This window comes from Streptomyces sp. NPDC001848 (genome assembly GCF_042891915.1).
In the GTDB taxonomy this organism is placed as follows: Bacteria; Actinomycetota; Actinomycetes; order Streptomycetales; family Streptomycetaceae; genus Streptomyces.
The window spans coordinates 127,618-181,729 of sequence record NZ_JBIATP010000013.1 but is presented as its reverse complement, the minus strand read 5'-3'; the positions used below and the strand labels follow the sequence as shown (position 1 = coordinate 181,729).

At 70.8% G+C, this 54,112-nt stretch carries 55 protein-coding genes, 1 tRNA gene, 3 pseudogenes and 1 riboswitch; of the genes and pseudogenes, 31 read left to right on the top strand and 28 right to left on the bottom strand.

Annotation, left to right across the window (positions count from 1 at the left end):
* Nucleotides 1-539: 539 nt before the first annotated feature.
* The 3 genes from ACFYZJ_RS26645 to ACFYZJ_RS26635 form a co-directional block, all read right to left on the bottom strand.
* Nucleotides 540-1,271, bottom strand: coding sequence for an NDP-sugar synthase (locus tag ACFYZJ_RS26645; RefSeq protein WP_388571928.1), 732 nt, complete (start codon nucleotides 1,269-1,271; stop codon nucleotides 540-542).
* A 42-nt stretch (nucleotides 1,272-1,313) separates the two neighbouring features.
* Complete coding sequence (locus ACFYZJ_RS26640; protein ID WP_388571926.1) at nucleotides 1,314-1,757, bottom strand: hypothetical protein; 444 nt, start codon at nucleotides 1,755-1,757, stop codon at nucleotides 1,314-1,316.
* A gap of 207 nt (nucleotides 1,758-1,964) precedes the next feature.
* Nucleotides 1,965-3,053, bottom strand: a complete 1,089-nt coding sequence (locus ACFYZJ_RS26635; protein ID WP_388571924.1) for an ABC transporter ATP-binding protein — start codon at nucleotides 3,051-3,053, stop codon at nucleotides 1,965-1,967.
* Nucleotides 3,054-3,300: 247 nt separating this feature from the next.
* On the opposite strand from ACFYZJ_RS26635, the gene ACFYZJ_RS26630 reads away from it, so the two are divergent.
* Nucleotides 3,301-3,374 (top strand) — tRNA-Thr (locus ACFYZJ_RS26630).
* Nucleotides 3,375-3,455: 81 nt separating this feature from the next.
* Here the strand turns inward: ACFYZJ_RS26630 and ACFYZJ_RS26625 are convergent.
* Nucleotides 3,456-3,698: pseudogene (locus tag ACFYZJ_RS26625) on the bottom strand (tyrosine-type recombinase/integrase); the annotation flags it as partial.
* A gap of 149 nt (nucleotides 3,699-3,847) precedes the next feature.
* Here ACFYZJ_RS26625 and ACFYZJ_RS26620 point away from each other — a divergent pair.
* The 3 genes from ACFYZJ_RS26620 to ACFYZJ_RS26610 all read left to right on the top strand — a co-directional run bounded on the left by ACFYZJ_RS26620 (nucleotide 3,848) and on the right by ACFYZJ_RS26610 (nucleotide 7,024).
* The gene (locus tag ACFYZJ_RS26620; RefSeq protein ID WP_388571922.1) at nucleotides 3,848-4,450 is read left to right on the top strand and encodes a hypothetical protein; all 603 of its coding nucleotides are present in this window, start codon (nucleotides 3,848-3,850) and stop codon (nucleotides 4,448-4,450) included.
* 269 nt (nucleotides 4,451-4,719) lie between these two features.
* Entirely contained in the window at nucleotides 4,720-5,976 is a 1,257-nt protein-coding gene (locus ACFYZJ_RS26615) for an alpha/beta hydrolase family protein (protein WP_388571921.1), read from the top strand.
* Nucleotides 5,977-6,547: 571 nt separating this feature from the next.
* A complete protein-coding gene (locus ACFYZJ_RS26610) occupies nucleotides 6,548-7,024 on the top strand; it encodes an SRPBCC family protein (RefSeq protein ID WP_388571919.1) in 477 nt (158 codons plus the stop codon).
* A 114-nt stretch (nucleotides 7,025-7,138) separates the two neighbouring features.
* Here ACFYZJ_RS26610 and ACFYZJ_RS26605 read toward each other — a convergent pair whose 3' ends face one another.
* The gene (locus tag ACFYZJ_RS26605; RefSeq protein WP_388571917.1) at nucleotides 7,139-8,794 is read right to left on the bottom strand and encodes an FAD-dependent oxidoreductase; all 1,656 of its coding nucleotides are present in this window, start codon (nucleotides 8,792-8,794) and stop codon (nucleotides 7,139-7,141) included.
* 225 nt (nucleotides 8,795-9,019) lie between these two features.
* On the opposite strand from ACFYZJ_RS26605, the gene ACFYZJ_RS26600 reads away from it, so the two are divergent.
* The 7 genes from ACFYZJ_RS26600 to ACFYZJ_RS26570 all read left to right on the top strand — a co-directional run bounded on the left by ACFYZJ_RS26600 (nucleotide 9,020) and on the right by ACFYZJ_RS26570 (nucleotide 14,369).
* The gene (locus tag ACFYZJ_RS26600) at nucleotides 9,020-10,174 is read left to right on the top strand and encodes a SchA/CurD-like domain-containing protein (protein WP_388571915.1); all 1,155 of its coding nucleotides are present in this window, start codon (nucleotides 9,020-9,022) and stop codon (nucleotides 10,172-10,174) included.
* 65 nt (nucleotides 10,175-10,239) lie between these two features.
* Nucleotides 10,240-10,701, top strand: coding sequence for a cupin domain-containing protein (locus ACFYZJ_RS26595; protein ID WP_388571913.1), 462 nt, complete (start codon nucleotides 10,240-10,242; stop codon nucleotides 10,699-10,701).
* Nucleotides 10,698-11,966 (top strand): beta-ketoacyl-[acyl-carrier-protein] synthase family protein, encoded by a 1,269-nt coding sequence (locus ACFYZJ_RS26590; protein WP_388571911.1) that lies wholly within the window; start codon nucleotides 10,698-10,700, stop codon nucleotides 11,964-11,966. The genes ACFYZJ_RS26595 and ACFYZJ_RS26590 overlap by 4 nt, the downstream gene beginning before the upstream one ends.
* On the top strand, nucleotides 11,963-13,207 hold the full coding sequence (locus ACFYZJ_RS26585) for a ketosynthase chain-length factor (RefSeq protein ID WP_388571910.1): 1,245 nt from the start codon (nucleotides 11,963-11,965) through the stop codon (nucleotides 13,205-13,207). The genes ACFYZJ_RS26590 and ACFYZJ_RS26585 overlap by 4 nt, the downstream gene beginning before the upstream one ends.
* 70 nt (nucleotides 13,208-13,277) lie before the next feature.
* The gene (locus ACFYZJ_RS26580; RefSeq protein ID WP_388571908.1) at nucleotides 13,278-13,535 is read left to right on the top strand and encodes an acyl carrier protein; all 258 of its coding nucleotides are present in this window, start codon (nucleotides 13,278-13,280) and stop codon (nucleotides 13,533-13,535) included.
* A 1-nt stretch (nucleotide 13,536) separates the two neighbouring features.
* Nucleotides 13,537-14,016, top strand: a complete 480-nt coding sequence (locus ACFYZJ_RS26575; protein WP_388571906.1) for an SRPBCC family protein — start codon at nucleotides 13,537-13,539, stop codon at nucleotides 14,014-14,016.
* Between the two features lie 20 nt (nucleotides 14,017-14,036).
* Complete coding sequence (locus tag ACFYZJ_RS26570; protein ID WP_388571905.1) at nucleotides 14,037-14,369, top strand: TcmI family type II polyketide cyclase; 333 nt, start codon at nucleotides 14,037-14,039, stop codon at nucleotides 14,367-14,369.
* A gap of 162 nt (nucleotides 14,370-14,531) precedes the next feature.
* Here the strand turns inward: ACFYZJ_RS26570 and ACFYZJ_RS26565 are convergent, their stop codons facing one another.
* The 3 genes from ACFYZJ_RS26565 to ACFYZJ_RS26555 all read right to left on the bottom strand — a co-directional run bounded on the left by ACFYZJ_RS26565 (nucleotide 14,532) and on the right by ACFYZJ_RS26555 (nucleotide 17,660).
* Nucleotides 14,532-15,560 (bottom strand): methyltransferase, encoded by a 1,029-nt coding sequence (locus ACFYZJ_RS26565; RefSeq protein ID WP_388571903.1) that lies wholly within the window; start codon nucleotides 15,558-15,560, stop codon nucleotides 14,532-14,534.
* Between the two features lie 56 nt (nucleotides 15,561-15,616).
* On the bottom strand, nucleotides 15,617-16,681 hold the full coding sequence (locus tag ACFYZJ_RS26560; RefSeq protein ID WP_388571902.1) for a nitrous oxide reductase family maturation protein NosD: 1,065 nt from the start codon (nucleotides 16,679-16,681) through the stop codon (nucleotides 15,617-15,619).
* Nucleotides 16,682-16,769: 88 nt separating this feature from the next.
* Nucleotides 16,770-17,660: an aminoglycoside phosphotransferase family protein gene (locus ACFYZJ_RS26555; RefSeq protein ID WP_388571900.1), complete on the bottom strand. Its 891-nt coding sequence runs from the start codon at nucleotides 17,658-17,660 to the stop codon at nucleotides 16,770-16,772.
* A gap of 10 nt (nucleotides 17,661-17,670) precedes the next feature.
* Here ACFYZJ_RS26555 and ACFYZJ_RS26550 point away from each other — a divergent pair, with 10 nt between their 5' ends.
* From ACFYZJ_RS26550 to ACFYZJ_RS26540, 3 genes are read left to right on the top strand one after another with little or no spacing between them, the layout of a single operon-like run.
* Complete coding sequence (locus tag ACFYZJ_RS26550; RefSeq protein ID WP_388571899.1) at nucleotides 17,671-18,336, top strand: rhomboid-like protein; 666 nt, start codon at nucleotides 17,671-17,673, stop codon at nucleotides 18,334-18,336.
* A 10-nt stretch (nucleotides 18,337-18,346) separates the two neighbouring features.
* Entirely contained in the window at nucleotides 18,347-19,753 is a 1,407-nt protein-coding gene (locus ACFYZJ_RS26545; protein ID WP_388571897.1) for an NAD(P)/FAD-dependent oxidoreductase, read from the top strand.
* 21 nt (nucleotides 19,754-19,774) lie between these two features.
* Nucleotides 19,775-20,263 carry a GNAT family N-acetyltransferase gene (locus tag ACFYZJ_RS26540; protein ID WP_388571895.1) on the top strand — a complete coding sequence of 163 codons (489 nt, stop codon included), beginning with the start codon at nucleotides 19,775-19,777 and terminating at the stop codon, nucleotides 20,261-20,263.
* On the opposite strand, the gene ACFYZJ_RS26535 is transcribed toward ACFYZJ_RS26540, so the two are convergent.
* The 3 genes from ACFYZJ_RS26535 to ACFYZJ_RS26525 form a co-directional block, all read right to left on the bottom strand.
* Nucleotides 20,260-21,024, bottom strand: coding sequence for a PP2C family protein-serine/threonine phosphatase (locus ACFYZJ_RS26535; RefSeq protein ID WP_388571893.1), 765 nt, complete (start codon nucleotides 21,022-21,024; stop codon nucleotides 20,260-20,262). The two genes, ACFYZJ_RS26540 and ACFYZJ_RS26535, sit on opposite strands and share 4 nt — an antisense overlap.
* A 34-nt stretch (nucleotides 21,025-21,058) precedes the next feature.
* Nucleotides 21,059-21,244, bottom strand: a complete 186-nt coding sequence (locus ACFYZJ_RS26530) for a hypothetical protein (protein ID WP_388571891.1) — start codon at nucleotides 21,242-21,244, stop codon at nucleotides 21,059-21,061.
* Nucleotides 21,245-21,328: 84 nt separating this feature from the next.
* Nucleotides 21,329-22,003 carry a pentapeptide repeat-containing protein gene (locus tag ACFYZJ_RS26525; protein WP_388571889.1) on the bottom strand — a complete coding sequence of 225 codons (675 nt, stop codon included), beginning with the start codon at nucleotides 22,001-22,003 and terminating at the stop codon, nucleotides 21,329-21,331.
* Between the two features lie 50 nt (nucleotides 22,004-22,053).
* Between ACFYZJ_RS26525 and ACFYZJ_RS26520 the strand changes: the two are divergent.
* A pseudogene (locus ACFYZJ_RS26520) lies at nucleotides 22,054-22,602 on the top strand (zinc-binding dehydrogenase); the annotation flags it as partial.
* Nucleotides 22,603-22,629: 27 nt separating this feature from the next.
* Here ACFYZJ_RS26520 and ACFYZJ_RS26515 read toward each other — a convergent pair.
* From ACFYZJ_RS26515 to ACFYZJ_RS26505, 3 genes are all read right to left on the bottom strand, one after another.
* Nucleotides 22,630-23,130, bottom strand: a complete 501-nt coding sequence (locus ACFYZJ_RS26515; RefSeq protein ID WP_388571887.1) for a hypothetical protein — start codon at nucleotides 23,128-23,130, stop codon at nucleotides 22,630-22,632.
* 13 nt (nucleotides 23,131-23,143) lie between these two features.
* A complete protein-coding gene (locus ACFYZJ_RS26510) occupies nucleotides 23,144-23,656 on the bottom strand; it encodes a GNAT family N-acetyltransferase (protein ID WP_388571885.1) in 513 nt (170 codons plus the stop codon).
* Nucleotides 23,657-23,774: 118 nt separating this feature from the next.
* Nucleotides 23,775-24,350: a TerD family protein gene (locus ACFYZJ_RS26505; protein ID WP_388571883.1), complete on the bottom strand. Its 576-nt coding sequence runs from the start codon at nucleotides 24,348-24,350 to the stop codon at nucleotides 23,775-23,777.
* Between the two features lie 151 nt (nucleotides 24,351-24,501).
* On the opposite strand from ACFYZJ_RS26505, the gene arfB reads away from it, so the two are divergent.
* Nucleotides 24,502-24,939: an alternative ribosome rescue aminoacyl-tRNA hydrolase ArfB gene (gene arfB, locus ACFYZJ_RS26500; RefSeq protein WP_388571882.1), complete on the top strand. Its 438-nt coding sequence runs from the start codon at nucleotides 24,502-24,504 to the stop codon at nucleotides 24,937-24,939.
* A gap of 709 nt (nucleotides 24,940-25,648) precedes the next feature.
* On the opposite strand, the gene ACFYZJ_RS26495 is transcribed toward arfB, so the two are convergent.
* Nucleotides 25,649-26,224, bottom strand: coding sequence for a flavin reductase family protein (locus ACFYZJ_RS26495; protein WP_388571880.1), 576 nt, complete (start codon nucleotides 26,222-26,224; stop codon nucleotides 25,649-25,651).
* Nucleotides 26,225-26,598: 374 nt separating this feature from the next.
* On the opposite strand from ACFYZJ_RS26495, the gene cdgB reads away from it, so the two are divergent.
* The gene (gene cdgB, locus ACFYZJ_RS26490) at nucleotides 26,599-28,275 is read left to right on the top strand and encodes a diguanylate cyclase CdgB (RefSeq protein WP_388571878.1); all 1,677 of its coding nucleotides are present in this window, start codon (nucleotides 26,599-26,601) and stop codon (nucleotides 28,273-28,275) included.
* 117 nt (nucleotides 28,276-28,392) lie between these two features.
* Nucleotides 28,393-29,328 (top strand): CBM35 domain-containing protein, encoded by a 936-nt coding sequence (locus ACFYZJ_RS26485; RefSeq protein ID WP_388571876.1) that lies wholly within the window; start codon nucleotides 28,393-28,395, stop codon nucleotides 29,326-29,328.
* Nucleotides 29,329-29,338: 10 nt separating this feature from the next.
* Here ACFYZJ_RS26485 and ACFYZJ_RS26480 read toward each other — a convergent pair whose 3' ends face one another.
* The 3 genes from ACFYZJ_RS26480 to ACFYZJ_RS26470 all read right to left on the bottom strand — a co-directional run bounded on the left by ACFYZJ_RS26480 (nucleotide 29,339) and on the right by ACFYZJ_RS26470 (nucleotide 32,511).
* Nucleotides 29,339-30,268, bottom strand: a complete 930-nt coding sequence (locus ACFYZJ_RS26480; RefSeq protein ID WP_388571875.1) for a 1-phosphofructokinase family hexose kinase — start codon at nucleotides 30,266-30,268, stop codon at nucleotides 29,339-29,341.
* Nucleotides 30,269-30,424: 156 nt separating this feature from the next.
* On the bottom strand, nucleotides 30,425-31,567 hold the full coding sequence (gene nagA / locus ACFYZJ_RS26475; RefSeq protein WP_388571873.1) for an N-acetylglucosamine-6-phosphate deacetylase: 1,143 nt from the start codon (nucleotides 31,565-31,567) through the stop codon (nucleotides 30,425-30,427).
* On the bottom strand, nucleotides 31,567-32,511 hold the full coding sequence (locus tag ACFYZJ_RS26470; RefSeq protein ID WP_388571871.1) for an ROK family protein: 945 nt from the start codon (nucleotides 32,509-32,511) through the stop codon (nucleotides 31,567-31,569). Before ACFYZJ_RS26470 ends, nagA begins: the two co-directional genes overlap by 1 nt.
* Nucleotides 32,512-32,616: 105 nt before the next feature.
* On the opposite strand from ACFYZJ_RS26470, the gene ACFYZJ_RS26465 reads away from it, so the two are divergent.
* From ACFYZJ_RS26465 to otsB, 3 genes are all read left to right on the top strand, one after another.
* Nucleotides 32,617-33,909 (top strand): extracellular solute-binding protein, encoded by a 1,293-nt coding sequence (locus ACFYZJ_RS26465; RefSeq protein ID WP_388571869.1) that lies wholly within the window; start codon nucleotides 32,617-32,619, stop codon nucleotides 33,907-33,909.
* Between the two features lie 47 nt (nucleotides 33,910-33,956).
* Nucleotides 33,957-34,184 carry a DUF3263 domain-containing protein gene (locus ACFYZJ_RS26460; RefSeq protein ID WP_388571867.1) on the top strand — a complete coding sequence of 76 codons (228 nt, stop codon included), beginning with the start codon at nucleotides 33,957-33,959 and terminating at the stop codon, nucleotides 34,182-34,184.
* 448 nt (nucleotides 34,185-34,632) lie between these two features.
* Nucleotides 34,633-35,478, top strand: coding sequence for a trehalose-phosphatase (gene otsB, locus ACFYZJ_RS26455; RefSeq protein ID WP_388571866.1), 846 nt, complete (start codon nucleotides 34,633-34,635; stop codon nucleotides 35,476-35,478).
* A gap of 65 nt (nucleotides 35,479-35,543) precedes the next feature.
* Here the strand turns inward: otsB and ACFYZJ_RS26450 are convergent, their stop codons facing one another.
* Entirely contained in the window at nucleotides 35,544-36,977 is a 1,434-nt protein-coding gene (locus ACFYZJ_RS26450) for a trehalose-6-phosphate synthase (protein ID WP_388571864.1), read from the bottom strand.
* A gap of 96 nt (nucleotides 36,978-37,073) precedes the next feature.
* Complete coding sequence (locus tag ACFYZJ_RS26445) at nucleotides 37,074-38,018, bottom strand: glucosyl-3-phosphoglycerate synthase (RefSeq protein WP_388571862.1); 945 nt, start codon at nucleotides 38,016-38,018, stop codon at nucleotides 37,074-37,076.
* A 195-nt stretch (nucleotides 38,019-38,213) separates the two neighbouring features.
* A riboswitch (SAM riboswitch) is annotated at nucleotides 38,214-38,357 on the top strand.
* Between the two features lie 18 nt (nucleotides 38,358-38,375).
* Between ACFYZJ_RS26445 and thrC the strand changes: the two genes are divergently transcribed.
* The 8 genes from thrC to ACFYZJ_RS26405 all read left to right on the top strand — a co-directional run bounded on the left by thrC (nucleotide 38,376) and on the right by ACFYZJ_RS26405 (nucleotide 46,864).
* Nucleotides 38,376-39,656 (top strand): threonine synthase, encoded by a 1,281-nt coding sequence (gene thrC, locus ACFYZJ_RS26440; protein WP_388571860.1) that lies wholly within the window; start codon nucleotides 38,376-38,378, stop codon nucleotides 39,654-39,656.
* Nucleotides 39,657-39,708: 52 nt separating this feature from the next.
* Entirely contained in the window at nucleotides 39,709-39,984 is a 276-nt protein-coding gene (locus ACFYZJ_RS26435) for a MoaD/ThiS family protein (RefSeq protein WP_029387398.1), read from the top strand.
* Nucleotides 39,985-40,433: 449 nt separating this feature from the next.
* Nucleotides 40,434-40,637, top strand: coding sequence for a cold-shock protein (locus ACFYZJ_RS26430; protein ID WP_004986573.1), 204 nt, complete (start codon nucleotides 40,434-40,436; stop codon nucleotides 40,635-40,637).
* 350 nt (nucleotides 40,638-40,987) lie between these two features.
* On the top strand, nucleotides 40,988-42,613 hold the full coding sequence (gene groL / locus ACFYZJ_RS26425; RefSeq protein WP_388571858.1) for a chaperonin GroEL: 1,626 nt from the start codon (nucleotides 40,988-40,990) through the stop codon (nucleotides 42,611-42,613).
* A gap of 210 nt (nucleotides 42,614-42,823) precedes the next feature.
* The gene (locus tag ACFYZJ_RS26420) at nucleotides 42,824-43,948 is read left to right on the top strand and encodes an NADH:flavin oxidoreductase (RefSeq protein WP_388571856.1); all 1,125 of its coding nucleotides are present in this window, start codon (nucleotides 42,824-42,826) and stop codon (nucleotides 43,946-43,948) included.
* Between the two features lie 202 nt (nucleotides 43,949-44,150).
* Nucleotides 44,151-44,948, top strand: coding sequence for an alpha/beta fold hydrolase (locus ACFYZJ_RS26415; RefSeq protein ID WP_388571854.1), 798 nt, complete (start codon nucleotides 44,151-44,153; stop codon nucleotides 44,946-44,948).
* 43 nt (nucleotides 44,949-44,991) lie between these two features.
* Nucleotides 44,992-46,137 carry an aromatic acid exporter family protein gene (locus ACFYZJ_RS26410; RefSeq protein ID WP_388571853.1) on the top strand — a complete coding sequence of 382 codons (1,146 nt, stop codon included), beginning with the start codon at nucleotides 44,992-44,994 and terminating at the stop codon, nucleotides 46,135-46,137.
* Between the two features lie 85 nt (nucleotides 46,138-46,222).
* Complete coding sequence (locus ACFYZJ_RS26405; protein WP_388571851.1) at nucleotides 46,223-46,864, top strand: DedA family protein; 642 nt, start codon at nucleotides 46,223-46,225, stop codon at nucleotides 46,862-46,864.
* A 37-nt stretch (nucleotides 46,865-46,901) separates the two neighbouring features.
* On the opposite strand, the gene ACFYZJ_RS26400 is transcribed toward ACFYZJ_RS26405, so the two are convergent.
* The 7 genes and pseudogenes from ACFYZJ_RS26400 to ACFYZJ_RS26370 all read right to left on the bottom strand — a co-directional run bounded on the left by ACFYZJ_RS26400 (nucleotide 46,902) and on the right by ACFYZJ_RS26370 (nucleotide 51,944).
* On the bottom strand, nucleotides 46,902-47,471 hold the full coding sequence (locus tag ACFYZJ_RS26400; RefSeq protein WP_388571850.1) for a Uma2 family endonuclease: 570 nt from the start codon (nucleotides 47,469-47,471) through the stop codon (nucleotides 46,902-46,904).
* Between the two features lie 59 nt (nucleotides 47,472-47,530).
* A pseudogene (locus ACFYZJ_RS26395) lies at nucleotides 47,531-48,360 on the bottom strand (hypothetical protein).
* A gap of 480 nt (nucleotides 48,361-48,840) precedes the next feature.
* Complete coding sequence (locus ACFYZJ_RS26390; protein ID WP_388571849.1) at nucleotides 48,841-49,074, bottom strand: hypothetical protein; 234 nt, start codon at nucleotides 49,072-49,074, stop codon at nucleotides 48,841-48,843.
* Nucleotides 49,074-50,372: a WXG100 family type VII secretion target gene (locus ACFYZJ_RS26385; RefSeq protein ID WP_388571848.1), complete on the bottom strand. Its 1,299-nt coding sequence runs from the start codon at nucleotides 50,370-50,372 to the stop codon at nucleotides 49,074-49,076. The genes ACFYZJ_RS26390 and ACFYZJ_RS26385 overlap by 1 nt, the downstream gene beginning before the upstream one ends.
* Entirely contained in the window at nucleotides 50,369-50,707 is a 339-nt protein-coding gene (locus ACFYZJ_RS26380) for a WXG100 family type VII secretion target (RefSeq protein ID WP_388571847.1), read from the bottom strand. The genes ACFYZJ_RS26385 and ACFYZJ_RS26380 overlap by 4 nt, the downstream gene beginning before the upstream one ends.
* A gap of 207 nt (nucleotides 50,708-50,914) precedes the next feature.
* On the bottom strand, nucleotides 50,915-51,121 hold the full coding sequence (locus ACFYZJ_RS26375; protein WP_388571845.1) for a DUF397 domain-containing protein: 207 nt from the start codon (nucleotides 51,119-51,121) through the stop codon (nucleotides 50,915-50,917).
* A complete protein-coding gene (locus ACFYZJ_RS26370; protein WP_388571843.1) occupies nucleotides 51,105-51,944 on the bottom strand; it encodes a Scr1 family TA system antitoxin-like transcriptional regulator in 840 nt (279 codons plus the stop codon). Before ACFYZJ_RS26370 ends, ACFYZJ_RS26375 begins: the two co-directional genes overlap by 17 nt.
* A gap of 117 nt (nucleotides 51,945-52,061) precedes the next feature.
* Between ACFYZJ_RS26370 and ACFYZJ_RS26365 the strand changes: the two genes are divergently transcribed.
* Together ACFYZJ_RS26365 and ACFYZJ_RS26360 are read left to right on the top strand one after the other, a co-directional pair.
* Nucleotides 52,062-52,307 (top strand): hypothetical protein, encoded by a 246-nt coding sequence (locus ACFYZJ_RS26365; RefSeq protein ID WP_388571841.1) that lies wholly within the window; start codon nucleotides 52,062-52,064, stop codon nucleotides 52,305-52,307.
* A 142-nt stretch (nucleotides 52,308-52,449) separates the two neighbouring features.
* Nucleotides 52,450-52,965: a DUF6624 domain-containing protein gene (locus tag ACFYZJ_RS26360; RefSeq protein WP_388571839.1), complete on the top strand. Its 516-nt coding sequence runs from the start codon at nucleotides 52,450-52,452 to the stop codon at nucleotides 52,963-52,965.
* 19 nt (nucleotides 52,966-52,984) lie between these two features.
* Here the strand turns inward: ACFYZJ_RS26360 and ACFYZJ_RS26355 are convergent.
* A partial coding sequence (locus ACFYZJ_RS26355; RefSeq protein ID WP_388571837.1) for a PTS transporter subunit EIIC occupies nucleotides 52,985-54,112 on the bottom strand: 1,128 nt, incomplete at its 5' end.

Here is a 54,112-nt window from a genome sequence, read left to right as displayed (position 1 = left end):
CGGGTGGAACGAGGCGGGTGGTACCTGACGGAGCGGGCCCCTGCCGGGTGTGGCCCCGGCACCCGTCCGGGCCGGGGCGGCTGTCTGGCGGGTGGAACGAGGCGGGTGGTACGAGGCGGGTGGTACCTGACGGAGCGAGCCCCTGCCGGATGTGGCCCCGGCACCCGTCCGGGCCGGGGCGGCTGTCTGGCGGGTGGTACGAGGCGGGTGGAACGAGACGGGTGGAACGAGGCGGGTGGTACCTGACGGAGCGGGCCCCTGCCGGGTGTGGCCCCGGCACCCGTCCGGGCCGGGGCGGCTGTCTGGCGGGTGGTACGAGGCGGGTGGTACGAGGCGGGTGGTACCTGACGGAGCGGGCCCCTGCCGGGTGTGGCCCCGGCACAGGGCGGAGCTCCTGCCGGACGGGCGGAGGTCGGCTGTCCCTCGCAGGGCGCCCTCGCCGAGCGCGCCCTGCGAGGGACCCCCGAGCGTGTCCTGCGAGGGAGCCCGGGGAGGGCGCCTAGCGAGGGAGCCGGTGAGGGTGGCGTCCTCCGGCGCTGTCAACGGCCCTGGGACGCCAGTTCCTTTGCCGCTTCCGTGAGGTCCTTCGCCGTGTCGATCGCCCGCCAGTACGCGCCTTGCGGGATCGGGAAGCCGGCCAGGCGCCGTTCGCGGGCCAGGCGGGGAAACGTCGTACGCTCGTGGTCGCCCCGCTCCGGAAGCATCTTCGCGAACTCGGCGGAGAAGACGTAGACCCCCGCGTTGATCTCGAACGTCGACGGCGGGGCCTCGATGAAGTCCGTGACGTGGCCGAAGCCGTCCGTCTGCACCGCGCCCCAGGGGATACGCGGCCGCGCCAGCGCCAGCGTGGCGACCGCGTCGCGCTCGGTGTGGAAGTCCGCCATGTCGCGCAGCGAGAACCGGGTCCAGATGTCACCGTTGGTCGCGTACCACGGCTTGTCGGGGTGCGGCAGGTGCTCTGCCGCGTAGCGCAGGCCGCCGCCGCGGCCGAGCGGCTCCGACTCCACCACCGTCGTGACACGCAGCGGCAGGTCGGCGGAGGCCAGCCAGTTCTGTAGGACCTCGGCGAGGTGGCCGCAGGAGACCACGACGTCCGTGACCCCCTCCTCGGCGAGCCAGGCGAGCTGATGGCCGATGATCGGCGTCCCCGTGCCGGGGATCTCCACCATCGGCTTGGGCCGGTCATCGGTGTACGGACGCAGCCGCGAGCCCTGGCCCCCGGCCAGGACGACGGCTTGAACGGGGCGCGCGGCGGCGTTCGGATCGGTCATGACCGCACTGTACGTCGCCTCGCGCCCCGTCCGGCCCGGTGGTCAGTCCCGTCCGCCCGCCACGCCGGAGGCGAAGGACGTGTCGCAGACCGGTCGGGCGTAGGCCTGGGCGCGTGAGGGCCCGTACACGCGGACCGCGGCGCGACCCAGCGCCCGGGCGATGGACGCGCAGTGCTTCGCCAGCGACGGGCGGCCGTTGACGGCCTCCTGGAGGTGGGTGAGGGCGACACCCGGGTTCTTCTCCTGCAGTTCCAGCAGGAGCTTGTCGCGCAGCACGTCCTGCGGGGCCCGGGAGGACGCGCGGGTGGAGACGTCTTCGGAGGAGGCGGCGAGCACCGAGTTGGGGCCGCCCGACCAGTTGACGCGGGTCACCGCCAGCGTCCCGGACAGCACCAGGACGACGGGCAGAACGAGGGCGAGGGTGCGGCCGATCCGGCGGGCGGGGCCCCGGCCGCGCCGTTCCTGTGGAGTAGTGGTGTGCTTCACGCGAGTGAGGGTAGCGCCCGGTAGTGATTTGGCGACATTTAGTCACCGGTTCGGGTGATGACGAAGCGGTGATTTCTGGGTAAGGGGTTGACGCGGGCCGATCGAAATGCCCCGTATGCCGGGGTATTTGTCGACAGCGAAAAGGGCCCCGCAGCCTGCCGCGGGGCCCTTTTCGTCAACCTGGGTCAATCAGCCCAGGTCCTGGCGTCAGTCGGAGAGACGGTCGCCCGTGGAGGTGGAGAAGACGTGCGTCTCGCCGGAGCGCGGCACGATGTGCAGCTGGCTGCCCTTCTCCGGGACGTCACGGCTGTTGACCCGCACGACCAGGTCCTTGGACTCGTCGCCCACCTTCGCGGTGCCGTAGACGTAGGCGTCGGCGCCCGTCTCCTCGACGACGTTCACGGTGACCGCGAGGCCCTGGTCGGAGTCCGGGCCGGCCACGTCGAAGTGCTCGGGGCGGACACCCACCGTGACGGTCTTGTCGGTGGTGGCGGCGAGCGCGTCGCGGTCGACCGGGACCACCGAGTTGCCGAACTTCACACCGCCGTCAGTGATCGGTACCTCGACCAGGTTCATCGCCGGGGAGCCGATGAAGCCGGCCACGAAGAGGTTGGCGGGCTTGTCGTACATGTTGCGCGGGCTGTCGATCTGCTGGAGCAGACCGTCCTTGAGTACGGCCACGCGGTCACCCATCGTCATGGCCTCGACCTGGTCGTGGGTGACGTAGACGGTGGTGATGCCGAGGCGGCGCTGGAGCGACGCGATCTGCGTACGGGTCGACACGCGGAGCTTGGCGTCCAGGTTGGACAGCGGCTCGTCCATGAGGAACACCTGCGGCTCGCGCACGATGGCGCGGCCCATGGCGACACGCTGGCGCTGACCACCGGAGAGCGCCTTCGGCTTGCGGTCCAGGTACTCGGTGAGGTCGAGGATCTTCGCGGCCTCCTCGACCTTCTTGCGGATCTCCGCCTTCGGCACACCGGCGATCTTGAGCGCGAAGCCCATGTTGTCGGCAACCGTCATGTGCGGGTAGAGGGCGTAGTTCTGGAACACCATGGCGATGTCCCGGTCCTTGGGCGGCAGGTGCGTGACGTCGCGGTCACCGATGCGGATGGCGCCGGCGTTGACGTCCTCGAGCCCCGCCAGCATGCGGAGCGAGGTCGACTTGCCGCAGCCGGACGGGCCGACCAGGACGAGGAACTCCCCGTCCTCGATCGCGATGTCCAGAGAGTCGACGGCGGGCTTCTCGGAACCCGGGTAGATCCGGGTCGCCTTGTCGAACGTGACAGTGGCCATGGTGAATGGGCCCCCTTCTACCGGCAGGAACGTGCCGGACGATCCGTTGTAGGAAGGTGGTGTGCCACTACGGGGTTCCGTTGTGGTGTAGTCCACAAGAGTGAACTTGGACCGAGACGGTACCCGGCGTTCGTCCGGCTGTCAGTACCTCGGGGCATGTGAACTTCGCGGAAATTTTCGACGGACCGCACCCAGGACCTGGGTACACTGCACGAGCACGCAGGTGCACGCAGGTGCACGCCTGCACGCCTCCTTAGCTCAGCTGGTCAGAGCGCCGCTCTTGTAAAGCGAAGGTCGTCGGTTCGAATCCGACAGGGGGCTCTCTCGCTGAACAGCACGAACGCCCCGGCCGATGATCGGTCCGGGGCGTTCGACATCCACGGGTGACATCAACCCGGGCGGTCACTCACGATCGACACGGCGCCTGAGCAGGCGATCCATGTGGCTGATGGCCTCGCGCTGCGTTTCCGAGGTCACATGCGTGTAGACGACCATCGTGATGCTGATCTGGCTGTGCCCAAGGATCTCCATCACGACGCGGGGCGCGACACCAGCCGCGGTGAGGAGCGTGGCGCAGCCGTGCCGGGCATCGTGCAGACGGATGCGCCGAAGGCCGGCGGCGGCCGTGATGCTGAAGAACGACCGGTTGTGTTACGGATTCGGCCCCTCGGCGGCAGCGCCGGGCCTGAGATCCCAGCCAATCGGGCGGGGCCGCGGGGCCGGTCCGGCATGGCGCGATGGCGAAACGCACTATGCCCGGATGCTGATGGTCTCCGAACCATGCAGGAGGGACCATGGACGACCACCCCAGACTTCAAGAAGCCCGGCAATCGGCATCCATGGGTGCGGTCCATGACGCTCCCGGTCAGCCAGGGGTCATCGGCATTGCGCTCGCCGCCGTGCTGACGTCCGCACTCGCGCAGGGTTCCTGGCAATGGTTCGCCAGTTACATTGGGGTGACGCTTCTTGCGGTGATCTTCTCCTTTTACCGACTGCCGACGTGGATGCCCGGCCTCGGATCTGCGTATATGCGGAATCTGGCCGCGTTTTCACTGGTAGTCGGCCTGTGCGTAGCGATCACACTGGCCCCCGTTCTTCAGCGCACGGCGTGGTTGTTTCCGATGCCAGGCACTCGACGTGTGTGTCCTGAGGTGGGCAAGTACGAAGGAATCCAGGCGGAGGCCGCGCTGGCCAACCTGGTTGGTCGCGACAGAGCCGCCCTGGCTCACGCGCAGGAGGTCAAGATCCATGATGCCGTTGCCGACTGCCTGTCATCTACTACGACGCTGTGGCTGCCTGCGTACGGGTTCGGGGCGGCCGTACTGGTGGGTCTGGGCGCGTGGTGCTTCGACCGAGCTCGGGTGCGGAAGGAGATGGCCGTGAGCGCGCGGCGGTGAGCACAGTTTTGCCTCCTCCAAGTTCAACGCCTTGCTCGGACCGCCAGGGCGCCCCTCCGGGGCCGCTACCAGCCGCGGCAGGTGCAAGCCGCCGGCTTCGTCGGACGGGGTGCTCGCCCTCGGGCGGTTGTGACGACAGTGGCCCGCGCATGGAGCCCTGCGGGCTGATCCATGCGAGTGGGAAGAGCGGTGATCAGGGTTGCGGCTGGTCTGTGGTGGAACCTGTAGGTCCGACCCGTCGACCAAGATCAATCGAAAGGTGCCGGACTGTGCTGCCGCCGCTGAAACGCAGGCCAACTCGCGGCCTGCTCTGCCTGCTGACCGTACTGGCCTTCCTTATGGGAGCGGCGAACGCGGCGGTATCCGCTGCCACACCCACCCATCCCCCGCACAGAGACGACGGGGGCTTCTATCAGTATCCGAGCCAGGAGAGGCTGGAGAGGGCGTCACCAGGGACGTTGTTGGCGTCGGAGCCGATGACGGTGACCGCCCGTCTGCAGGGCGTCAGCTCACGCACGGTGCGGATCATGTACCGCTCGGTCGGGCTGCACGGGGAGCCCATCGCGGTCACGGGCTTCGTCTTCGTCCCGCTCGGTGGTGCTCCGAGCGGGGGGTGGCCGGTGGTCGCGTGGAGCCACGGCACAGCGGGTGTGGGGCCGATCTGCGCCCCCTCGCGGCACGCGAACCTCTACCCCCAAAGTGACTATCACGAATACGAGGAGCTCGTCGCGCGCCTTCTACGGGATGGCCACGCAGTCGTCGGCACGGACTACCCGGGACTGGGCTTTCCCGACAAGCTGCACAACTTCCCGCAGACCGACCTCAACAGTCGGTCCGTGATCGACAGTGTCGTGGCGGCGCGGCAGGTGTCGTCGCAGCTGGGGGCGCAGTGGTTCGCCATCGGCCACTCGGAAGGCGCGGCGGCGGTCTTGCGGGTCGGCGAGGACGTGGCACGAGAGGCATCGGGGCTGCGCTTCCTGGGCACCGTGTCGCTCGCGCCGCCCAGCCACTTCAAAGACGTCATGAACATGTTCGCCGCCGCCCGGCCTCCGATCGACGCGGGACTGGCTGCATTGGACGCCTACCTGGCGGTGGGGGCGCACCTGTATTCGGACCGCATTCGATACACGGATGTGCTGGCACCAAAACTCGCTGCTCAGATCCCCCTGGTGAAGAAGCTTTGCGATGACGAACTGACCATCTACCTGGACAACGTGCAGCTGGATCGCGTCGGCAACCCCGACTGGGCCGCCAACCCTGCGCTGCGGCGGTTCGTCGACATCCTCGAACCGGCCAAGGGCCGCTCCACCGGGCCGATCCTGCTTCTTCAGGGGGACGCGGACCAGACGATCCCGGTCGCGACAACGACCAAGCTCAACGGGGAACTCTGCAACCTCGGCGACACCGTGGACTATCGCATCTACCCCAAAGCCACCCACGACAGCGTGCTGAGTGTTGCGTACAAGGACATGGCCGCGTGGATGAGCGAAAGACTGCAGGGACACCCCGCCCCGTCGACCTGCTGACCACGTACTGACGTGTAGCGCCGGCTGGGCGGGATGGTCGCCTGATGATCCCCGTCTACGCCAGCCGGAGCCGTTTCACCGCGTGCAACCCAAATCCGCCGCGCAGGCTAGGCAGGTTCGAACCCTGAACCAGCCACCGGACGGAGACCCCCTGATCTGCGGAAACGTGGATCAGGGGGCCGTTTCGTTGTGCTCGGCTGTCTAGCGGACGAGCAGACCGTTTGGTGATGGACCGTTCTGGAACCAGCACTGCAGGTCAGTTGCCCCGTGATGCGGTCACGAAGGTTCTGATCGCGTTCGGGACGAAGAGGTCGTGCCGGACGCGTGCCGGACGCGTGCCAGATCGTACGGGGAACCACGGGGAACACCGGGGAATCAACGGACCGGCCCATTAGGCGGCGACAGTCTTCCGCCGCAGGTCAGTCCGTGCAGCGCCCCCTAGATCACCTTGGCTTCCCAAGCTGAGGGCCCCGGCACCGTTGTCACAGGTCGGCCGTCGCGGCGTGCCGGCTGAGCGAGCAGCACGTATGTCAGGCTCTCGGGCATGAACGACCGCGCTAGCGTGGAGGTCATGGCTGTCGACGTGCTCACCGAGACCGTGATCGCCCGTCCCTGTGCGGAGGTCGCCGCCTATGCCGGGGATCCGACCAATGCGCCGCACTGGTACGCCAACATCATCTCGGTTCGTTGGCGGACCTCGCCGCCGCTCGCCGCGGGCTCGAAGCTCGACTTCGTCGCCCGGTTCCTGGGGCGCACCCTGACGTACACGTACGAAATCGTCGAGTACTCCCGCGAACGACTCGTGATGCGCACCGCGCAGGGACCGTTTCCCATGGAGACGACCTACACCTGGCAGCCAGTGGACGCTGACCATACCCGGATGACGCTGCGCAACCGCGGCGAGCCATCCGGCTTTGCCAAGGTGAGCGCTCCGATGATGGCTGCGGCTGTGCGGCGGGCAAACGTCAAGGACCTCGCCGCATTGAAAGCGCTACTGGAAGGCGCCGACGCCTCCGACTCCAGCCGACGCTCACCCGGCGACTTCTGACATCCACGGCTGACATCAACGAGGCCGGACTGCGACGTACATCAGTGTCCCTGCCAGCGATGACGAAGGCCACCCGCACCGTGCGGGTGGCCTTCGTCATACGGGTGACAGGAATCAGCCCGTCCGCAGCACCGTCCCCAGCACTTCCCGCAGTGTCCCCACCGGGTCCGGCACGGCCCCCGGTGCCCGCCACGCCACGAATCCGTCCGGCCGTACCAGGACCGCCCCGTCCGTCGTCGTGCCGTATGCCCGTGTCCAGTCGGCCGCCTCGGTTCCGTCTCCCTCGTCGTACGTCAGGTCTGCGTCCGGTCCGGTGCCGATCCGGTACGTCTCGAGGCGTACGCCGTCCGTCACCGCGAGGCGGCGGGCCGCGTCGTGCCAGCCGGCCGTGGAGCGGGCGTCGCTGAGCAGCACCATGGCGCGTTCGAACAGGTCGAGTGTGGACAGCCGGGCGCTGGAGCGGCGCAGCCACAGGTGGGGGGCGCGGCTGCCGGGCTCCCCGGTCAGTCGGACCGCGTCGGGTACGACCGGTTGCGCCGGGTCGGCCCCGACGACGGCGCCCTCGGGGTAGCGGTAGCCGAGGACGACGTTGAGGATGCCGCTTCTCGGGCCGTCGCCGCGCATTCCGGGTGCCGGGGAGAAGCCGGGGTGACTGTGTTCCACGGAGCGGGCCGAGGCGCGGGCGCTGGTGGCGAGGGCCACGGGCCGGCGCTCGGTGTCGTAGGTGTCCAGCAGGCCGGGGCCGGCCCAGCCGCCGAGGACGGCGGCCAGTTTCCAGGCCAGGTTGTGGGCGTCCTGGATGCCGGTGTTGGAGCCGAACGCCCCGGTGGGGGACATCTCGTGGGCGGAGTCCCCGGCGAGGAACACGCGCCCGGCGGCGTACCGGTCGGCGACGCGTTCGGCGGCGCGCCAGGACGCCCTGCCGGTGACCTCCACGTCGAGGTCGGGGACGCCGACGGCGCGGCGGATGTGCCGCTGGAGCCGGTCCTCGGTGAACTCCCCGAGGGTTTCGCCGCGTTCGGGGTGCCAGGGGGCGTGGAAGACCCACTGTTCCTTGTTGTCGACGGGCAGCAGGGCGCCGTCGGCTTCCGGGTCGGTGAGGTAGCAGCAGATGAAGTGGCGGTCGCCGACGACGTCGGCGAGCAGTTTGGAGCGGAAGGTGATGCTGACGTTGGCGAAGAGGTCGCCGGGTCCGGTCTGTGCGATGCCGAGCCGGCGCCGTACGGGGCTGCGGGGGCCGTCGGCCGCGACGAGGTAGTCGGCGCGGACGGTGTAGCGCTCGTCGGTGGCCCGGTCGCGGATGACGGCCGTCACTCCTTCGGGGTCCTGTTCGAAGGACTCCATCTCGTGGGAGTACCTCAGGTCGCCGCCGAGTTCGCGAGCGTTGTGGAGGAGGACCGGTTCCAGGTCGTTCTGGCTGCACAGGCACCAGGTGGTGGGGCTGAACCGGGCGAGTCCGCCGCCCGGGTCGATGTGCCGGAACAGCCATTCGCCGGCGTCGCCGACGAGCGTCGGGGTCTGCAGGATGCCGTGGTTGTCGGCCAGGAGTGAGGCCGCGGTCTTGATGTCCGGTTCGATGCCGGCCACCCGGAAGAGTTCCATCGTCCGTACGTTGTTGCCACGTCCGCGCGGATGGATCGAGGTTCCCGCGTGCCGCTCGACGAGGGTGTGCCGTACGCCGTGGCGGCCCAGGAACAGGGACGTGGACAGGCCCACCAGGGAGCCGCCGACGATGAGGACCGGGACCCGGTGGTCGGCTTCTTGCTGCATCGGTGCCTCCAGGGCAGGGGTGCGGGGTGTGGGGCGCGTTGTGGTTTCCATGCCCCTCGGCGGGCGGCTTCGCGTACGTGGGCGGGGCCAATCACCCGTGTGATCACCCACGTGGTTCATACGAGTCGCGCACCACCGGCGGCCGGAACACGATCGAGGAACGCTGACGTCGTGTCACCCGCGGCCGATGTCGGCTTCTGCCCCGCCGAAGGAGAAGAGCGCAGCATGACCACAATGTCTGAACGTGTTTCAGAACCGGTGACGCGACAGGCGCCGAAACGGGTGTCGCAATCCGTGTTCGACGGCTCCCCGCTCCGGGTCGTCCTGTTGGTGGACGTCTATGACGGAGCCCAGCAGCAGTTCCTGGAGGCGTACGAGCAGCTGTGCAACCAGGTCGCGTCCGTTCCCGGGCACGTCAGCGACCAGCTCTGCCAGTCGATCGAGAATCCCTCCCAGTGGCTGATCACCAGTGAGTGGGAGAGCGCCCCGCCGTTCCTCGCCTGGGTGAACAGTGAGGAGCATGTGCGGATGGTGCAGCCGCTGCACAGCTGTGTCCGGGACACGCGGTCGCTGCGTTTCCACATCGTCCGGGAGACGGGTGGCGAGCCGTCCGCGCGGTCGGCGAACCGCCGGCTGCAGGCGTCCCCCCGGATCGGTGACGGACGGCTCCGGCACGCGCTCACCTTCACGGTCAAGCCGGGCAGCGAGCAGGTGGTGGCGAAGATCCTCGCGGACTACGCCTCGCCCGAGCCGCGGGTGAACGACACCACCCGGCTGTGCCGGACCTCGCTGTTCATGCACGGCAACCGGGTGGTGCGGGCCATCGAGGTGCGCGGCGACCTGCTCGCCGCGCTGCGGCACGTCGCCCGGCAGCCGGAGGTGCGGGCGGTGGAGGAGGCCATCAACCCGTACCTGGAGCAGCACCGGGACCTGAACGACCCGGAGTCGGCGCGGGTCTTCTTCACTCGTGCGGCGCTGCCCGCCGTTCATCATGTGACGTCGGATCAGGAGTGCCCGGAGGCGAAGCGGCTCGCGCTGTACTACCCGGCCCGGCCGGGCTGCGGCATGCGGCTGGCCAGGCTGCTCGCGGAGCAGGACGAGGTGCAGGCGGACGATCCGCGCAGCCCGGTCTGCGGCAGCACGATCTTCCAGCGGGACGAGATCATCGTACGGCTGATCGATGTCCGTGGCGGTGTTGACGCCGACCCGGTGCTGACGCTCGGGCTGACCGATCCGGGGCAGGCGGCGGAGCTGACCACTCTCCTCGACGGCGCCGCCGTCGGTGCGGGCGGTTCTGCGGTGGGGCGCGGCGACCTGGCGCGCTTCCTCACGCTCGCCCGCATGGACCTCGTCACCGACCGCCGCTCGGCCGAGGCCTGACCGGCACCACAGGGCCGTGGTGGGCCCGCCCCCCTGTCGACGCAGCACACCATCGGAGGAACGACGTGACCAAACCCCGTCCCAGAATCGTGGAGCTCGGCGAGATCGAGCCCAACACCAGACGCGGCGGCGATCTGCGCGCCATGCTCACCCCGGCCACGGTCGGCTCCACCAGCGGTTTCATGGGTGTGGCCATCGTGCAGCCGGGGGACCGGATCGGCGAGCACTACCACCCCTACTCCGAGGAGTTCGTCTACGTCCTTTCCGGTCGGCTCGAAGTGGACCTGGACGGTGAGCCGCAGCCGTTGCGGCCCGAGCAGGGGCTGCTGATCCCCGCCTATATGCGGCACCGTTTCCGCAATGTGGGGGACGACGAGGCGCGCCTCGTCTTCCATCTGGGCCCCCTCGCCCCGACGCCGCAGCTCGGCCATGTCGACACCGAGGAGACCGATGCCGTCGCGGTCGCCGCGGAGGGAGCCGGGGCGGGCGGTGCCCGGCCGGCCGACCGAGGTCAGGTCCGTTCATGACCCGGCGCGTGGCGGTCACCGGCATAGGCGTCGTGGCACCGGGCGGCATCGGCGTACCGGCGTTCTGGGATCTGCTCGCCAACGGCCGTACCGCGACGCGGGGCATCACCTTCTTCGACCCGACCGGCCTGCGCTCGCGGATCGCCGCGGAGTGCGACTTCGACCCGGTGGCGTGCGGGCTGGGGCCGGAGCAGATCGAACGTGCCGACCGGTACATCCAGTTCGCGCTGGTCGCCGGTGAGGAGGCGGTACGGGACGCGGGCCTCGACCTGTCCAGGGAGAACCCCTGGCGGGTCGGGGTGTCCCTGGGGACCGCGGTGGGCGGCACCACCCGGCTGGAGCACGACTACGTCCTGGTCAGCCATCGCGGGCAGCGCTGGGACGTGGATCACCGGGAGGCGGGTCCGCATCTGCACCGGGCGTTCTCGCCGAGCACGCTGGCCTCGATGGTGGCGGAACGTTTCGGCGCCTGTGGTCCGGTGCAGACCGTCTCCACGGGCTGCACCTCGGGGCTGGACGCGGTGGGGTACGCCTTCCACACCGTGGAGGAGGGCCGCGCCGACATCTGCGTGGCCGGCGCCTCCGACTCGCCGATCTCCCCGATCACCATGGCCTGCTTCGACGCGATCAAGGCCACGTCCCCGAACAACGACGACCCCGCGCACGCCTCGCGGCCCTTCGACAACAACCGTGACGGGTTCGTCATGGGCGAGGGCGGCGCGGTGCTCGTCCTGGAGGAGCTGGAGCACGCCCGGGCCCGCGGCGCGCGGGTGTACTGCGAGCTCAGCGGCTACGCCACCTTCGGCAACGCCTACCACATGACCGGACTGACCAGCGAGGGCCTGGAGATGGCCCGCGCCATCGAGACGGCGCTCGACCACGCCCACCTCGACGGCTCGGCCATCGACTACGTCAACGCGCACGGCTCCGGCACCCGGCAGAACGACCGGCACGAGACCGCCGCCGTGAAGCGGGCCCTGGGCCACCACGCCTATGACACGCCCATGAGCTCCATCAAGTCCATGGTGGGGCACTCCCTCGGGGCGATCGGCGCGATCGAGGTCGTGGCCTGCGTACTGGCCCTGGACCGCCAGGTCGTACCGCCGACCGCGAACTACGAGACCCCCGACCCGGAGTGCGACCTGGACTACGTCCCGCGCGTGGCCCGGGAGCGGAAGCTGACCAGCGTGCTCTCCGTGGGCAGCGGGTTCGGCGGCTTCCAGTCCGCGGTGATCCTGACCCGGCAGAGGGAGAGGACACGATGAGCGCACCCCACGTCAGGCGCGCCGGCGTCACCGGAATCGGCGTCGTCGCGCCCAACGGAACGAGTACCGACACCTTCTGGAAGTCCACCCGGGAGGGCATCAGCGTCCTGGACCGGGTCACCCGCGAGGGGTGCGAGCACCTGCCGCTGAAGGTGGCGGGCGAGGTCCGCGCCTTCGACCCGGCGGCGGTGGTCGAGGAGCGGTTCCTGGTGCAGACCGACCGGTTCACGCACTTCGCGATGGCCGCGGCCGACCTGGCCCTGGCCGACGCCCGGATCGGCCGCGCCGACGAGCACGGTTCGCCGTTCTCCCTGGGCGTGGTCACCGCGGCCGGTTCCGGCGGCGGCGAGTTCGGGCAGCGGGAGCTGCAACGGCTGTGGGGAAAAGGCAGCCGGTTCGTCGGTCCCTACCAGTCCATCGCCTGGTTCTACGCGGCCAGCACCGGCCAGATCTCCATCCGCCGCGGATTCAAGGGCCCCTGTTCGGTGGTCGCCGCCGACGAGGCCGGCGGGCTCGACGCCCTCGCGCACGCCGCGCGGGCCGTGCACCGCGGCACCGATGTGATCGTGACCGGCTCCACCGAGGCGCCGCTCGCGCCGTACTCGGTGGTCTGCCAGCTCGGCTACGAGGAGCTGAGCACCGCCGAGGACCCCGAGCGCGCCTACCGCCCCTTCACCTCGGAGGCGTCGGGGTTCGTGCCCGCGGAGGGCGGCGCCATGCTCGTCGTGGAGGACGAGACCTCGGCCCGGGAGCGGGGCGTGCGGGTGCGCGCCGTGCTGGCGGGGCACGCGGCGACGTTCACCGGTGCCTCCCGGTGGGAGCGGTCCCGGGAGGGGCTCGCCCAGGCGATCCGCGGCGCTCTGGAGGAGGCCGAGTGCGCCCCCGAGGAGATCGACGTGGTGTTCGCCGACGCCCTCGGCGTACCGGAGGCGGACCGTGCCGAGGCGCTGGCGATCGCCGACGCGCTGAGCGCGCACGGCAGGCGCGTACCCGTGACGGCGCCCAAGACGGGCATAGGCCGCGGCTACTGCGCGGCGCCCGTGCTGGACGTCGCGTCGGCGGTGCTCTCGATGGAGCACGGCCTGATCCCGCCCACCCCCAACGTCTTCGACGTCTGTCACGACCTCGACCTGGTGACCGGCCGGGCCCGCGCCGCCGAGCCGCGCACGGCGCTGGTCCTCAGCCGGGGCCTCATGGGGTCGAACACGGCGCTCGTGCTGCGGCACGGCGCAGCCGGGTGAGCCGGGAGTGAACGACCGGAACAGCGGCGCCTCGCGGCGAGGCCGCCCTGGAACAAAGGAGACCCACCGAATGAACGAGCGCATCACCCTGGAAGAACTGTCCGAGCTGATGAAGAAGGCCGCCGGAGTCACCGTCGCCGCGCAGGAACTGCAGCAGCGGTGCGACTCCGGCTTCGACGCCCTCGGGATCGACTCGCTCGGCCTGCTCGGCATCGTCGGCGAGCTGGAGAACCGGCACGGCACCCCGATGCCGCCGGACGCGGAGCGCTGCAAGACGCCCCGGCAGTTCCTCGACCTCGTCAACAGCACCCTTATGGCAGGAGCCTGACATGGCCGGACACACCGAGAACGCCATCACCATCGCCGCGCCGGTGGACCTGGTCTGGGACATGACCAACGACCTGGAGAACTGGCCCCACCTGTTCAGCGAGTACGCCTCCGTCGACGTGCTCTCCCGCGAGGGGAACAGGACCACCTTCCGGCTGACCATGCACCCCGACCAGAACGGCACGGTGTGGAACTGGGTGTCGGAGCGGGAGACGGACCGTCCCACGCTCACCGTCAAGGCCCGCCGGGTCGAGCCGGGGCCCTTCGCGTACATGAACATCCGGTGGCAGTACGAGGAGGTCCCCGAGGGCACCCGGATGATGTGGACGCAGGACTTCGCGATGAAGCCCGACGCCCCGGTCGACGACGCCTGGATGACCGACAACATCAACCGGAACTCCAAGGTGCAGATGGCCCTGATCCGGGACCGCATCGAGAAGGCCGCCGCCGAGTCACGGCCCGCTCCCGCGCTGGCCGACTGAACCGGACGGAGGACACGCTCATGCACCAGGCCCTGATCGTCGCCCGTATGGCCCCCGGATCGGCCCCGGACATCGCCAAGGTGTTCGAGGAATCCGACCGTGGGGAGCTGCCGCACCTCGTCGGGGTCACCCGGCGCACCCTGTGGCAGTTCGGCGACGTCTACATGCACCTGATCGAGGCCGACCGGGACCCCGGCCCGGCGATCGCCAAGGTGGCCCAGCACCCCGCCTTCCGGGACGTCAGCGAGCGGCTCACGGCGTACGTCAGCGCCTACGACCCGGCCACCTGGCGCTCCCCGAAGGACGCGATGGCGCAGTGCTTCTACCGCTGGGAGCCGCAGGCCGCTCGCTGAACCACCACCGACCCCACCGTCCGCACCAACCGAACGGCCACCGGTCGCCGGGCCCGCGTCCACCGCGGACCCGGCGACCGGTGGCCTGTGGGGGGGCTCCGGCGGGCCGGTGCTGCTCGTCGCTCACGGTGGGTCGTTCACCGCGGACTCAGGGCGGCTCGTTCACCGCGGGACGGTGCAGTCGAACGCGTGCAGGTAGGGGTTGACCGGGCGGATGTCGTCGATGACCAGGCCCGCCGCGGTGATCCGGTCCACCATGCTCTTCTCGGTGTGCTTGGCCCCTCCCACGTTGAGGAGCAGCAGCAGGTCCATGGCGGTGGAGAACCGCATCGAGGGCGTGTCGTCGACGAGGTTCTCGATGACGACGACCCGCGCCCCGGGGCCGCCCGCCGCGATGACGTTGCCCAGGCAGCGGGCGGTCGAGTCGTCGTCCCACTCGAGGATGTTCTTGATGATGTAGACGTCGGCCTCGACCGGGACGGCCTCGCGGCAGTCGCCCGGCACGATCCGCACGCGGCCGGCCAGGTCACCGCCGGGGCGCAGCCGCGGATCGGCGTTCTCCACCACGCGCGGCAGGTCGAGCAGCGTTCCGTGCATCGACGGGTACTTGTCCAGCAGGCTCGCCACCACATGCCCCTGGCCGCCGCCGATGTCGGCGACCGAGGAACTCCCCGACAGGTCGAGGAGTTCGGCGACGTCCCGCGCGGACTGCCGGCTGGAGGTCGTCATGGCCCGGTTGAAGACATCGGCCGACTCCGGGGCGTCCTCGTTGAGGTAGGTGAAGAACTCCTTGCCGTACAGGTCCTCGACGACGTTCCGGCCGGTGCGCACCGCCTCGTCCAGTTTCGGCCACGCGGCCCATGTCCATGGTTCGGTGCACCACAGGGTGATGGAGCGCATGCTGTTCGGGTCGTCCTCGCGCAGCAGCCGGGACATGTCGGTGTGCGCGAACCTCCCGTCCTCGTGCTCGGCGAAGACCCCGTAGCAGGTCAGGGCACGCAGCAGGCGCCGCAGCGGCCGGGGTTCGGTCTTCACCGCGGCGGCGAGGTCCTCCACGGCCATGGGGCCGTCCCCCAGCGCGTCGGCGACGCCCAGCCGGGCGGCGGCGCGCAGGGCGGCGGCACACGCCGCCCCGAACGCGAGTTCCCGAAGCCGCATGGAGGGCGGTGGGGCAGGGCTAACGGTGGTCATGTGCTGCCTTTCCTCTCTGGGGCCGCAAGGGTGCGCTGGGCGGCGGTGCCGCGCTGTCAGCACAGTCCCGCGGGCTTGGAGGCGCCGCAGGTGTTGGCCTGGAAGGTGTTGCCCTTGCCGGTGTCCCCGTTGACGAGGTCCGCCGGAGAGTTGCGCCGCACCGTGTTGCCGGTGATCTGGTTGCGCTCGTTGAGGGCGCCCACCATGCTCTTGAAGAGCACGATGCCGCCGGAGAGCGGGGACTTGCCCACGTGGTCCGTGATCGTGTTCCGGGTCACCAGGGTGTTCTCGGCCCCGGTCAGGACGATCCCCGAGCCCTGCAGGGCGGGCAGCCGGGCGGTCTTCGGGCAGGACTTGTTGTTCTGGTGAATGAAGTTGTCGCTCACGGTCAGGGCGCCGGCCCGCGGGGTGTTCTCGTCCCCGACGACGAAAACCGCCGCGCAGTTGGCGGTGATGTCGTTGCTCGTGACGGTGAGGTTCCGCAGGCGGCGGACGGTCACTCCGATCCGGTTGCCCTGGAGACGGTTGCGCGCGATCACCGCGCCCTTGGTGTCCGTGGCCCCGCCCTCGGTGGCGACCGTGTTGGCGAGGAACAGGCCCGCGTCGCCGTTGTCGCGGGCGGTGTTGTCCAGGAACACACCCCGGGTGGAGCGTTCCTGCGCGATGCCCCAGACCTTGTTCTTCTCGGCGGTCACGTGCCGGACGGTCAGCCGGTCGGTCCGCGTCGACCACAGGCCGCTCTTGGAGAAGCCGGTCAGGGCGAGGGAGGAGATGGTGGTGTCCGTGACGGGGTGCCCCTGCGTCCCCTCGACGCAGATCCCGTTGCCGGCCTTCGCGCACGCGTTCGATGTTGCCCCGCCGGGCGGTGCGATGACGGTGTTCCGGCCCATGCCGCGCAGGGTCAGCCCGGAGGTGGTCACCCGGACGCTCTCCCGATAGGTGCCGGCGGCAAGGAGGATGGTGTCTCCCGGTTTGGCGGCGTCCACCGCCTGCTGGATCGAGTCACCCGGACGCACCGTGCGGGTGCCGGGAGTTGCGGGGAGGGGATCGGCAAGGGCGCCGCACCCCGACGCGACGAGCGCTGCGGCACACGCGAGGAAGGCGAGATGGCGTTTCGTCATATTCAATACGCTATGACCGGATAAGTCGTTGAATGCCGGATCGGCCATACGGGGGCGTGTCTCGCCCGGCGTGTCGTCGGGCGGTGGGTCAGCCGCGCAGCGTCCGCCCGATCTCCAGCCCGCCCGTCTCCAACGGCCTGCCGTCCTCGATGTCCCACAGGCAGTTCTGCAGCACCCGGCCCAGCGTCCAGGCCCGCGCCCGCTCCCGGTCCAGGCCCAGCGCGGCCGTCAGGGCGTCGAAGCGCCACCGGGTCTGCGTCGGGTCGTAGCGGTTGCGGATCGCGGGGAGCAGGTCGAAGCCGGGCTCACCGGCGAGCGGCTTGGGGTCGATGGCCAGCCAGGGGGCGCGGTCGGCGGCCAGCACGTTGTCGTAGTGCAGGTCCCAGTGCAGCAGGCGGTCGCCGGGCTCGGCGGCGACCTCCCCCAGGGCGGCCGCGCAGTCCGCGGCCAGGCGGCGGTCCGCCGGGTCCGGTATCCGCTCCAGCACCCCGGGCACCTGCTCCAGCATCGCCCACGCGATGTCGCCCAGCCGGCGCATCCCCGCCGGGGCCGGGACGGCGGTCAGGCGGGCCAGCAGCCCGGCGACGACGAGGACCGCCTCGCGGGTGTCCGGGACCTGGGTGAGCGTGCGGGAGACGTCCAGGCGTTCCAGCAGCAGGGTGCCGGTGGCGGCGTCGTACTCCAGCAGACGTACGGCCCCCTCCCCGTCCCACACCCGCAGGGCCAGGGGCTCGCCCACGGTCTCCTCGTCCAGGAACTGGAGTTTGAGCACGGCCGGCGTCGCATCCGCCCGCGCCACCGGAAGCACCAGCGCGCACACGCCGTACATCGCGGGCCCGTCCACCCGCAGCCCCCACCGCCCGAGGAACTCCTCCACCCGCCGGGGCAGCTCCGTGACGAACGCCCGCCCCGCCGCCCCGTTGAATTTCTCCTGAGAAGCGACCAGCTCGCCAGGCACCTCGATCACCTTCCCGACCATACTGGCGTGTGTGGACGGGGTCAGGCGGTTTCGGCGCGGCCTCGGGGCAGCGGCGGCGTACATCCGCAGCGCCCCGGGGACGTACGTGTGGCTGCTGGTGCTGTTCTTCACCACCATCGCGCTGCACCACATGTCGCCGCACTTCGAGGAGCGCTTCCTGCGGCAGCGGTCCACCAACATCCACCAGCTCTCCCAGGACCCGCTGCGCGCGTTCATCACCAGCGCGATGTGGATCGACGGCGGGCACTGGCTGCCGTACGCCGCGCTGTACACGGTCTTCCACGCCCAGGCGGAGCGCTGGCTGGGCACCGTCCGCTGGCTGACGGTGTGCGCCGCCGCGCACGTACTGGCCACGCTCGTCAGCGAGGGAGCGCTGCTGCAGGCGATAAGTGACGGGATGGCCCCGCGTTCGGCGGTCAACACGCTCGACTTCGGGGTGAGTTACGCGCTGGCCGGGGTGGTCGGCGTGCTCACCTACCGGCTCGCGGCACCCTGGAGCTACGCGTATCTGACCGTCGTCCTGCTGGTGTACTCCATACGCCTGACCGCGACCCCCACCTTCACCGATTTCGGGCATTTCATCGCGGTGCTGATCGGCCTTGCCTGCTATCCGCTGACCCGGGGCTGCGGAAGACCATGGAATCCGAAGGAGACACTGGTCGCCCTCAGGCGTTAACGTCCCGCGCATGAACAGTGCGGTGACTGGCGTCGTCAACGGCGGCGTCTCCTTCTGGTACGCCGACGACGGCCTCCCCCAGCCCCGCGAGCCCCTCGCCGGGGACGCGTCCGCCGATGTGGTGATCGTCGGCGGCGGCTACACCGGCCTGTGGACCGCCTACTACCTGAAGAAGGCGGCACCCTTCCTGCGCATCACCGTCCTGGAGCAGAGGTTCTGCGGCTACGGCGCCTCCGGCCGCAACGGCGGCTGGCTCTACAACGGCGTCGCGGGCCGCGACCGGTACGCGAAGCTGCACGGCCACGAGGCCGCCGTACGCCTGCAGCAGGCGATGAACGACACGGTCGCCGAGGTCGTCCGCGTCACCGAGGAGGCGGGCATCGACGCGGACGTGCACGTCGGCGGCGTCCTGGAGGTGGCGTACACGCCCGCGCAACTGGCCCGGCTGAAGGCGTTCCACGAGCGGGAGCTGACCTACGGCGAGAAGGACCGCGAGCTGTACGGCGCCCGGCAGACCGCCGAGCGGATCAGGGTCGCGGACGCGGTCGGCTCGACCTGGACCCCGCACGGGGCGCGGCTGCACCCGGTGAAGCTGGTCAAGGGCCTCGCGGCGGCCGTGGAGGCGCTCGGCGTGACGATCCACGAGCACACTCCGGTCACCGAGATACGCCCCAAGCACGCGGTGACGCCCTACGGCACGGTCCGCGCCCCGTACGTCCTGCGCTGCACGGAGGGCTTCACCGCCTCCCTGAAGGGGCAGCGGCGCACCTGGCTTCCCATGAACTCCTCCATGATCGCGACCGAGCCGCTCACCGACGCGCAGTGGGAGCGGATCGGCTGGGAGGGGCGCGAGACGCTGGGCGACATGGCGCACGCCTACATGTACGCCCAGCGCACCGCCGACGGCCGGATCGCGCTCGGCGGCCGCGGCGTCCCGTACCGCTACGGCTCCCGCACGGACAACGACGGCCGCACGCAGCCCGCCACCGTCGAGGCGCTGTACGACATCCTGGTCCGCTTCTTCCCGTCGCTGGCCGGGATCAGGGTGGCCCACGCCTGGTCGGGAGTGCTCGGGGTGCCCCGCGACTGGTGTGCCACGGTCACCCTGGACCGCTCCACGGGCCTCGGCTGGGCGGGCGGCTATGTCGGCTCGGGCGTCGCCACCGCCAACCTCGCCGCCCGCACGCTCCGCGACCTCGTCCAGCAGGACGCGGGGCAGGCGGGGGCGACGGAGCTGACGGCGCTGCCGTGGGTGAACCACCGAGTGCGCAAGTGGGAGCCGGAGCCGCTGCGTTGGCTGGGCGTGCACGGCATGTACGCCACGTACCGCACGGCGGACCGGCGCGAGAGGACGACGCCCGGTACCGAGTCCTCCCGCCTGGCACAGCTGGCCGACCGGGTCGCCGGACGTCACTGACGCCTGTGTTTGACTGCCTGCATGATTCGCACCGCGACACCCGACGACATCCCCGTCATCCACACCATGATCCGCGAACTCGCCGCCTACGAAAAGGCACCCGACGAGGCGCGGGCGACGCAGGAGCAGCTGAGCGAGGCGCTGTTCGGCGCGCGCCCGGCAGCCTTCGCGCACGTCGCGGAGGACGGCGGGGGACAGGTCGTCGGGTTCGCGCTGTGGTTCCTGAACTTCTCCACCTGGCGGGGCGTGCACGGCATCTACCTGGAGGACCTGTACGTCCGCCCGGAGGCCCGTGGCGCCGGCCACGGCAAGGCGCTGCTGACGGAACTGGCCCGTATCTGCGTGGAGCGCGGCTACGAGCGCCTGGAGTGGTCGGTGCTGAACTGGAACCGCCCGTCGATCGACTTCTACGAGGCCCTGGGCGCCCGCCCGCAGGACGGGTGGACGGTGTACCGGCTGACGGACGGGGCGCTGGCGGAGCTGGGACGGTCCGCGGAGCGCACCGCCTAGTCGTCCTGGTCGCCGGCCACGCGGACCACCGCGAGAGTGATGTTGTCGGGGCCGCCCGCGCTGATGGCGGCCTTCCACAGTTCGAAGGCGGCCCGTCCGTCGTCGTGCTCCCGCAGCACCGCGTCGATCGTGTCCTCCGGCACCGGATCCGTGAGGCCGTCGGTGCAGACGAGATAGCGGTCGCCCGGTGACAACGGCGTGGCCCGCACATGCGGGACGACGGCACGGAAGTGCGGGGAGCCGCCGAGGCACTGCGTGACCAGCGAGGTGGTCCGCTGCCCGGGCGCCAGGGGCGGGCTGTCGTCCACGCTCACCTGTCGCAGCCCGCTCGGCGGCGCCGCGAAGACCCGGCTGTCCCCTACGTTGAAGACCAGCAGTTCCTCGGGCAGCAGGACCGCACCCGCGACGGTGGTGCCCATCATCGCGAGGCCGTGGCCCTCCTCATCGCCGCCCTCGGCAGCCGCGTAGACGGCGCGGTTGCAGGAGTCCACGGCGCCCCGGACGGCTTCCTCACTGCCCAGCGCCGGCCCGAGGGCCGCGAACCGCCGCGCCACCAGCGCGCTCGCCACCTCGCCCCCGGGGTGCCCGCCGAGCCCGTCGGCCACGGCGACGACCAGAGGCGTCCCCAGCGGGAAGACCAGCGTCTGGGGGTTCTCGGTGACGGTGGCGCACAGCGTCCACGGCCCGGCGACGAGACTGTCCTCGTTCTTGTCCCGCAGCAGGCCCGGGTGGCTGAGCGCGCTGACCGCGACATACGACACCGAAGGCCACCGCCGATCACCGGATCACCCGTGGTCAGAGGCGATTCGGCCCCTGCTCGTCCCCGCGCTCGCCCTCCGCCTGGGACGGCTCGGTGCGGGGTACCTCCGGGTGCTGCTCCATGGCGCTGCGCTCGCCGGGCTCGTCGCGCTCGCCCTCGGCCTGCGACGGGGTGTGCGAGTAGAGCCAGGTGTCGTAATCCGAGGCTCCGGATGACTTCATGGCAGGCCTCCTTCGTCGATCCACCTCCATGGTCCACCTTCCGGGGTGCCCAGGCGAGCCATGGCTCCATGACCGGAGTCCGCCTCAGTCCGCCTCCGCCACCCGCAGCCCCATCGCCGCCGCCAGCACCGGAGCGAGGTCCAGCAGCTGCGCATGGCTGATCGCCGCGCCGGACAGGCGGTCGATCCCGCGTGTGACGTCGAGCTCCGCCGCGCGGCGCAGGTCCACGTCCACCAGGGTGGCCGCCGTCAGGTCGGCTCCCTTCAGTACGCAGTCCACGAACTCCACCCGCTCCAGCCGGGCGCCCCCGAAGTCCGGCTCGATGAGGACACAGCCCTCGAAGACCACGTCCTTCAGCCGCGCCGTGCGCAGATTCAGGTAGTCGATCTTGCCGCCGCGCACCAGGACCCGCTCCAGCACCGCCCCGTGCAGCTGTGTCCCGCCGAGCCGGGCGTCCACCAGCTCCACATCGCGCAGGGTCGCCTCCGCGAGGTCCGTGCCCACGCCCCGTATCCCCGTGAGGACCGAGTCCAGCACGCGCGCGTGGTGCAGCCCCGTCCCGTCCAGCGCGCACCCCGTCAGCGCACAGTCCATGAACCGGGCGCCCACGCCGTCCTGCCCCCCGAGATCCGCGTCCCGGAACTCCAGCCCGTCGTAGTCCCCCTCCGGCACCACCTCCCCGTCCGTCCACGCCACCAACTCCGGCAGCCGCACCTCCGGCCGCCGCGCCGCCTTCACCACCCGCGCCTTCCGCACCATGCCCCCATGCTGCACCTCGCCACTGACAATCGCCCCGACCTGCGACATCGCCTCGCTCCGTGGCGCTCGTCCCGGCCGCCGCGGGCGGTATCGGCACCCTCCTCGTGCAGTACGCCCGGCACGCCGGCGCCACCGTGATCGGGCTCGCGGGCGGGCCGGAGAAGGTCGCGCGGGTGCGGCAGAACGGCGCGGACCTAGCCGTCGACTACACGGACCCGTCCTGGGCGGGCCGAGTCGAGGAGTATCGCGGCAGGGTCACCGTGCTCTTCGACGGGGTCGGCGGTGCGGTGGCCCGGACCGCCGTGGGACTGCTCGCGCCGGGCGGCCGGCACCTCGTGTTCGGGTGGTCCGCCGAGGGCATCCGCGGTGGTCGGCCGTATCTCGTCGAGGGCGTCTCCGAGCAGGTGCTCGGCCCCGCGATGCTGCGGAAGGCGGGCGGCGCCGACCCGTTGCGCACCCTGGAGGAGCGCGCCCTCGCCGAGACCGCGGCCGGCCGCCTGGTCCCGGCCGTCCAGCGCTTCCCGCTCGCCGAGGCGGCCGCGGCCCACCGGGCCCTGGAGACGCGGGGCACGGTCGGCAAGGTGGTGCTGGAGCCGTGAGAGCGGCCCCCGCGTCCGGGGCCGGTTTCAGGGGACGCGCGGGAAGCGGGCCTGCAGCGTCCAGATCGCCGGGTTCTCGGCGAGGTCCTCGTGCAGGTCGGTCAGGTCGGCGATCAGGTCGTGCAGGAAGTCGCGGGCCTCGCGGCGCAGTTCCGCATGGGAGAACGTCAGCGGGGGCTCGGCCGGCGGCAGCCACTCCGCCTCGATGTCCACCCAGCCGAAGCGGCGTTCGAACAGCAGGCGGTCGGTGGACTCGGTGAAGTCCAGCTCCGCGTGCTGCGGCCGGGCGGCACGGCTGCCGAGCGGGTCCCGGTCGAGCCGCTCGACGATGTCGCACAGCGCCCATGCGAAGTCGAGCACCGGCACCCATCCCCAGGCCGTGGACAGCTCCCGGTCCGCCTCGGTGTCGGCGAGATAGACGTCACCGCAGAACAGGTCGTGCCGCAGGGCGTGGACGTCCGCGCGGCGGTAGTCGGTCTGCGGGGGATCGGGGAAGCGGTTGGAGAGGGCGTAGCCGATGTCGAGCACGGGGGCGATGGTGTCACAGGGCCTTGCGCAGCACGGCGCACGGGCGGCCCCGGTCACGGTCCGGGCGACGGCCGATGACCTCGTAGCCGAGGGCCGTCCAGAAGGCGAGGCCCGCGGGGTTGTTCTCGAGCACGGCGAGACGTACGGCGGTGCGGCCCGCGGTGCGCAGCCGGTCCTCCACCAGGGCCGCCAGTTGCCGTCCGTGCCCCTGCCGGTGCAGAACCGCGTCCACCATCAGCAGGCCGATCCACGGGTCGGGGTCGGCCGGGTCGGGGTGGTGCGCGAGGGTGATCGCCATCCCCACGAGCCGCCCGAAACTGCGGGCGAGCAGCACCTCCACGTCGGGGTGCGCCAACTCGTCGGCCAGCGCGGCCGCCACCTGCTCCGGGCGGATGTCGTCCGGGTCGGGGAAGTCGCCGCTGAGGGCGTGGAACTCCCGGTTGGAGGCGTAGAGCGCGGTGAGTTCGGTCAGCAGCTCACCCGGGAGGCCGTGCTCGGGGCTGAGGGGGAGGGGCTCGAGGATCACCCCGGCAACGTATCGCGGACGGCTCGGGGGCCGGGAATCGCCGGAGCCCCGGCCTTCATGGCCGGGGCTCCGGTCACGCACTGGGCGTGGCCCCGCGAGAAGAGCTCGTAGGACTCCGTCAGACGTTCACGCCGAAGTCCTTGGCAATGCCCACCAGGCCCGAGGCGTAGCCCTGGCCGACCGCGCGGAACTTCCACTCCGCGCCGTTGCGGTACAGCTCGCCGAAGACCATGGCGGTCTCGGTGGCCGCGTCCTCCGACAGGTCGTAGCGGGCGATCTCCTGGCCGCCGGCCTGGTTGACGATGCGGATGTACGCGTTGCGTACCTGGCCGAAGTTCTGCGCGCGGGACTCCGCGTCGTAGATGGACACCGGGAAGACGATCTTGTCGATGTCGGCCGGGAGCGCCGCCAGGTTGACGTTGATCGCCTCGTCGTCGCCCTCGCCCTCGCCCGTGCGGTTGTCGCCCGTGTGGACGATCGAGTTGTCCGGGGTCTGCTTGTTGTTGAAGAAGACGAAGTGCTGGTCCGAGTAGACCTTCCCCTGGGCGTTGACCGCGATCGCGGACGCGTCGAGGTCGAAGTCGGTACCGGTGGTGGTGCGGACGTCCCAGCCGAGGCCCACGGTGACGGCGGTCAGGCCCGGAGCCTCCTTGGTGAGCGAGACGTTGCCACCCTTGGACAGGCTTACAGCCATTGTTGGGAGTCCCTTCCCTCGTTGCGTGTGCGGATGAAGCTACCGCCACCTCTAGCAACGCCAAGGGGGGTACCCGCGGTTCCGGGTTCCTTTACCTTTTTTACCTGCCGTTCGGAAATCGGGATGACGCGGGCCGGGCGGAGCGGGGAACATGGACGGCATGTCCGGTCCTTACGTCGTCCGCGGCTCGGTCTCGCTCCCCGAGGCCGAGCTGATGTGGCGTTTCTCGCGGTCGTCGGGGCCCGGCGGGCAGCACGTCAACACCAGTGACACCCAGGTGGAGTTGCGTTTCGACCTCGCCAGGACCCAGGCGCTGCCCGCGGTGTGGAAGGAGCGGGCGCTGGAGCGGCTCGCGGGGCGCCTGGTCGACGGCGTCCTCACCGTACGGGCCTCCGAGCACCGGTCGCAGTGGCGCAACCGGGAGGCGGCGGCCGTACGCCTCGCCTCCCTGCTCGCCGAGGCGACGGCACCGCCGCCGCGGCCTCGCAAGCCGACCCGCATCCCGCGGGGGATCAACGAGCGACGGCTGCGCGAGAAGAAGCAGCGGGCGGAGACGAAGAGGTCACGTTCGGGTCGGGACTGGAACTAGTGCCGCGACGGGGCGAACGTTGCCTGCCGCGGCACCAGGCGCGTCGTCACGGGCTCCGCTCATAATCCGGAATCCTCCGCCCGAAGCCCGAAGCCCGAAGCCCGAAGCCCGAAGCCCGAAGCCCGAAGCCCGAAGCCCGAAGCCCGAAGCCCGAAGCCGAAGCCCGAAGCCGAAACCCGGCACCCGAAGCTGAAAGCCGGTACCCGTACCCGTACCCGGTACCCGGTACCCGTACCCGTACCCGGTACCCGTACCCGTACCCGGTACCCGTACCCGTACCCGGTACCCGTACCCGTACCCGGTACCCGGTACCCGAAGCCGGTACCCGAAGCCGGTACCCGAAGCCGGTGCCCGGTGCCCCGTGCCCGAAGCCGAAAGCCGGTGCCCGGTGCCCGAAGCTGAAAGCCGGTGCCCGGTACCCGGAATCCGAAAGCCGGTACTCGGTACCCGAAGCCGGTGCCCGGTACCCGAAGCCGGTGCCCGGTGCCCCGTGCCCGAAGCCGAAAGCCGGTGCCCGGTACCCGGCACCCGAAGCTGAAAGCCGGTACCCGGTGCCCGGTACCCGGAATCCGAAAGCCGGTACTCGGTACCCGAAGCCGGTGTCCGGTGCCCGGTGCCCGGTGCCCGAGGCTTAAAGGCGGTACCCGGTACGCGGAATCCGAAAGCCGGTACCCGGAATCCGAAGTCCGACGTCCTCTTCGCGAATCCATCACCCCAAGTGCCGGTACCGCCCCCGGAAATACATCAACGGCCCGCCCTCCGCACTCGGCACCCGTGCCGTGAGCACCCTGCCGATCACCAGCGTGTGGTCGCCCGCCTGCACCCGTTGTTCCGTGCGGCACTCCAGGTTCGCCAGCGCGCCGCCGACCAGCGGGGCGCCGGAGGCCTCGCCGCGGACGTAGGGGATGTCCTCGAACAGCAGGCGGTCGCTGACGCGGCCCTTCATCGCGAAGCGTCCCGCGATGTGCCGCTGGCTCTCCGAGAGGATCGACACCGCCCACAGCGGCTGCTCGGCGAGCAGGTCGTCCATGCGGGCGCCCTCGCGCAGGCTGACCAGGACCAGGGGCGGGTCCAGTGACACCGACATGAAGGCGGTCGCCGTCATGCCGACGTCCTCCCCCTTCGGCCCCTCGGGGTCCAGCGCGGGCTCGTGCGAGGTCACCAGGACCACCCCCGCGGCCAGCCGGGACATGGCGGCGCGGAACTCGTCGTTGCTCACCCCCTCAGCATGCCCGGCGGAGGGCGGCACGGCGGTCACGGACGGGACAGCAGAAGTCTTGAGCACGTCAAGAACGCTAGCCTCCGCCTCCGGCCGCCCACATCGGGCCCGGGCCCGAACCGCGGCCTAGGACCAGCGACGGACGTCGTAGGATCTCAACTCTGCACAGGGGTCCGGATCGAGGTCCGTGCGTTCGGCGGGAACACCGGGAAAATGCGGAACCCCTCCTTAATTGTTCATCTTTGGCTGTGACTTGAGTCACAGGAAGCGTATTTTGTTGACCCTGTGTACCTAGTGGGCAGCGCGCTGTGATTCAGTGGCGGAGACGCTGCACGATGCTATCCGGGGAGTACTCCGAGTAGCGTGCCGCGGAAAGCCGGGAGAACGGTGGTACGCCGACGCGTCCCTGGAGTTGCTGCGAGATCTCGAGGGGAGGGCGAATGGAGACCGAGTCGGAGCCGTATGTCCGTCTTGCGACCCTGCGGCAGCTGCACCAGGTGATGGCGGACATGAACACCGCCCGCAGCCTGGCGGACACGCTGCAGACGGTCGCCGACGGGATCGTGAACGGCCTCGGCTACGAGCTGGCGGCCGTCAACCTCGTACGCCCGGACGGCGACCTCGTCGTCGCCGCGCTCGCCGGGAACTCCGCCGCGGAGGCGCTGATCACCGGCCGTGTCGGCTCCCGCGCCTCCTGGGAGCGGCGCCTCAGCATGGGCGAGGCCTGGGGCACCCTGCGGTTCATACCCCACACGGAGGGCTGGATCCTCGACGAGGACGACGTGCCGCAGTGGTACACCGACGGTCCCGAGCCCCGCTTCGAGGACGAGTGGCACCCCTCCGACCGCCTCTTCGCGCCCATGTACACGCCGGGTGTCCAGGGCAGCTCCTGCGGCGAACTCCTCGGCGTCATCTCCGTTGACCGGCCGCGCAACGGGCGGCGGCCCGGCGCCTGGGGCCGCGAGGCGCTCCAGATGTACGCCTTCCACGCCGCCATCGCCATCAGCAACGCCCGTCTGCGGGCCAACATGCAGCGGGCCCTGGTCCGCCTGGAGCGGGAGCAGCAGGCCCTGCGCGCCAGCGAGGAGTCCTTCCGGCAGGCGTTCGAGTACGCGCCCTCGGGCATGGCCATCGCCGAGATGGGCGGCGACCAGCACGGCCGGATCCTGCGCACCAACGACGCGCTGTGCCGCCTGCTGGGCCGGCCCGCCTCCGCGATGCGCCGCTACTCGTTCTCCGACCTCGTCCACCCCGAGGACATCGGCACCCTGCTGCGCACCTCCGCCGAGGGCGGCCGGGCCGAACTGCGCCTCGGCCGCCGGGACGGCACCTACGTATGGGTGTCCCTGCGCAACTCCGTCGTCGCCGACGCCGCCGACGGGCCCCGCTTCCTGCTCACCCACGTCGAGGACATCGAGGAGCGCAAGCGCCGCGAGCTGCAGCTCGCCCACCGCGCCTCGCACGACTCGCTCACCGGTCTGCCCAACTCCGCTGAGCTGCGCGCCCGGCTGTCCGCCCGGCTGTGCCGGCGCCCGCAGTCGTTGCCGCCGAGTGCGGCGGACTCCCTGGACGCCGCGTACGGCGACGGGTTCGCGACCGACCACCCGGCCGTCCACGACATCGGGCACGCCTTCGACCTCCACGCCGGCCCGGGGCCGTACGACGGCTTCGACCACCATGTGCACACCGTCGCCCCGGACAGCGGTGGCGACGACGGCACCAAGGGCCTCGCGGTGCTCTTCTGCGACCTCGACGGCTTCAAGTCCATCAACGACCGGTTCGGGCACAACGCGGGCGACGCCGTCCTCATCGAGGTCGCCCGCAGACTCAGCCGCGGGGTGCGCGACGGGGACACGGTGGCCCGGCTCGGCGGTGACGAGTTCGTCGTGCTGGCCGACGGGCTCGGCAAGGCCGACGCCCAGGACCTCGCCGTCCGTCTGCGCAACGAGATCATCCAGCCGATCCGGGTCGACGGCCGCGCCATGCGGGTCGGCGCGAGTTTCGGCATCGGCTGGGCACACTGCGGCATGACGGCGGACGAAGTGTTGAAATCTGCTGACGAGCGGATGTACGTAGAGAAACGGTCTCGTCCCAAACAGCACAGGCGTGCGGGGTAAACCGCAGGTCAACCCTTGGGTGATGGGAACAACAGCCGTGTCCGGTCCGGGAACCGGGTAGGCTCGCCATTCAGCCATGTACGCATCTGGACCCGCACCTGTTGAGGAGACCTAGGGATGACGCCCGGCAACAACGGCGCGAGCACGCCCGAGGACGACGACCCGTTCGGCTACCTCTACGCCGACGGTCAGGCCAACGGCGCCCAGCCGCCCTCCGGCGGCTACGGCTACCCGGGCTCCGTCAACAGAGTGCGCACGGTGGGCCAACGACAGTACGGCCAGCCGCAGGCCCAGACGGCCGCCTACGGCCAGGTCCCGCAGCAGCAGTCGTACGGCCAGCCGAACGCGCACTACGCGGCTCCGGAAACGGTGCCGGGCGGCGCCCCGACGACCCGTCAGTCCCCGACGGCCCCGCCGTCCGGCGGCCGCGGTCGGGGCCCCAACACCAAGGGCCTGCTGATCGGCGCGATCGCGGTGGTCGCGGCGGTCGTCATCGGCATCGGCGTCGCCATGATCACCGGCGACTCGAACGACGGGAAGAAGAGCGACCAGGCGGCGTCCACCCCGTCGACCGCGCAGAGCGCGTCCCCGAGCCGGTCCTCCACCCAGCAGTCCGCGCAGGACGGCAAGCTGCCGACGATCGACGCGAAGGCACTGCACCTGGAGGGCGGCGCCACCACCGCGTCCGACGTCAAGGGCGCCAAGGCCGACGGCGGGACCTACGTCGGGAACTTCAACCACGTCGGCGCCGCCGTGACCTGGACCGTCGACGTCCCCTCCACCGGCAAGTACACCCTGCACACCGGCTACGGCGTGCCCGGCGTCGACGCCACCGCCACCCTGACGATCAACGGGACGGCGCAGACCACTCCCATGGGCCTGAAGAACTGGGCGCAGGCGCCCCAGGGCGACTGGGAGAAGGGCTGGACGAAGACGTACAACTGGATCGAGCTCAACAAGGGCACCAACACGATCCGGATCTCCTGCGAGCAGGGGAACCAGTGCAACGCCAACCTCGACCAGCTCTGGCTGACGAACGGCTGGTCGAAGTAGGCCCCGCCGGCTACGCGGCCGTCGTCTCGGCGGTCACCGCGACCTGGTCCAGCAGCTCCGCGTAGGCGCGGCGGTCGAACTCGCCCGCCGCCGGGGCGAGTACCGTCGCCGCCGACAGGGCCACCGCCCGGGCCAGGCGCTGCGGCCACGGCAGGTGTTCCACCAGGCCCGACAGCAGGCCCGCGACCGCCGAGTCGCCCGCGCCCGTCGGATTGCCCTTCAGGCGGCGGGGCGGGGCGGCCCGCCAGCGGCCGTCCGTGTTCACGGCGAGCAGGCCCTCCGCGCCCAGTGAGGCGACCACCGTGTGCGCCCCGCGCCGGCGGGCGTCCCTCGTCGCCTGCCACGGCTCGTGGGAGCCGGTCAGTTCGGCCAGTTCGTAGGCGTTCGGCTTGACGATGTCGGGGCGGGCCGCGACCCCGCGGCGCAGCGGCTCCCCACCGGTGTCGAGCAGCACCGGGGCGCCCGCCGCCCGCGCGGTGCGCACCAGGTGGGCGTACGCCCCCACGGGCACGCCCGGCGGCAGGCTGCCGCACAGGGCCACCGCGGCGGCGGAGCGCACCAGGTCGTCGTACGCCTCCTGGAAGGCCGACCACTCGGCCGGCGTTATCACCGGGCCCGGTTCGTTGAGCTGGGTGGTGTCGCCGGTCGAGGCGTCGACCACCGCGACGGTGCGCCGGGTGACGCCCTGCACCGGGACCAGGGCGTCCACGACACCGTGCGTCCGGCTGAGCTGGTCCCGCAGCGAGCGGCCCGTCGCGCCGCCCGCGAAGCCCGTGGCGGTCACCTCGTGACCGAGTGCGGCGAGCACCCGGGCCACGTTCAGCCCTTTGCCGCCGGGCCGTTCGGTCACCTCGGTCACCCGGTGCGAGGTGCGCGGCCGCAGCTCCCGCACGCGATAGGTGATGTCGAGAGCGGTGTTCAGCGTGACCGTCAGGATCACGTGGGGACCTCCCTCGCGGGTCGTGCCGGCGCGGTCCGTGGGCCCGGAATCGAGAGTGCGCCTGCCGTCGGCGGTTGCGGAGGCTCGATCATGCCAAAAGAGTCGGCGGTCGGCCCAGTCCCGGGTCCGACGGCCGTACGCCAACAAACGGATGAATCACCGCAGTTGGGGACCGACCACCCACTCCCCGCGGCGCATCACGCCCTTGAGGCGGAAATCGTCGTCCAGCAGCACCAGGTCGGCGTCCTTGCCGGGCTCCAGGGAGCCCACCCGGTCGTAGACGCCGAGCAGCTTCGCGGGGCCCGCCGAGATGGCCGTGACGACGTCCTCCACCGGCAGCCCGTCCACGGTGACCGCCCGGTGGAACGCGCGGTCCAGGGTGAGCGTCGAGCCCGCGATCGAGCCGCCCTCCACCAGCCGGGCCACCCCCGCGCGGACCTCCACCTCGAGCGGGCCGAGCATGTACCGCCCGTCCCCGATGCCCGCCGCGTCCATGGCGTCGGTGATGAACGCCACCCGCCCCGCGCCCGCCTGACGGAACGCCAGTTGCAGCGCCGCGGGGTGCAGATGGACCCCGTCGTCGATCAGCTCCACCGTGATCCGCTCGTCCTCCAGCAGGGCGGCGATCGGGCCGGGGGCGCGGTGGCCGAGCTGCGGCATCGCGTTGAACAGGTGGGTGGCGACCGTGGCGCCCGCGTCGATGGCCTGAACCGTCTGCTCGTACGTCGCGTCCGTGTGCCCGATCGCCGCGATCACCCCGTGCTCGACGAGCAGCCGTACGGAGTCCACGCCGCCGGGCAGCTCGGTGGCGAGCGTCACCATCGCGGCCCGGCCGCGCGCGGCGTCGATCAGCTTGCGCACCTCCGCCGGGTCGGGGTCGCGCAGCAGCGCCTCGGAGTGCGCGCCCTTGCGGCACGGCGAGATGAACGGCCCCTCGAAGTGGATGCCGGCGATGTCGCCCTGCTCGGCCAGCTCCGACAGCAGGCCGGCCTGCTGGACGAGGACGTCCATGTCGTCGGTGACGGTGGAGGCGACGAGTGTGGTGGTGCCGTGCTCGCGGTGGGTGCGCAGGGCCTTCAGGACGTCGTCGGCCGACCCGGAGAAGGACGCACCGCCGCCGCCGTGGTTGTGGATGTCCACGAAGCCGGGGACCAGCCAGTGGCCGCGTACGTCGATGATCTCGGCGCTCTCGGGGGCGGACGCGGCGATGCGCGTGCCCTCGACGACCAGGCGGCCGTCGTCGACGACCCCGCTGGGCAGTACCACCCGGGCACCGGCGAGAACCTTCGTGGTGGCCATCAGACGGTTACCTCCGCAGGGTCAGTGGTTTCGAGGAGATCCCAGGCCAGAAGCCCGGCACCGAGGCATCCGGCCGCATCCCCCAGCGTGGCGGGGACGATCGGCGGCAGCTTCTGGAAGGTCACGCGCCGGCGCACGGCCGCGCGCAGCGGTGTGAACAAGGTTTCCCCCGCCTCGGCGAGCCCGCCACCGATGATCAGGGTGCGCGGGTCCAGCAGGGTGAGCGCGGTCACCAGGCCGTCGGCGAGGGCGTCCACGGCGTCCTGCCAGACCTTCCGCGCACGTGGGTCCCCCGACGCCACGGCCTTCGCGCAGTCGGCGGCGTCCGCCTCCGGGGCACCGGCCGCCTCGGCCCACGCCTCGCCCACGGCGGCCGCGGACGCGTACCGCTCCAGACAGCCGCGCTGACCGCACGGGCACGGGGTCCCCTCGGGCCGTACGACGATGTGCCCGATCTCGCCCGCGAAGCCGTGCGCCCCGGCCTCCATCCGGCCGCCGATGCCGATGGCGCCCGCGATCCCGGTGCCCAGCGGCACGAACAGGAACCGGTCCGCCCCCCGGCCCGCGCCGAGGCGCCCCTCGGCGAGCCCGCCGGTGCGCACGTCGTGCCCGAGCGCCACGGGCACCCCGCCGAGCCGGCGGCTCAGCAGCGCCCGCAGGGGCACGTCGCGCCAGCCGAGGTTGGCCGAGTAGGCGGCGACACCCCGCTCGGCGTCCACGATCCCCGGGACGGCGACGCCGGCCGCGGCCGGGGGTTCGCCCAGGTGGCGCTCGCCGTGCGCGCGCAGCTCGGCGGCGAAGGCGAGCACCGACTCCACCACGGCGTCCGGCCCGCGCTCGCGTCCGGTGGCCCGGCGCGCCCGGTGCAGCAGCTCACCCCCGGCCCCCACGAGGGCGGCCTTCATCCCGGTGCCGCCCACATCGAGGGCGATGACATGTCTCACAGGAACAGTGTCGCTCCTGCACCCCGAAGAGGTCTAGTCCACTCCGGGTGGTGTAGACCTTATCTTTTGGATATTCCGAATGACGAGACGGCAGGGCTAGAGCAAGTGCAGCGACGCGGGACGCACAGGACGGCATGGGGCAGGGGTCTGATCGCGGCGGTGTCCGCCCTCGGCATGACCGGAGCCCTGGCGAGCTGCGCGGGTGCGGTGGGCTCCGGGGGCGTCACCCTGCGGCTGGTGGCCGCGGACTACGGGGACTCGCCGGCGAACAGCTCCAAGAAGTACTGGGACCAGCTGGTCAAGGACTTCGAGGCGGAGCACTCCGGGATCAAGGTCGACGTCAGCGTCTACTCCTGGAACGATGTGGACCGCAAGGTCAAGGAGATGGTGGACCGGGGTGACGCCCCGGACATCGCCCAGATAGGGGCGTACGCGAACTACGCGGCGGCGGGCAAGCTGTACCCGGCCGACGACGTCCTCTCGATCCCCGTCCAGGCGGACTTCGTCTCCGAGCTGACCGATGCCGGCAAGGTGAACCGGACCCAGTACGGCATGCCGTTCGCCGCCTCCACACGGATCCTCTTCTACAACAGGACACTGTTCTCCGAGGCCGGTATCACCACCCCACCGGCGAGCTGGAGCGACCTTGCGACGGACGCGCAGCTGCTCAAGGCCAAGGGCGTGAAGTACCCGTACGCGCTGCCGCTGGGCCCCGAGGAGGCGCAGGCGGAGACGATGCAGTGGCTGCTCAGCGGCGGTGACGGCTACCTGGACGGCTTCGGCTCCTACGCCCTGGACTCCCCGCCGAACGTGGCCACCTTCACCTGGCTCAAGGACAACCTGGTGGGCAAGGGCCTGACCGGCCCGGTGGCACCGGGGAAGCTGAACCGCGCCGACGCCTTCGCCGCGTTCACGCGCGGCGAGGTGGGCATGTTGAACGGCCACCCCTCCCTGATGAAGATGGCGCGGGCCAAGGGCGTGAAGTTCGGCATGGTGCCGATGCCCGGGATCAACGGCCGGGCGAAGTCGACCATGGGCGTGGCGGACTGGATGATGGCGTTCCAGCAGCACGGCCACAAGGACCAGATCCGTGAGTTCCTCGACTACGTGTACAGCGAGCAGAACGTGCTGTCCTTCTCCCGCGAGTACGACCTGCTGCCGGTGACCAGCTCCGCGCAGGAAGCCATGGCGCAGTCGTCCGAGGACCAGGACCTGAAGCCGTTCCTCCAGGAGCTGCCGAGCGCGGAGCTGTACCCCGTCGGCAAGACGTCCTGGGCGACGGTCAGCGCGGACATCAAGAAGCAGATAGGCAAGGCGGTCGCTCCGAACGGCAACCCGGCGGCGATCCTGGGCCAGCTGCAGCGGGCGGCCGTGACGGCGGACAGCGCGGCCCACTGACGGTACGCACGGGGGAGCGTGTCGGACCGACCGGTTACGGTTCCGGCATGGACGACTTGAACCCGAGAGAGAAGGCCATCCTGGCCCTGGAGGGCCGCGGCTTCTCCGGGCCGGGGGCCAAGGAGCGGGCCATACGCGAGGAGCTCGGTCTCGCCCCCGTCCGCTACTACCAGCTGCTCAACGCCCTCCTCGACGACCCCAGGGCCCTCGCCCACGCCCCGGTCACCGTCAACCGCCTGCGCCGCGTCCGAGCGGCGCGCCGCGCGGAACGCTGAGCGCGCCCGCCCGTGAGCCGCGTCGGGCCGGGCGTCGATCCGTGCCCGGGGCGGACCGGCGGGCGGGCCGCATGGTGGGCGTTGGGGTGGTTCTCGTCCATGGTCGTGTTCGGGGTGGGCGGGCCGCAAGGTGGGCGTTGGGGCGGTTCTCGTCCATGGTCGTGTTCGGGGTGGGCTGGTGGGTGGGCCGTGAGGTGGGCGTTGGGGCGGTTCTCGTCCATGGTCGTGTTCGGGGTGGGCCGGTGGGCGGGTCGCAAGGTGGGCGTGTCCGGCGGGTCCGGCCCACGGTTCGGGCCCGCGGCGGGCCGGAAGACGCGCGTCAGCCGGTCCCTGCCGACCCCGCACCCGGGGCGGATCGTCCATCGGCCGCGCGGATCGTGGGGCGCGCGCCCGGCGCGCCCCCGTGACCCGTGGGTGCGCCCGGCCGTGCGCCGATAGGGTCGGACCCATGGGCAGCCACACGGACTCCTTGCCGACGCCCGCCACTCCGGCCGGGCGCGACGGTCTCGACGCCATCCTCGCGCGGCCCGAGCGGGCCGTCCTCGCCTTCGACTTCGACGGGACGCTCGCCCCGATCGTCCCCGACCCCGACCAGGCCCGCGCCCACCCGGACGCGGTCCCCGCCCTCGCGGCCCTCGCCCCGAAGGTCGCCTCCGTGGCGGTCGTCACCGGCCGCCCGGCCGGCGTCGCCGTCCGCCACGGCGGCTTCGGGGGTGTCCCCGGGCTCGAACACCTCGTCGTCCTCGGCCACTACGGCGCCGAACGCTGGGACGCCGGCACCGGCACCGTCACCGCCCCGGCCCCCCACCCCGGAGTCGCCGCGGTCCGCGCCGAACTCCCCGGTTACCTGGACGAGATCGGCGCCTGGCGTGGCACCTGGATCGAGGAGAAGGGCCGCGCCGTCGCCGTCCACACCCGTCGCGCCGAGGACCCGCAGGCCGCGTTCGAGGCCCTGCGCCAACCCCTCGCCGACCTCGCCGCCCGCCACGGCCTGATCGTCGAACCCGGCCGCATGGTCCTGGAACTGCGCCCGCCGGGCATGGACAAGGGAGTGGCCCTGTCGGAGTACGTCCGCGAGACCGGCGCCGAAGCGGTCCTGTACGCGGGTGACGACCTCGGCGACCTGCCCGCCTTCGCCGCCGTCGACACACTCCGCGCCGACGGCGTCCCCGGCCTCCTGGTATGCAGCGGCAGCGACGAGGTCACGGAACTGGCGAAGCGGGCGGATGTGGTGGTCGACGGCCCGCGGGGGGTCGTGCAGCTTCTGAGGGCATTGGCGCGAAGGCTCGATTGAGAGCGCCCCATAGGGGCGCGGGGAACTGCGCGAGAACCCCCCACCGGCCCGCACCCGTAAACGCCTCAAACCCCAAGCGCAGCCAACTGATCCAAGAACCACCGGGCCGGTGGCAGCGCCGTGGCCTGCGCAGCAAGCCGCTTCGAGCGCTCCGCCCGCTCACCCCCCGGCATCGACAACGCCTCGTGCAGCGCCGCCGCCGTGCCCTCGATGTCGTACGGGTTCACGGTCACCGCGTCGTCGCCCAGCTCCTCGTGCGCCCCGGCCTCCCGGGACAGCACCAGCGCGCAGCCCTGGTCGGAGAGGACCGGAACCTCCTTGGCGACGAGGTTCATGCCGTCGCGGATGGGGTTCACTAGGGCCACGTCGGCGAGCCGGTACGCGGCCAGGGAGCGCGCGAAGTCGTCCTTGACGTGCATCTCGACCGGGGCCCAGCCCGGCGTCCCGTACCGCTCGTTGATCTCCGCGGCCACTCGCTGGACCTCCACCGTGTAGTCCCGGTAGACGGCCAGGTCCTGGCGGGACGGGTACGCGAAAGCGACGTGCACCACCCGTTCGCGCCACTCGGGGTGGGACTCCAGCAGCTCCTCGTACGCCAGCAGGCCCCGCACGATGTTCTTCGACAGCTCCGTGCGGTCCACCCGCACGATCGCCTTGCGCCGGCTCCCGTCGGGGGCTGTGCCGATCTGCTCCCGCAGGATCGCCATCCGCTCGTCCACGTCCGGCTGGTGCGCCCGCCTGCGCAGGAACTCCGCGTCCGCGCCCAGACCGTGCACCCCGATCCGCGTGCCCCCGAGCCCGCCGACGAGCGCCTTGCAGCACGCGGTGAACGCGTCCGCCCAGCGCTGGGTGAGGAACGCCGCCCGGTCCGCGCCCAGGATGCCGCGCAGCACCTGCGCCGCGACGTCGTCCGGCAGCAGACGGAAGTAGTCCGGCGGGGCCCACGGGGTGTGCGAGAAGTGCCCGATCCGCAGGTCGGGGCGGAGTGCGCGGAGCATGCCGGGGGCCAGGGTGAGGTGGTAGTCCTGGATCAGGACCGCCGCGCCCTCGGCCGCCTCCTGCGCGAGCGCCTCGGCGAACGCCCGGTTGTACGCCTCGTACGACGCCCACTGCCGCCGGAACTCCCGGCCGAAGACCGGCTCGAGCGGCGTCTGGTAGAGCATGTGGTGCACGAACCACAGCACCGAGTTCGCGATGCCGTTGTACGCGTCCGCGTGCACGTCCGGGGCGATGTCGAGCATCCGGACCCGCTGGCCGCCGGTGTCGGCCGGATCCAGCGCGCCGCCCGTGCGGCGCACGGCCTCGCGGTCGCCGTCGTTCAGGGCCGCGCAGACCCAGACCGCGTCCGCGTCCGGGCCGATCGCCGACAGGCCCGACACCAGGCCGCCTCCGCCGCGTTTGGCGGTGAGCTGCCCGGAATCGTCCAGCGCGTACGAGACGGGGCCGCGGTTGGAGGCGACGAGGATGCGGGCGCCGTGCACATGCTGCGTGGAAGCCATGCCACGAAACCTAGCCCGAGCCGAAAACGCTCAAACGTACGGTTCGGCCGTATGCGGAGCCGTCTCCGCCATGTCCGGCGCCCGGCCGCGCACCACTCAGGCCACTTTCCGTTCCATGTATTCGGCGATCTCCGCCATCGGCGGCCTCTCCTCGGTGTCCACGGAGTACGTCCGGGGCTCGAAGCCGTCCGCGCCCCGCTCGAACTGCGTGAGGGCCGGGCGGATCAGATGGCCGCGGGCCAGGCGGAGCTGGGCCGTGCGGTAGATCGCGGCGGCCATCCGGCCGAGCGCCTGGCCGTCCTGGTGGCGGTGCTTGCGCACACCGACGTCGACCTGGGCCAGCGCGTCCAGGCCCACCAGGTGCAGCGCGTCCACCAGCATGCCCAGCTCGACGCCGTACCCGACCGGGAAGGGGAGCCGTTCCAGCAGGGAGCGGCGGGCGGCGTACTCGCCGCCGAGCGGCTGGACGAATCCGGCGAGCTGCGGCCAGTGCATGTTGAGCAGCGGGCGGGCCATCAGTTCTGTGACGCGGCCGCCCTGTCCCGCTGCACCGCCGAGCGGCCGGTCGTACATCGCCTTCACCAGGTCCACGTCCGGGTCGGTGAGCAGCGGGCCCACGATCCCGGTCACGAAGTCCGACGAGAACTCCTTCAGGTCCGCGTCGACGAAGCAGATGATGTCCCCGCCGGTGACCAGCAAGGAGCGCCACAGCACCTCGCCCTTGCCGGGCACGGCCGGTATGCGTGGCAGGATCGCGTCCCGGTGCACCACCCTCGCGCCGGCCGCGGCGGCGACCTGGGACGTGCGGTCGGTGGAGCCGGAGTCGACGACGACGATCTCGTCGACCAGCGGAACCTGCCGCACGAGGTCGTGGCGGATGACGGAGACGATCTCGCCGACCGTCTCCTCCTCGTTGAGCGCGGGCAGCACGACGCTGACCGAGGAACCCGAGGCTCGTTTCGCGGCCATGATCTGGTGGAGCGGGCGATCGGTGACGGACCAGGAGCGGGTGCTCAGCCAGCGCTCGACTTCTTCCAGCACAGTCTGCGGCTCCTCACATCGGTACGGGCGTGGGGGGTGAGTCGGGGAGGGTCAAACGGGTCTCTCTTGTGATCCATCTCGCGGTTCGGACGACTATCTCAACTCTCCCGGCCGTCGGTTACAGTCTTGAACAACGCCGGTGACCATCGCATGTCGGGGTCCCTCGCGGCCCGCGCCGGCGAAACAACCACATACAGCTCATCCAGAGGGGCAGAGGGACACGGCCCGATGAAGCCCCGGCAACCCTCCAGTCGGCTCTCGTCTTCGCAGGCGGGGCTCCCGGCTAGGGAAGGTGCCAATTCCGTCTCACGGCGAGGTGCGTCGTGGGGAAGATGAGGAGAAAGGGCCTCGCCTGACATGGCTGTGCAGACTGTTGCAAGCACCACCGACTCCGTGAACCTCGGCCCCGCTGCGGCCCTGTCCTGCCGCGAGTGCGGCCACCGGGTGCCGCTCGGTCCGGTCTTCGCCTGCGAGGAGTGTTTCGGCCCGCTCGAGGTCGCCTACGACTTCTCCGGCTACGACACCGAGGAGCTGCGGAAGCGGATCGAGGCGGGCCCCGCGAACATCTGGCGCTATGCGCCGCTGCTGCCGGTCCCGGCGGACGTGGCCGACAAGCCGAACCTCAACCCGGGCTGGACCAAGCTCGTCAAGGCCGACAACCTGGCGCGGGAGCTGGGCGTGACCGGCGGGTTGTATGTGAAGGACGACTCCGGTAACCCGACGCACTCCTTCAAGGACCGCGTGGTCGCCCAGGCGCTGGAGGCGGCGCGCGTCTTCGGCTTCACCACCCTGTCCTGCTCCTCCACCGGCAACCTCGCGGGCGCGGTCGGCGCCGCGGCGGCCCGGGCCGGGTTCCGCTCCTGTGTCTTCATCCCGCACGACCTGGAGCAGGGCAAGGTCGTCATGGCCGCGATCTACGGCGGCGAGCTCGTCGGCATCGAGGGCAACTACGACGACGTGAACCGCTTCTGCTCCGAGCTGATCGGCGACCCGGCCGGCGAGGGCTGGGGCTTCGTCAACGTCAACCTGCGGCCGTACTACGCGGAGGGTTCCAAGACCCTGGCGTACGAGATCGCCGAGCAGCTCGGCTGGGAGCTGCCGGACCAGATCGTGGTGCCGATCGCCTCCGGCTCGCAGCTCACGAAGATCGACAAGGGTCTGCAGGAGCTGATCAAGCTGGGGCTCGTCGAGGACAAGCCGTACAAGATCTTCGGCGCGCAGGCCGAGGGCTGCTCGCCGGTGTCGGTGGCGTACAAGGCGGGCCACGACGTGGTACGGCCGCAGAAGCCGAACACGATCGCCAAGTCGCTCGCGATCGGCAACCCGGCCGACGGTCCCTACGTACTGGACATCGCCCGCCGCACGGGCGGTGCCGTGGAGGACGTGACGGACGAGCAGATCGTGGACGCCATCAAGCTCCTCGCCCGGACCGAGGGCATCTTCGCCGAGACGGCGGGTGGCGTGACCGTCGGCGTCACGCGCAAGCTGATCGAGAACGGTGTCCTCGACCCGTCGAAGACGACGGTCGTCCTCAACACCGGGGACGGTCTGAAGACGCTGGACGCGGTGGCCGGCACCGGGCTGACCGCGACGATCCGCCCCACCCTCGAGTCCTTCCGCGAGGCCGGTCTCGTCTGACCTCCGCCCGCGCCAACCCACCAGCCGTACCCCGACCGGAGGTCACCCCCCGATGAGCGTCACCGTCCGCATCCCCACCATCCTGCGCACCTACACCGGCGGCCAGGCCGAGGTCACCGCCGAGGGCGCCACCCTCGCCGAGGTCATCGCCGACCTGGAGAAGAACCACACCGGTATCGCCGCCCGTGTCCTGGACGACCAGGGCAAGCTGCGCCGCTTCGTCAACGTGTACGTGAACGACGACGACGTCCGCTTCGAGCAGGGCCTGGAGACGGCGACCCCGGACGGTGCGGGCGTCTCCATCATCCCCGCGGTCGCGGGCGGCTGACGGTGGCTCACCCGCGCGATCATTACCCTCGGTAACGCGCGTCACTCACCGTTCATCGAATTGCCCTCTCCGTGAGAGAAACGGAGGGGGCAATTCTGCATGGTTGAGCGCGGTACAGTTGGGGAACGCGCTCCCGGTCTCCCCTTCCGGGTCCGCGAACCTCTGCCGCGCGCCCGACAAGAAGCAGCCAAAGTGTGCGGGGCTTTTGCGCCATTCATTCCCTTTGCCGGGCCCGACTTGCCCTGAAATCTGGTGAATTCTCGGTATATTCCCGACCGGCCGCACCCCGAATTCTCGTCCGATTGACCTGTTGCAGACGGCAGTTGGACAGATACATTCAGCCGCGGTCGACGCGTTCCGGCGCACGCCCCCAACCGTTGGGGGGTGAGGTCTGACCCGGATCCGCGAAGTGTGGATCTGTGCAAGGGCCAGTAATAGGGGAGTTAGGCATGGCTCAGGGCACCGTCAAGTGGTTCAACGCGGAGAAGGGGTACGGCTTCATCGCGGTCGACGGTGGTGCGGACGTCTTCGTCCACTACAGCGCGATCCAGATGGACGGCTACCGCACCCTGGAAGAGGGCCAGCGGGTCGAGTTCGAGATCTCGCAGGGTCAGAAGGGCCCGCAGGCGGACATGGTCCGCGTGACCGCCTGATACAACGCGCCGACGACTGAACTGTTCGACGTGTCGAGGGGCTCGCATCCCGTCCGGGATGCGAGCCCCTCGGTCGTGTCGGGCCACCGTCCCCCAGGGGGCGCGCAGCGGCGTCCACCTGCGGATCATGCTCCCGAGTTCACCTTCCGATACCCCAAGGCGGCTTGCACTCGGCAGGGTCGAGTGCTAATCATTGGCGTTAGCACTCTGAAGGTGAGAGTGACAACAGAAGGACCGGGTCGGTGAGGCCGCGGGCCGGGTGGGGCAAGGAACCTCCGGCCGGGGCCGTCCGTCGCGGGCGCGGGCGCGGTCCGAAGTAATCACCCCCAGTCCTGGAGGGACCACTTCACATGGCCAAGATCATCGCGTTCGACGAGGAGGCGCGGCGCGGCCTCGAGCGCGGCATGAACCAGCTCGCGGACGCCGTCAAGGTGACCCTCGGCCCCAAGGGCCGCAACGTCGTCCTCGAGAAGAAGTGGGGCGCCCCCACGATCACCAACGACGGCGTCTCCATCGCCAAGGAGATCGAGCTCGAGGACCCGTACGAGAAGATCGGCGCCGAGCTGGTCAAGGAAGTCGCCAAGAAGACGGACGACGTCGCCGGTGACGGTACGACCACCGCGACCGTGCTCGCCCAGGCGCTGGTCCGCGAGGGCTTGCGCAACGTGGCCGCCGGTGCCAACCCGATGGCCCTGAAGCGCGGCATCGAGAAGGCCGTCGAGGCCGTCTCCGCCTCGCTGCTCGAGCAGGCCAAGGACGTCGAGACCAAGGAGCAGATCGCTTCCACGGCCTCCATCTCCGCCGCCGACACCCAGATCGGCGAGCTCATCGCCGAGGCCATGGACAAGGTCGGCAAGGAAGGCGTCATCACCGTCGAGGAGTCGCAGACCTTCGGTCTCGAGCTGGAGCTCACCGAGGGCATGCGCTTCGACAAGGGCTACATCTCGGCGTACTTCGCCACCGACATGGAGCGTATGGAGGCCGTCCTCGACGACCCGTACATCCTGATCGCCAACTCCAAGATCTCCTCGGTCAAGGACCTGCTCCCGCTCCTGGAGAAGGTCATGCAGTCCGGCAAGCCGCTGCTGATCATCGCCGAGGACGTCGAGGGCGAGGCCCTGTCGACCCTGGTCGTCAACAAGATCCGCGGCACCTTCAAGTCCGTCGCCGTCAAGGCCCCGGGCTTCGGCGACCGCCGCAAGGCCATGCTCGGCGACATCGCCATCCTCACGGGCGGCGAGGTCATCTCCGAGGAGGTCGGCCTCAAGCTGGAGAACGCGACCCTGGACCTCCTGGGCCGCGCCCGCAAGGTCGTCATCACCAAGGACGAGACCACCATCGTCGACGGCGCCGGCTCCGCCGACCAGGTCTCCGGCCGCGTCAACCAGATCCGCGCCGAGATCGAGAACAGCGACTCCGACTACGACCGCGAGAAGCTGCAGGAGCGCCTGGCGAAGCTGGCCGGCGGCGTGGCCGTCATCAAGGCCGGTGCCGCCACGGAGGTCGAGCTCAAGGAGCGCAAGCACCGCATCGAGGACGCCGTCCGCAACGCGAAGGCGGCCGTCGAGGAGGGCATCGTCGCCGGTGGTGGCGTGGCCCTGGTCCAGGCGGCGCAGAACTCCTTCGAGAAGCTGGACCTCGAGGGCGACGAGGCCGTCGGCGCCGAGATCGTCCGCAAGGCCCTGACCGCCCCGCTGACCCAGATCGCCGTCAACGCCGGCCTCGAGGGCGGCGTCGTGGTGGAGAAGGTCCGCAACCTCACCCCGGGCCACGGCCTGAACGCCGCGACCGGTGAGTACGTGGACATGATCGCCGAGGGCATCATCGACCCGGCGAAGGTGACCCGTTCCGCGCTGCAGAACGCCGCCTCCATCGCCGCGCTGTTCCTCACCACCGAGGCCGTCATCGCCGACAAGCCGGAGAAGGCCGCCGCGCCCGCCGGTGGCGGCATGCCGGGCGGTGACATGGACTTCTGATCCCTCCGAGGATCGGTACCAGTCCTTTCGTACGAGGGCGGCACTCCCTGTCTGTGGCAGGGGGTGCCGCCCTCGGGCGTGTCCGGGACCACACGGGCGTTCCGGCCGACCGGGAATGTGGGGCAGCGCATAGGCCGTTGCTTCAGAACCTGCAACAATGCGCACGCACATACCAGCCGGTCAACACCGTCCCTCACGAGGAGCCCCTACGTGACCGTCACGACGCCCGCCTCCCGCGCCGCCCAGCTGCTGTCCCGCCCGATCCCGCTCAACGGCCTCACCGTCCCGAACCGGATCGTGATGGCGCCGATGACCCGCATGTTCTCCCCGGGCGGCATCCCCGGCGAGGACGTGCGCTCCTACTACGCCCGCCGCGCCGCCGCGGGCGTCGGACTGATCGTCACCGAGGGCACCTACGTGGGCCACGAGTCGGCCGGCCAGAGCGACCGCGTCCCGCGCTTCCACGGCGAGGAGCAGCTCGCGGGCTGGGCCAGGGTCGCCGAGGAGGTGCACGCCGCCGGTGGCACGATCGTCCCGCAGCTGTGGCACATCGGCATGGTCCGCAAGCAGGGCGAGCCCCCCTTCGCCGACGCCCCGGCCGTCGGCCCCTCCGGTCTCGTCACCGCGGGCGCCGAGCCGACCGGCAAGGCGATGACCCAGCAGGACCTGGACGACGTCATCGACGCGTTCGCCCGGGCCGCCGCGGACGCCGAGCGCATCGGCTTCGACGGCGTGGAGATCCACGGCGCCCACGGCTACCTCGTCGACCAGTTCCTGTGGGCGGGCACCAACCGCCGCACGGACGCGTACGGCGGCGACCCGGTGGCCCGCACCAAGTTCGCGGCCGAGATCGTCGCGGCGGTCCGTGAGCGGGTGTCCCCCGAGTTCCCCGTGCTCTTCCGCTACTCGCAGTGGAAGCAGCAGGACTACACCGCCCGGCTCGCCGAGACCCCCGAGGAACTGGAGGCGATCCTCACCCCGCTCGCGGCGGCGGGCGTGGACGCCTTCCACGCCTCCACGCGCCGCTACTGGCTGCCCGAGTTCGAGGGCTCCGACCTCAACCTCGCGGGCTGGACGAAGAAGCTGACCGGCAAGCCGACGATCACGGTGGGTTCGGTGGGCCTGGACGGCGACTTCCTCCGCGCGTTCCAGGGCGAGGGCGCCCCGGTCAAGACCCTCGACAACCTCCTGGACCGCCTGGAGTCGGAGGAGTTCGACCTGGTGGCGGTGGGCCGGGCGCTGCTCCAGGACCCGGAGTGGGCGGAGAAGGTCCTTCAGGGCCGCTTCGAGGAGCTGAGCGCGTACGACGCGAAGGCGCTGAAGACCCTGCACTGACGGACGAGGATGCAGACCCTCGCCCGGCGCGGCGGACGGGTGCGCGCCCCCCTCGCCCTTCAAGGACGCGGGGGGCGCACCCATGCCCGCCTCCGCCGCGCCATCGCTCGTCATGCTGTAGAGGCGTCCCAACGACCGTGAGAATCCAGTCAGTTGACGCCGGGCCGGAATGCCGTTCGCGGTGCGCACGTTGGTACTGATCATGACTCTGCGCTGCACGCTTCCGAACGGCACCGATCTCGCCTACGAGTCGACGGGCGAGGGCCCGCTCGCCGTGTACGCCCACGGCCTGCTGCTGAGCCGGCAGGCCGAGGCGGACCTGGGCCTGTTCGGCTGGGGAGCGGTCGAAGCCCTGCCCGGCCGCCGTTTCGTGCGTTACGACGCCCGTGGGCACGGCGAGTCGGGTGACCGCCCGCACGCCGACGACTACACCTACCCGCGGTTCGCCGACGACCTGCTGGCGTTGATGGACCACCTGGACGGCGGGCGGCGGCCCGTGACGGGCATGGGCGACTCGCTGGGCTGCGCCACCGTGCTGACCGCGGCGGTGCGCGCACCCGAACGGTTCGACCGCCTGGTGCTCATGATCCCGCCGACCGCGTGGGAGACCAGGCCCGCCCAGGCGGAGCTGTACCGCGCCCTCGCCGACATCACGGACAAGGAAGGCGTGGAGGGCTTCGCGGCGGCTCTGGCGGGCGCGCCGGTTCCGGAGGCCCTCGTCGGCGCGCCGGGCTACCCGCCGCGGTCGCTCGGGGCGCACCCCGAGACGCTACCTGCGCTGCTGCGCGGAGCTGCGGCTTCCGATCTGCCCGCCCGGGAGGAGATCGCCCGTCTCACCCAGCCCGCGCTGGTCCTCACCTGGAGCGGTGACCAGGGACACCCGGTCTCCACGGCGGAGCAACTCGCCGAGCTGCTGCCCGACGCCCGGTTGCACGTTTCCCACGACCCCACCGACATCGCGACCTGGGACGAACGCATCGCGGAGTTCCTGCGGGGATAGATCCGCGCGCATTCATCCCGAGCCCCGTGGCACCTGGGTTGCCATGAGCAGGAAGCGAACGGTGACGCAGCAGGTGTGGGGTCAGGCGCAGGCGGCCGGAGGGGCGGTACGGCGGGCCTGGGAGGAACCCGGCCGGGAGCGGGACATCGTCGTCCAGGCCCTGAAGGCGGCACTGGCCGCCTGGGTGGCCTGGGCCGTGGCGGGCTGGTGGCTGAAGGCGCCGGTGGCCTTCGTGGCGCCCTGGGTGGCGGTCGTCCTGGTGGAGTCGACCGTGTACCGGTCGATCGCGCACGGGCTGCAGCAGCTGGCGGCGATCGCCACCGGCACGGTCGTGGCGACGGCGGCGGCCCTTGTGCTGGACAGCACGATGACCGCCATGGCGGTGGTGCTGCCCACGGTGGTCCTGCTGGGCCACTGGCAGCGCCTGGGCAGCCAGGGCGTCTACGCGGCCACCGGCGCCCTGTTCGTCCTGACCAACGGGCAGGTCACCGTCGCCACCTCGGCAGCCCGGATCGCCGAGGCGGTCTTCGGCGCCCTGGTCGGGATCACCGTCAACGCGCTGATCCGGCCCCCGGTGTACCTGCGCGACAGCCGGGCGGCCCTCCAGGACGCCGCCGGGGAGGCCCACGACATCCTCGAAGCGGTGGCCGACGGGATGGCGGAGGACCGCTGGGACGCCGACGAGGCCGTCGGCTGGCACGAACGCGCGCTGCGCCTGGAACGCCTGGTGGACCAGGCCCGCTCCGCGATCGGCTGGAGCCGGGAGAGCATGCGCATCAACCTCCGCCGCCGCTCGCGCGCCCACTCCGTGCCGGGCAAGGACTACGACGACGCGGTCGTCGTCCTGGACTACGCGGCCGTGCACACCGCCGGCGTCACCCGGGCGGTCCTGGAGGCCGCGTCCGAGGACCGCCCGGCGGCCCGGCCGGCCCCCTCCGTCGCCCGCCGCTACGCGGACTTCCTGCACCGGACCGCGCAGGCGCTCCAGTACTACTGCCAAAGCCGCTTCGGCACCGAGGACGACCACGAGCTGCGCCAAGCCGTGCGCAAGCTGCGCGACACGCACGACGAACTGCGCCGGCACCTGACCCGCTCGGTACCGGACGACCCCAACGAGGTCGCCACCTACGGCACCCTGCTGACCCAGGCGCGCCGCCTGGTCGACCAACTCGTCGCCACGGAGCCCTGAGGACCGCCTGCCCGGGATGCGCGGGCGTGCAGGACCATGGAAACCGGTGCCGACAGCTCATGCCCAGCCGCACGGGAGACCGCCGATGACACAGCCCCCGCTTCCCGGAGTCCTGGCCGACGTCGCCCCGATCCTGGACCACTGGGGCTACCTGGCGGTCGCCGGCCTGGTGTTCATCGAGGACTTCGGCGTGCCCGTGCCCGGCGAGACGATCCTGATCGTCGCCGCCGTGTACGCGGGCGCGGGCCGGCTGAACATCGTCCTGGTGGCGTTGATCGCCTTCTTCGCCGCCGTGCTCGGCGACAACGTCGGCTACGCCATCGGTCGCTTCGGCGGCCACCGGCTCGTCGAGCGCTACGGCCGCTACGTCCTGCTCACCCCGGCCCGCGTGCAGAAGGCGGAAGGCTTCTTCACCAGGCACGGCGGCAAGGTTGTCACCGTGGCCCGGTTCATCGAGGGCCTGCGCCAGGCGAACGGCGTCATCGCCGGCCTGGCCGGAATGCGCTGGCGCCGCTTCCTGGCCTTCAACGCCCTGGGCGCGGCCCTGTGGGTCGGCGCCTGGGTCACGTTCGGCGGCCTGGCCGGGGCCCACCTGAACACGCTCTACCCGGCGATCCAGCGCTACGAGCTGTATGTGCTGATCGCCTTGGCGGTGCTGATCCTGGTCCTCATCGGCCGCCACGTGTACCGGCGGCGCCGCGACGCGCAGCGGCAGCCGGACCGGTGAGGAGGCGGGCCGGGTCGCCCATGGGCATGGTTCGTGATCAGTCGGCGTAGTCCTTCAGCCCCTCGGGGTCCAGGGTGAAACCGACGGGGTCGGGAAGGTCGACCTGGGAGCCCCACGGATAGGACGGAGCCTGCAGATAACGGCCGTCCTTCGGCTCGCTGAAGACGGTGACCGTGTGGGTGTCGCGGTCGATGAGTAGGTACACGGGGATGTCGGCCGCCTTGAAGTGCCCTCGGCGTGCGAGGGTACCGCCCGTGCGGGCGCGGCCCTTGCGGTATGCCTCGGCCTTGACACCGGACTCCGGGTAGAGGCGGAGGTCAGAGCGATACTGCATGCACTGTTCCATCAGCCAGACGAAGATCTCGCGGTGATTGCCGTCCGGCATCGCCTTGACCACTACCTTTCCGTTGACGTACTCCAGCCGCACGGTTTCCGGAGCCACGGCGGCCAGTTCCTCGAACTCGTCGACGTCGAGCGGGCCGTGCCGGACGCACAGCTTTCCGCCGAGGAACTCCAGCCTGTTCCGCAGCTTCCTCGGAGCCCTGCGGACCAGTTCCTCGAAGTCCTCGACCGACATCTGCGGGCGTTCTTCGGTGTCAGGGGTCATGGCGTCGCCTCCTTCCCTCCATCGTGCCCCGGGGTGGTGTCGGCGGACCGTGGGAGCCGTCATGCGGGTGTTCTTTCATGCCGTCGAAGCGCCATCTCGCTGCGGGTCTCCGCCGCGTGGGCACGGACCGTCGGGGCGGGTAGGGGCGCTTTGGGGCGAGCAGGCGCGTGCCCGTCCCGACATACGCCGCAGAGGCCGCCCGGCAGCGCTTCCGGGCGTCCCGGGATTCCGCACTCCGCGCATTCGAGGAGACGGAGAGGACGGGCTGCGGACTCCGGTGGCAGCGGCTGGGGCGGGAGCTTGTCGGTCAGGCGCCTGCGGACCAGGGCCGCCGGGTGGTGGACCGGGGAGGGCAGGCCGGCGGTCAGGGCACGGAGTACGGCCTCGTCCGTCGCCCCCCGGGCGAACCACTCCGCCACGAGCGGGGCGAGGGACGCGCAGTCGGCCTGGGAGAGCGACAGGGCGGGGGCCGTACGGCCGAGGCGGCGAGGAGGACGTGGGCGCGGGAGCGGGTCGGCCGCGGCACGTCCGGTCGCGGCTCCTTCGGAACGTCGCCCCGGACGAAGGCCGCCCACCAGTCGTCGTCCTGTGCCGTACGGGAGAACCACGATCGGGTGATCCAGCGGAACTCGCCGGAGTCCGCCTCCAGGCGTTCCCGGCCCCGGCGTAAGTGCCCTGCCCGGTGGCGGTTGTTGAGGGCGGTGCGGAGCGCGCACTGGCCGTACGGGAGGTGTCTGGCCAGCGTCTTCACGGAGATGTCGGCGCCGTCGGGCAGGCGGTCGATGTAAGTCGCGATGGCGGCTTCACGGGGCGGGAGGTGGGCGAAGTCGTGGTTGGCGCGGGGACGTTGGTCAGGGGCGGAGCGCTTGCCGTAGCCCGGATTGGCCATGGGGTGCGGGAGGGCGTGCGTGGACGGGCGGGCAGCACTAAGCTTGGCATCAGCCATCGGATCGAGTCGCTTTCGATCTCGTAGGTCAAGCCCCCGCAGGTGTTGGTAGCACCGGGCGGGGGCTGTTCGTTATGCGGGCACGCTAGAGCCTGGTCACCGCGCGTGGCAAGTCGAATGCGTCAAGTCAACACGCAGGGTGGGAGGGTGGGTTGAGGCCCTCCACCCGTTCCCTGGAAAAGGGCTCGAAGCGCGGGACTTGAGCTTCGGGGCGCGCAGATCGAGGCTGGGATCGCTGGGGCGTTGCTGCGTCAGCACGCGCCGGTGCGCAATCGGTCAGTGATGGTGCCCGGGATGTCGGTGAGCCACTGACGCAGCGAAATACCCTCAGGCGGGGGCTCGTTTCCAACTCGTCCTCGACGGGCGCTCCTACTCCGTGTCGTGACGGTCAGGACGTGAGCCACGCGTGGCGGCAGTGAGCCGTCAGCTGACGCTCATGCCCCGTTCTGGCCACTGGCTTCGTTCCTCGAACAAGGAGTTGATCTTCCGTGATGCCTTGAGGAATGTGTAGTCGGCGTTGCCGTCGTCGGATGTCGAGGTGCGGCTGGCCGTGTCCATCGTGAGCGTACGGTCCATCTCCGCGGGATCCTCGCCGAAGGAGTAGCGGATGGAGCCCGGCCGCTCGGACAACTTCTTGAAGTAGACCAGGGACGCCATTACCACTCGCTCTCGAAGTCTTCCCGCTTGTTGAGCGGAACCTTGCTCTGCCAATTGTAGTTTTGATTGGCTACCCGATGCGCTTCCTGGTAGGTCGCACCTGGGTGCGTGCGCAGGTACTCGAGCTCGGTGAGTTCGTGTTCGAGCAGCACATGGTCCTCGGGCAGAGCGTTGCCGGAACGAAGGCGGATCCAGGCATCGGCGATCTCGGCGTCGGCGTCGAACTTGCGCATGACGACCTGGCCGGTTTCGTAGTCCTCGATCGGGTGCTCCGTGTCGAAGACGTGCTTCTTGACGGCAGAGATCTCTTCCTCGGTGAAGCCTGTCGTCCCGTTCGCGCGGCGCACACCTGCGGTGTTACGGCTGATGGCGGCGATGTCGCGGGAGTCCCGCCGGAAGTCGTCGTACGCAGCTTCAGCCCACTTCGTCTGCGCCGGATCGTCGAGGATGTCACGTGGGCGCCGCCGGGCGCCGGTGAGCCACTCGTCGCTGCTTCGTGTCACCGGCAGGATGGGAGCAGCCTCGTACGGCGTGCCAGCCACGGCTGTTCGAGATCCGGCTAGATCGATGCTTATACCATCGAAAAGGCCGGATACCCCTCCGGCCCGAGCAGCCTGATAGGTGGCCCCGGCCTCGCCCAGCAGGCCGCCGGTGAGTGCGCCGTAGAGGCCGGCCTGGCGGGCCTCGTCGAGGTTGATGCCGGTCTTCTGCTCGCCCAGGGCGATGGCGGTGGGCTGGGCGACGGCGAGGTCCACGGTGATGGATTCCACCCCGCCGAACGCGGCCGTGGCCAGTGTCGTGCCGGCGATCGCGGCGACCTCCTCGCTCACCGCCACACCCAGGGAGGCGGCGAGTTCGGTCACGCCCGCCGCCGCGGCCGCCGCGGCGCCCTCGGAGATGCCGGCGGTGAAGAACGCCAGGGCGGTGCCTGCGACGAGAGTCGCGCCGACGATCTCCAGTTCGTGTTCGAGGTGCTTCTTCGCGCCGTGCACCGCATCGGCGTAGGAGTCCAGTGCCTTGGCCATGTCCCGGGCCGCATCGGCGAGGTCCTTCAGCCAGCCGCGGCCGCCGTCGTAGTAGCGGCGCCAGAACGCGTCGAAGGCGTCGATCGACTCGCCCTTGTTGTCCTCGATCAGTGCGCGGGCGGCCTTGTTCGCGGTCGCGGTGATGTCGTCGACGTCGTCGGCGAAGGACCGCCATGCCCGGGCCGCGTCCCGCAGTCCGTCCTCGTCGGCGGCGGGCCACCACATGCCCGTCAGGTCCTGGACGACCTTGCGGGCCTTGTCCGCGACACTCACGTGCCGTCGCCCGTGGTGTGGCGGCCGAACATGCCGCGGATGCGTTCCTCGTTGTCGATGTGCTTGTCGGCCATGTCGACCAGGCCCGCGTGGATGCTGGCCAGGCCGTCGACGAGGATCTGCGCGGAGTGTTCGATCCGCGTGAGGTGTGGGGCGTAGGCGGTGTGGAACTTCTGCCCCTGCTCGTCGTCGCCCCACGGGGCGCCCGCCGCGGCCAGGCCCTGCTTCAGCGTGGTCAGTGCGTGTGCGAGGGCAATGCTTTCGCGGTGGAAGGCGGGTGCCGCCGACTTGATGTCGTCGACCTTGATGTCGAGTATCTCGTCCTTGCCGCCCATGAGTTGGCGTCTTCCCCCTCCGTCGACTGCCCGGGCATTCGACCCTAGCCACCGGTCGTCAGCTCCTGACAGCGTGTCAGGTAAAGCTGGAGCAAATATCCGACCGGTGGACGTGAGTTCGCTCACGGACCAGTTTTATGCGGGGTGTTGAGTAGGCTTCGCGCCGGTCGCACATCGTGTTGTACCTGACCCGACCGGAACCTGGCCCTAGTCGTGCCTGACGCTTTCGACGAACGCCGCCCAGGTCTCCGCCCGGAACACGAGCTTCGGGCCGTGGGGGTTCTTGGAGTCGCGGACGGGGATGAGGGCGGGGAAGTCGTGGGTCACTTCCAGGCAGTTGTCGCCGCTGCCACCGCTGTAGCTGGACTTGTGCCAGGTGGCCGTGCTCATGTCGTAGTCAGAGTTGCGCCTCATGGGCGTAATCCTGCGCCATCGTCTCGATCAGGGCCAGGGACTTCCCAGGCGACTGCGCCGAGGCCGTGAGGAACTCGCAGTAGAGCCTGTACTCCGAGACGGTGGCGGGGTCGTCCTCCAGCCGTCCGGTACCGACACCCTCCAGGTAGACCAGCGGAGGCGCGTCGTCGAAGTCCATCAGCTTCACGCAGCCCTGCATCGCCGGATGCGCCCCCGCGTCGAACCGAAGCACTTGGACGATGACCCGGCTCCGGATCGCCAGATCAGCGATGTGACGCAACGCCTCCGCCATGACGTTGGGCCCGCCCGTCACGCGGCGTAGTGCCGCTTCGTCAATCACGGCCCACAACATGGGCTCTGTTGGATCGTCGAGGATGCGGGCGCGCGCAATTCGGTCCCTCACCAACTCCTCGATCTTCTCCTCGGCCGCTGTCGGTTGGTAGGCGCGGCATACGGCCCGTGCATAGGCGGACGTCTGGAGCAACCCCGGGATCAGCATCGATGCGTACTCTCTGATCGCCGTGGCCCTCGCCTCCGCCTCCGCCGCCTCCGCGAAGTGCTCCGGATACTTCGACTTGGCCGCCGCCAGGCAGTTCCGCGTGAAGAAGTCCTCCGTCCCCAGGACCTCGTCCAGCATCCGCGCGTACTCCGGCTGCATCCGTCGCGTCCCCGCCTCCAGCTGCCCGATGAACGAGCCGCTCACGAACAGCCGCCCGCCCAGTTCCTCCTGGCTCAGGCCGGCCTTCTCGCGGGCGTGCCGCAGCTCGGCGCCCAGCAGGGCCCGGGGCGATGACGACGGGTCGAGGTCCTTCGGTCCTGGCATGGGCTGCTTCCTGTCGCACAGGTCGGGTTGTTGGGTGCCGTGTATGGCCAGGTTAGGCGCGGGTCGGACACGCTGGGTGGCGAATCGGAAACTCAGCGTGGAAGGGGAGTGGCATTCGTGCGGTCCACTGAAGAGGTCGTCGAGGCGTTGCGGGTCGCTCTGGCGCGTGTCGATGTCGTACTGCCGTCGTTGGGCGTCGATCCGGTGACCGGCGCGAGCGACGAGCGGTTCGCCCTTGTGGAGTTGGGGCGCTGCAACCTGCGGACGGCCCAGCACCTGACGGACGTCCTGCGGGCGATGCCGACGGGGGAGGAGCTGAGGGCGCGGGTGCGGCGGCTCAACCGGGACTCTCGGGTGCCGTGAACCGGTAGATCCAGTATCCCAGCGCTCGACGGGCCCTGTCACCGTTCTCCGGAATGATCTTTGTGTGCCGTATGCGGCTTTAAGGTGGTCGCGCATCACGGACCCGCATCACGTATCCACCTGGCTCACAAGGGAGTTGAGAGTGACCCACGACGTCGCCGCGCTGGCGGAGGAACTCGTGACCATGGCCGAAGCCGACCACCGGGCCGCCGCCCGGGCGAACAGCGACGACCCCGCCGAGCAGCTGGCGTGGCGCCGGCTGACCGCGCGGCACGGGGACCGGCTGGCTGCGATCATGGATGAGTTCGGCTGGCCGACAGCGGATGTCGTCGGCGCGGACGCCGCTCGTGCGGCCTGGCTGATCGCCCAGCACGCGGACCGTCAGCTCGATGTCCAGCGCCGTGCGCTGCGGCTGATGGAGCAGGCGGTGGCGGCCGGGACGGCCCGTCCGCGCGAGTTGGCGTTCCTGCGCGACCGGACGCTGGTCAACGAGGGGCGCAAGCAGGTCTACGGCACCCAGATCGCCGGTGTGGGGGCGGACGGTTCGCCGATCCCGTGGCCCTGCGAGGAGCCCGAGCGAGTGGACGACCTGCGTGCCGAGGTCGGCATCGAGCCCTTCGCCGAGTACGTCGCCAGGTTCGCGCCGAGTTCCGCCTGATCGGCTCCGCGCCGACCGGTCACGTCCGCCGCGCGAAGCCGAACGCGTACGTCGCCACGAAGCCCACCAGGTAGCCGGTCAGCAGGCCCCCCGCATAGATCGCCGCCGTCACCCCCGGCCCTCTGTTCCCCGCCAGCAACGGAAACAGCGCCCAGCCGGACGGGCCGATCGCTGTCGCGCCGACCTTGTAACCGAGCATCGCGAAGAAGCCCACGAACGCTCCGCCCGCCGCACCGCCCACGCACGCCGTGAGGAACGGGCGGCCGAGCGGTAGCGAGACGCCGTAGATCAGGGGCTCGCCCACGCCCAGCAGGCCCGCCGGGAGGGCGGACTTGATCGTCGTGCGGAGGGAGCGGTCGTGGCGGAGGCGGACGTAGACCGCCAGGGCCGCGCCCACCTGGCCCGCGCCCGCCATCGCCAGGAGGGGGAGCAGGACCGTGGAGCCCTGCTGTTCGATGAGGGTGGTGTGGATCGGGATCAGCGCTTGGTGCAGGCCCAGCATCACCAGGGGGAGGAACAGGCCGCCGAGGACCAGGCCCGCTGCCGCGCCCGTGGTCGACAGGAGCCAGTTCGCCGCCGCTCCGATGGCGCTCGCCGCCGCCCCGGCCGCGTACATCAGGACGTAGAGCGTCACCAGGCCGGGGAGCAGGACCGTGAGCGTGGGGGTCAGCAGGACGTCCAGGGTGGGCGGGACCCAGGTGCGGCACCACTTCTCGACGTATGTCGCCAGCAGCGCCGCGGCCAGGGCGCCCAGCACCCCGCCCTGGCCGGGGGCGAGTGCCGTCCCGAGCACCGTGACCTTGGCGACCCCCGGGTGGACCACGACCGCCGCCACCGCGCCGCCCAGCACCGGTGTACCGCCGAACTCCTTGGCCGTGTTGTGGCCCACGAAGACCGCGATCAGGGCCATGAAGCCGGAGGAGAGGGTGGTGAGGGCGGGGGTGAGGGACGGCAGCAGGCGCAGGTTCAGGAGCAGGCCCGTCACGCCCGCGATGACGCCGCAGCCGATGAGGGCCGGGATCAGCGGCACGAAGACGTTCGCCACGCGGCGCAGGAGGATCTTGCCGGGGGTGGCGTTGCGCCGGCGCTGGGCCTCCTTCAACGCGGCTCCCCGGGAAGCCGGTTCCCCAGCCGACGCGGCTTCCCG

Excerpts from the sequence above, each read along its gene's own strand:
- ACFYZJ_RS26645 (WP_388571928.1), bottom strand. The coding sequence starts at position 1,271 with ATGACCGATCCGAACGCCGCCGCGCGCCCCGTTCAAGCCGTCGTCCTG.
- ACFYZJ_RS26635 (WP_388571924.1), bottom strand. The coding sequence starts at position 3,053 with ATGGCCACTGTCACGTTCGACAAGGCGACCCGGATCTACCCGGGTTCC.
- ACFYZJ_RS26620 (WP_388571922.1), top strand. The coding sequence starts at position 3,848 with ATGGACGACCACCCCAGACTTCAAGAAGCCCGGCAATCGGCATCCATG.
- ACFYZJ_RS26610 (WP_388571919.1), top strand. The coding sequence starts at position 6,548 with ATGGCTGTCGACGTGCTCACCGAGACCGTGATCGCCCGTCCCTGTGCG.
- ACFYZJ_RS26605 (WP_388571917.1), bottom strand. The coding sequence starts at position 8,794 with ATGCAGCAAGAAGCCGACCACCGGGTCCCGGTCCTCATCGTCGGCGGC.
- ACFYZJ_RS26600 (WP_388571915.1), top strand. The coding sequence starts at position 9,020 with ATGACCACAATGTCTGAACGTGTTTCAGAACCGGTGACGCGACAGGCG.
- ACFYZJ_RS26590 (WP_388571911.1), top strand. The coding sequence starts at position 10,698 with ATGACCCGGCGCGTGGCGGTCACCGGCATAGGCGTCGTGGCACCGGGC.
- ACFYZJ_RS26585 (WP_388571910.1), top strand. The coding sequence starts at position 11,963 with ATGAGCGCACCCCACGTCAGGCGCGCCGGCGTCACCGGAATCGGCGTC.
- ACFYZJ_RS26580 (WP_388571908.1), top strand. The coding sequence starts at position 13,278 with ATGAACGAGCGCATCACCCTGGAAGAACTGTCCGAGCTGATGAAGAAG.
- ACFYZJ_RS26575 (WP_388571906.1), top strand. The coding sequence starts at position 13,537 with ATGGCCGGACACACCGAGAACGCCATCACCATCGCCGCGCCGGTGGAC.
- ACFYZJ_RS26570 (WP_388571905.1), top strand. The coding sequence starts at position 14,037 with ATGCACCAGGCCCTGATCGTCGCCCGTATGGCCCCCGGATCGGCCCCG.
- ACFYZJ_RS26565 (WP_388571903.1), bottom strand. The coding sequence starts at position 15,560 with ATGACCACCGTTAGCCCTGCCCCACCGCCCTCCATGCGGCTTCGGGAA.
- ACFYZJ_RS26560 (WP_388571902.1), bottom strand. The coding sequence starts at position 16,681 with ATGACGAAACGCCATCTCGCCTTCCTCGCGTGTGCCGCAGCGCTCGTC.
- ACFYZJ_RS26555 (WP_388571900.1), bottom strand. The coding sequence starts at position 17,660 with ATGGTCGGGAAGGTGATCGAGGTGCCTGGCGAGCTGGTCGCTTCTCAG.
- ACFYZJ_RS26545 (WP_388571897.1), top strand. The coding sequence starts at position 18,347 with ATGAACAGTGCGGTGACTGGCGTCGTCAACGGCGGCGTCTCCTTCTGG.
- ACFYZJ_RS26540 (WP_388571895.1), top strand. The coding sequence starts at position 19,775 with ATGATTCGCACCGCGACACCCGACGACATCCCCGTCATCCACACCATG.
- ACFYZJ_RS26530 (WP_388571891.1), bottom strand. The coding sequence starts at position 21,244 with ATGAAGTCATCCGGAGCCTCGGATTACGACACCTGGCTCTACTCGCAC.
- ACFYZJ_RS26525 (WP_388571889.1), bottom strand. The coding sequence starts at position 22,003 with ATGGTGCGGAAGGCGCGGGTGGTGAAGGCGGCGCGGCGGCCGGAGGTG.
- ACFYZJ_RS26505 (WP_388571883.1), bottom strand. The coding sequence starts at position 24,350 with ATGGCTGTAAGCCTGTCCAAGGGTGGCAACGTCTCGCTCACCAAGGAG.
- arfB (WP_388571882.1), top strand. The coding sequence starts at position 24,502 with ATGGACGGCATGTCCGGTCCTTACGTCGTCCGCGGCTCGGTCTCGCTC.
- cdgB (WP_388571878.1), top strand. The coding sequence starts at position 26,599 with ATGGAGACCGAGTCGGAGCCGTATGTCCGTCTTGCGACCCTGCGGCAG.
- ACFYZJ_RS26485 (WP_388571876.1), top strand. The coding sequence starts at position 28,393 with ATGACGCCCGGCAACAACGGCGCGAGCACGCCCGAGGACGACGACCCG.
- nagA (WP_388571873.1), bottom strand. The coding sequence starts at position 31,567 with ATGGCCACCACGAAGGTTCTCGCCGGTGCCCGGGTGGTACTGCCCAGC.
- ACFYZJ_RS26460 (WP_388571867.1), top strand. The coding sequence starts at position 33,957 with ATGGACGACTTGAACCCGAGAGAGAAGGCCATCCTGGCCCTGGAGGGC.
- otsB (WP_388571866.1), top strand. The coding sequence starts at position 34,633 with ATGGGCAGCCACACGGACTCCTTGCCGACGCCCGCCACTCCGGCCGGG.
- ACFYZJ_RS26450 (WP_388571864.1), bottom strand. The coding sequence starts at position 36,977 with ATGGCTTCCACGCAGCATGTGCACGGCGCCCGCATCCTCGTCGCCTCC.
- thrC (WP_388571860.1), top strand. The coding sequence starts at position 38,376 with ATGGCTGTGCAGACTGTTGCAAGCACCACCGACTCCGTGAACCTCGGC.
- ACFYZJ_RS26435 (WP_029387398.1), top strand. The coding sequence starts at position 39,709 with ATGAGCGTCACCGTCCGCATCCCCACCATCCTGCGCACCTACACCGGC.
- ACFYZJ_RS26430 (WP_004986573.1), top strand. The coding sequence starts at position 40,434 with ATGGCTCAGGGCACCGTCAAGTGGTTCAACGCGGAGAAGGGGTACGGC.
- groL (WP_388571858.1), top strand. The coding sequence starts at position 40,988 with ATGGCCAAGATCATCGCGTTCGACGAGGAGGCGCGGCGCGGCCTCGAG.
- ACFYZJ_RS26415 (WP_388571854.1), top strand. The coding sequence starts at position 44,151 with ATGACTCTGCGCTGCACGCTTCCGAACGGCACCGATCTCGCCTACGAG.
- ACFYZJ_RS26410 (WP_388571853.1), top strand. The coding sequence starts at position 44,992 with ATGAGCAGGAAGCGAACGGTGACGCAGCAGGTGTGGGGTCAGGCGCAG.
- ACFYZJ_RS26405 (WP_388571851.1), top strand. The coding sequence starts at position 46,223 with ATGACACAGCCCCCGCTTCCCGGAGTCCTGGCCGACGTCGCCCCGATC.
- ACFYZJ_RS26400 (WP_388571850.1), bottom strand. The coding sequence starts at position 47,471 with ATGACCCCTGACACCGAAGAACGCCCGCAGATGTCGGTCGAGGACTTC.
- ACFYZJ_RS26390 (WP_388571849.1), bottom strand. The coding sequence starts at position 49,074 with ATGGCGTCCCTGGTCTACTTCAAGAAGTTGTCCGAGCGGCCGGGCTCC.
- ACFYZJ_RS26380 (WP_388571847.1), bottom strand. The coding sequence starts at position 50,707 with ATGGGCGGCAAGGACGAGATACTCGACATCAAGGTCGACGACATCAAG.
- ACFYZJ_RS26375 (WP_388571845.1), bottom strand. The coding sequence starts at position 51,121 with ATGAGGCGCAACTCTGACTACGACATGAGCACGGCCACCTGGCACAAG.
- ACFYZJ_RS26370 (WP_388571843.1), bottom strand. The coding sequence starts at position 51,944 with ATGCCAGGACCGAAGGACCTCGACCCGTCGTCATCGCCCCGGGCCCTG.